Origin of the sequence: Parabacteroides sp. Y3-G-102 (genome assembly GCF_023656845.1) — a bacterium.
GTDB lineage: Bacteria > Bacteroidota > Bacteroidia > Bacteroidales > Tannerellaceae > Parabacteroides > Parabacteroides distasonis.
Genome location: NZ_JAMOKU010000008.1, coordinates 1 through 57,671, shown reverse-complemented (window position 1 = coordinate 57,671; position 57,671 = coordinate 1). Strand labels below are relative to the sequence as shown.

Here is a 57,671-nt window from a genome sequence, read left to right as displayed (position 1 = left end):
CCAACACACGGGCACGTTTGTCCTCGTTTTCCGTACGGTTGACCAACCAATAAGGATTTTGCTCAAAATCAGTAATCGTAGTATACCAGTTCTGGACGTTCATATTCCGTTTCTCGTTATATACCTCAAAGTTCTCCTTATAAGGTGCCATATCCATCCCTCTAGGAAACGTGTATAAACCTTGTAACGGGTTCATATAAAATCCCCCGGCCGTAGGTTTTCCTTTGATTGTTTGGAGTATCAAGTTTACCTGCCCCTCCAAGATCAAACGATCATCAAAGAAAGAAGAACTTTCACGGAGATTAAAATTATGCTTGCTTAAATTATTCTTAGGAACGATGCCCCGTGCGGTCGTATTGGCATACGAAAAATAATTTTGCACATGGCTATTCCCTGCCGTAAATATCAATGAGTTAATAGCGGTAATACCCGTCCGGAAGAAATCGCCGACAGGGTCATAGACCGGAAGAGAAGCCCGGTCTCCCCAACAAGTTTCCGCCCCTTCCATCCGTCCGAACTCATTCTGAAACTTGGGGAGACTGATCGCTTGATCAACAGTCAGCGACGAGGAGAAATGAATATTCCGTACCCCGGCCTTACCTCTTTTCGTTTTGATCAAGATCACACCGTTCGCCGCTTGTCCCCCATACAACGCAGAGGCCGAAGCCCCTTTCAAGACACTCAAACTCTCTATATCATCAGGATTTAGATTAGAGATACCATCGCCCGCATCCCGGTTACCGGCATCGGCCGTACCACCGATCGTTGTCAAGGCTTGCTCACTGCTAATGCTCAAGATCGGGACACCGTCTATCACATACAAAGGCTGGTTATTTCCGGATGCGGAACGACCACCTCGAATAATCACCCGGGACGAGCTACCCAGACCGGCGGAAGTCCGGTTAATCTGGAGTCCAGCCATCTTTCCGGAAAGCGTACTCATAAAATTAAAATCCTTGGCCCTTACCAATTCCCCACCTGTGATTAACTGGGTGGCATAAGGCAAGGAAGATTCTTTCTTCTCGATACCAAGAGCCGTAATAACTACCTCGTCCAAAATCTGGGCGTCATCCTCCAACTGCACATTCAATGACAATTGCCCCTCATACTCAATTTCCCGTGAACGATAACCGATATAAGAAAAAACCAAAGTAGCCTCCTCGGGAAGCTCCAATACAAAGCTGCCATCCATATCCGTAATCGTACCGTTTCTCGTTCCTTTTTCCACCACATTCACGCAGGCAATAGGCTCTCCTTTGTGATCGGTCACGATGCCTTTTACCTTACCATCCAGCTTTTGTTGCATTTGGATTATCGCCTCTTTCTTATTCAAGATGATCTGGTCATTCATGACCGTATAGACGATCTCCGTGTTCTTAAATAATAAATTTAAAATCTCGAAAACCGTACGTCCGGATAAAGATTTACGCACTTTCTCAGATAAATTGATCACCTGAGCGTCATAAATAAAAGAATAATTGGTTTGACTCTCAATCTCATCCAGAGCGCCCGCCAAGCTAACCGGAGCGGAGATACGAATATAGGATTCCGAACGTTCCTGTTGGGCGCCCAGCGGGAATATACATAATAATAGTAGAATGAAGATATAAATATATAATCTCATAATTTACACACGCACAATTTATCATGGGTAAATGTAAGAATTATTATCTAATACTATTCAATTATAACAAAAAATTCTCGCTTGGAGTACTGTTCTTCACAGATAAGTATCTCCAAACGAGAATAACCATCAGCTTCTGTTAAAGCTCAATATAATCAATCTGTCTGTTTATTTATTTTGAAGATGTGCAATAGTTGGAATTCTTATCCCACCAAATCGGGGTCGAAACCACATCACCTTTCCCACCTAACATGGATTTGCCTTTCTCATATTCAGCAGCATTTACCAATTGCTCTTTCATCGGGTATTTCATACGTTTGATGAAATTTTGAGGATTCAAGATATTTGTATCACTATTATTATATACAGCTTGATCTCGATAAACAGCCACATCCAAACGAGGCAAGTTCAAACGACGCTTGTCATTCCAAGCTTCCTGCGCCAAATCTGGAAGTCCGGCGATATATTTCTGCGTGATGATCTTCTCTAAAGCCGTATTGCCTGCGCCTTGTTGATCGTCATATTTCGCGCTGGTACCAGCCTCATTCTTTTCCGTGGAAGCCAAATACTCCTCAACATCACCCGATACACCCCAAGTCTCGAAGGAAGCACGTACCCCTGCCTCATAAGCAGCTTTAGCATCACCGGCGACCAAATTACGGGCGAACAACTCAGCTTTCAAGAAATCAACTTCCTCAGAAAGGAACATATCATAAGGACGAGATTTATACGGAGCGCCATCTTTAATAATAAAGCCCATCTCTGCACATTGCTTAGACTGATAAATACCAGTATTCGCCTCCTCTGCTTTCGCACCGTATACCAAACCTTTCCAATCACCATTCTCAATACCCGGCTGGAACATCTTCGGGGCACGAGGGTCTACCTTAGCGGGATGTACATTCGATACGGCAACTCCGGATGTCTGGTTTACCACGCCGGCAGGCCAATCGATATTACCGATATTAGTCACTAATTTCTCAAATGACTTAGACATACAGATCGGACCGCTCCAAGTAATCTGGAACATCGTATAGTTATAGTCCTGTCCCCAAGAACCATCCGCTTTTGGAGGCATATAAGCATTATCAGCCTTGCTTGAGATCAAACCACAAGGGGATGTCAAAGCGGCATTTGCCTCAGCGACACATTTCTCTCGATCCACCTCAGATAAACGAACAGCGAAACGAAGACGCAAGGAGTTTCCAAATTTTTTCCAAAGAGAAACGTCATTCTTATAAACCAAGTCGATACCAGCATCCGAGAATATAGGCTCAGCGCTATCGCTGAAGCTATTCAACGCCTCATCCAATTCCGTGAAATATTCATAATAGATATCCTTCACCGATTTATAAGGAGGATTATCTTCTACGGTAGCATAGGCCGGGAAAGGCATCGGACCAAACTTATCCGCAGCCAGGCTATGGATATACACACGCCAGATACGAGCGAAAGCGATCGTATTAGCGTATAAGTCCTTATCTTTTTCCATCAAACTACGGATCACGATATTAATAGAGGAGATCTGTGTCAGATACGCCTGCCATGTTAAATTGTTCCACTCGTCATTTTGGATATAATTCTTAGTTGCCCAGCCACCGCCATCGACCAACATTTGAGAGTAGAAATCAATTTGCAAAGGCTTCAAGCGTTGTTCCACATCACCATCGATAATCATCCCACCACGTAGCGTAGAGGCCAATCGAGGTTCGCTCATATTGTAATTTACATCATCCGTCGGCTTATCCGGGTTCTCATTTATACCTGTCAGGTCGCAACTGGCCATACTCGCCATCATAAACGAACAAGCTGCTAATATCTTTATACTACTTTTCATAATAATTCCATTTTTAGATTTATGTTTCATTAAAATGCCAGATTAATATTGAAACCTAAGCTTCTCATAGTAGGCATAGAACCGTACTCGATACCTTGGGCGTTACCAGATGTATAAGCAGCCTCCGGGTCGAATCCCTTTGTCTTACTATAAATCATGAACAAGTTACGAGCCACGAAACTCAAGCGAGCGGAAGTAAATGGAGTCTTCGCCAACATCGTTCTCGGGAAATTATAACCCAAACTCAACTCACGTAAACGGATGTTTGTCGCATCGTACATATAAGCCTCTGTCACGTTATTGCTAGAAAGACCATTCCAATAAGCTTGAGCCGTAATACTCTTCGTATTGGGAGTACCATCGGCCAATACCCCCGGAACAACCATACCATCACGACTATCCAACGTCATCTCTAAATTACCGGATGAAGCACCCGCACGGATAGATCCCATATACACATCACCGCCATAACGCATATCGAACATGAAGTTCAACACGAAATTCTTATATGACAAGGTATTGCTCCAACCCATCATCCATTTCGGCTGGTTGTTACCCAACAATACCATATCGTCCGTTCTCAAAGGAACACCATCGGCACCGATAATAATGTTGCCGTTATCATCCCGTTGATAAGCGTAACCGTAAATATCTCCATAGGCTCCACCCTCGTGAGCGACGATCTTCAAGAAACTTACTGATGCATCACTAAGGATCTGCTCTTTCGTATCATCTGTCAATGAAATTACCTTGTTGATATTCTTTGACCAGTTCAACTGAGTATCCCATTGGAAACCACTCTCGGAGATATAAGGAGTAGCGTTAAACGCAACCTCTACACCCTTATTCTCAATATTACCGGCGTTGATCATCTTTTTCTTGAACCCTGTAGCGGAAGGAACATCGATCTTTAAGATCTGGTCTTTGGCGTTCTTCTTATAATACGCTACGTCGACACCAACCCTATTCTCAAACGCCTTCAACTCAAGGCCTAACTCCCAAGAGTTGATCGTCTCATTCTTTAAATTTGGATTTGCCATCCAATCCTCGTTGCTGGCATTAAAAATACCCCCTTTAATATCATAACTGATATTATAATAGTCACGCAACATATAAGCGTCCGTATCATTACCTACCTGAGCCCAAGACGCACGGATCTTACCGAAAGAAAGAATACCCGTGTTATGCCCCATCTTATTCAACATTTGGGTGAAAATCCAGCTAACACCTACCGACGGGTAGAAATAAGAGTCATTGTCTTTCGGAAGTGTTGAAGACCAGTCGTTACGAGCGGTTAAGTCCAAATACAAATAGTCGTCCCAAGACAATGATGCCGTAGCATATAGCGAGTTGATTTGTTTACGGTTGCGAGTATACTCACCACCATGTGTCTTACCGTTGGCGATCGCATGGAAATCGGGAATCACAAACTCACCGGATGATTCCTTGTACCATGTAGAATTACGGTACATCATATTACCACCTACCGTACCTACGATACCGAATCGATCCCAGTTGCCTTTAGCTGTCAATAAGAAATCGGAGTTGATCTCGGTGAATTTCTCCATATTGGCTGTCATGCTACCGTTGTTCTCCCAATACGGGTTACCTGTCGCACGGATTGTCTCATACTGGATGGTGTAATTATCCATACCAGAGCGAAGCTTCAAGCTCAACCAATCCGTAAACGTGAAATCCAAGGCCGCGAATCCGATAAAGCGGTCTTTCTTATCCTTGTTCGTATTGCGGTAAGCGGACCAATACGGGTTATTGGCGTTGGCTCCCGTGTCGATCAGATAACCAGCGGGCTTTCCGTCCGCACGTTTCCAATCATTATCTTTATAGGCGTCATAGTCAGAGAAGCCCACACTTCGGGGCATACTTAAATAGTTAAGGAAGATATTATCCGGGTCGCCCGCTAATTTCACACGGTTGTTCGTATGCTGGCTTACATAATTAACCTTCACGTCGGCCGATAACCATTTAGACAGTTTAGCCGTAGAACGCAAGTTGATAGACGTACGATCCATTCCGCTATTCGGAACAACACCCTTATTATCCAAGCGTGTCACGCCGGCACGGAAAGTGATATCCTCGGAACTCTTGCTCAAATCCACGCTGTTTGTCCAAGTGGTACCAGTGCGCAAGAAATCCTTATATAAATCATTGTCTCTCGCCGCATACTGGTAAGAACCCATCGCCATATCCTTAGAAGAACCGTCCATAGCGGCACCCCAGCTCGTCGCTTTATTATTATCGAAAGCGCCGTCGATACCTTGTCCGTATACATCTTGGAACTTCGGGGTTTGCATCGGGTTCTCAGCCGTGAAATTCGAGTTGATACTTACGCCCCAACCTTTATTCTGGCTACCTTTCTTAGTCGTGATCATCACGACACCGTTACCTGCACGGCTACCATACAACGCCGCGGCTGCCGGGCCTTTCAATACGGACATACTCTCGATATCATCCGGGGAGATATCAGAGATACCGGAACCTTTATCCACGTTACCGTTACCCCAATAGTCATCCGTACCACCGCTAAAGTTATCGATAGGTACACCGTCCACAACGATCAACGGCTGGTTATTACCAGTAATAGAGTTATTACCACGAATCACGATACGAGAGGAACCACCGACACCGGTACCATTTTGCTTGATCTGCAAACCTGCTACCTTACCAGCCAAAGCGTTGGCCACGTTAGCATCACGGGTTTGCGTCAGGGACTCGCCTTTCAATTCAGACATAGAATATCCCAAAGCCTTTTTCTCTCGCTTGATACCCAAAGCGGTTACCACGACTTCATCCAAGGCTTGCGTATCATCGACCAATTGAACCTCGATAGAAGGTTGTCCGGTAAAGACGATCTCTTGCGTATTAAAACCGATATAGGAAACTTGTAAAGTCGCATTGTTAGGAACATCCAACTCGAAACGGCCATCCATATCCGTGATGGTACCGTTGGTAGTTCCTTTAACAATTACGTTAGCACCAATAATAGCCTCGCCCGTTTTGTCCGTAACGACACCGACTGCTTTTCGTGTCTGTTGTTGAGCGTTTAAGACTGTGACTTCATGCGTGTTCTCTGCGAAAACCATGGCCGGTACCAAACAGAATGCGCATACCCCCATGTTAATCATTAACGGAATTTTTCGAAAAAGAGAATAACTATTCCCCCTTAAAGCATTTAAGGTTACAATTTTATTCATATTTTTGTAGTGTTACTATTTATAATAAAGTTATTTGTAGCTGCGCCAACAGCTCTTCTTGACTTTTCGTACGGGAGAATACGCCAATATTCTTCCGTATGTTTTTAATCCTTGTTTATTCTTTCTTCATGGGCAGACGTATTTTAGAAGGTTACACATTATTTCTCATTTTGATATTTCCACGACTGAGGTTCCCGATCCACTGTCCTTAACGGTAGGTTTATGTATCGCATACTGGATTCCCGACGCCAATTTCAGGTATTCCAATACTTGAGGCAATTGCTCGTCCTTGAAACGGGCTGTTATTATGGACTTGAGTATCTCGTTATCTTTTACCTCGAATACTACGTGATAATGACGTTCCAGCGTTTTCAATACTTTATCCATCGGATGGTTCCTGAAGATAATCTCCCCGTTCTTCCAAGCCGTGTCATATTCGGTATTCACGTCGAACACCTTGATCTTGTCAGCACCCTTTTGATACTCAGCTTTCTCGTTTGGCTTCAACATCTGTGTCATTCGCTTTCCTCCGGACACGACGTTCAACTTTACCGATCCCTCTACCAAGGTGGTCTCTATCATACTCTCGTCTTTGTAAGCGGATACATTGAAAGAAGTACCCAACACCTCTACCGAGTAATCTTTATCCGCTTTCACAATAAAAGGCTTATGGGCATTCTTCGTCACCTCGAAATATCCTTGTCCGGTTAATTCCACCGTACGGGTATCCGCATTGAAATCCGAAGGATATCTCAATTCGCTATTGGCATTCAGCCAAACCTTAGAACCGTCAGGTAAATCGAATGCCGAAACCACCCCAGGATTCGTGCGTACGGCTAGCGTACGCACGTTCCCTTGACCCTGCTGTATGAACAAATAAGCGGATAAAAGAAAGACTGGAATGAATAACACGGCCGCAGCCCGTTGAATAACACCTAACACTTGTCTTAAAGCTAATCTTTTCTCTTTCTTATGGATTCTTGATTTAAAACGAGACAACGCCTCGTCCGGGTTCACGGTCCGCATGACTTTTAGGCGACTTGCCACTTGAGCTGTAAAATAGACCTGCTCCAACAGTTTCTCGTTTTCTAGAGAGGCGGCCCGCCAGTTTTTCACCTCCACAGCTTCCTCCTCGGTCAACATCCCATCGATGTATCGGATCAATATGTCTTCGTTTATTTCCATTTTTTCTTGTTTCTATAATTAATACAGTTGAGACAAAAGATGTACTAAACAAAAAAACGATTTTTTTCAAGAAAATTGAATAATGGCAAAAATACCGTTCCTAAAGAAAGGCTCAACAATATCCCTCTTTCTACTGTTTTACCACAAAATGAGACTTCTTATGGTAAAGATTCTTTTAAAACGGATTTATGAGGAGCCAAGTGAGGCGGATGGTTATCGCATTCTTCTCGACAGGCTATGGCCCAGAGGACTGAAGAAAGAGGATGCGAAGTTTGACGAATGGAGAAAAGACATCACTCCATCTAAGGAGTTACGCCAATGGTTCCACGAGGATAAAGACAGGCATTGGGAAGTATTCCAAGGTCGCTACGGGATGGAGATCAAGCAGAACCCGGATTTCATTCCTTTCTTACGAGAGATCGAGAAGCATCCGGTTGTCACTTTCCTCACGGCAGCGAAGGATGTACAACATAGTCATCTACCTATATTAAAAGAAGTCATCGAGGATTTCGAGAAAAACAAATCATAAAAATAAAAAGACCTATGAAAAGTATCGTATTGCTTCGCCACGGCGAAAGTGTATGGAATAAAGAGAACCGGTTCACCGGTTGGACCGATGTGGATTTGACAGAAAAAGGCGTGGCCGAAGCTTATAGGGCCGGCAACTTATTGAAAGAAAAAGGATATGTGTTCAATAAAGCCTATACCTCTTATTTAAAACGGGCTGTCAAAACCTTGAATTGTGTATTGGATCGCATGGACCAAGACTGGATCCCGGTGGAGAAGAGCTGGAGGCTGAACGAGAAACATTACGGATCGCTACAAGGGTTGAACAAGAGCGAGACCGCCCAAAAGTATGGAGACGAGCAGGTCTTGATCTGGCGTCGCAGTTACGATATAGCCCCGCTTCCCCTATCGGAAGGCGACCCTCGTAACCCTCGCTTCGATATCCGCTACAAAGACGTGCCGGATAAAGAGTTGCCCCGTACGGAATCCTTGAAAGATACGGTTGAGCGGATTCTCCCTTATTGGAAAGAGGTTATCTTCCCGACGCTCCGGACCGCCGACCAGATCCTTGTCGCCGCTCACGGAAACAGCTTGCGGGGAATCATCAAATATTTAAAAAACATCTCCGATGAAGAGATCGTTCATCTGAATCTCCCGACAGCCGTTCCATACGTGTTCGAGTTCGATGATGACTTGAAACTCGTGAATGATTATTTCCTTGGCGACCCGGAGGAAATCAAGAAACTCATGGAAGCCGTAGCCAACCAAGGAAAGAAAAAGTAGCGGGATTCATGCCTCTTATCCGGAATTATTCATTAAGTTTGCAACCAAACAAACTTAAACACTATTGTGGACGAGAACGCAGAACGAATTTCACTAGAACTTATCGCAGGAGACGAACAAGCGTTCGACACCGTGTACAAACAATATTACCGGGGATTGTGCGCCTTCGCCTCCCAATATGTAACAGTACCAGAATCGGAGGAGATCGTACAAGACGTGATGATGTGGCTGTGGGAAAACCGAAAATCCCTAGTAGCGGACATGTCCCTGAAATCACTCCTCTTCACCATTGTCCGCAATAAATGCCTCAATACGATCAGCCACATACAGGTTAAGCAACAAGTGCACGAGAGATTGTACGCCAAGTTCCAAGAGCAATTCGAGAATCCTGATTTTTATATAGGAGAACTGATGGCCTTGGCCTCCAAGGCCATCCGGGAGCTCCCGGATGAATACCGTAAGGCATTCGAGATGAACCGTTTCGAGGAAATGACCTACAACGAGATCGCCGAGCGGACAGGCGTATCCCCCAAAACAATCGCATACCGCATCTCTCAAGCGCTCAAGATATTACGGACGAAATTAAAGGACTATATCCCTTTATTGGTATGGCTGCTTTACGAACAAACACGCTCATAACGGAGGAAGCATCCTACCGCCATGAGCGTTTTTTTAATGAGTCAAAAGACTTATTTCACGAACGGTGCTTTCAATAAATAATCCACGCAGCCTTTCACGCCCTCAAACTGGGAACGTCCGTCAGGCATACCCTCCAACTCCACGAAATAATCCTTGATTCCATTCGCGTAAGCTTGCTGGAATATATTCTCGAAATTCATCATCCCGGACTCGCCTAGAATAGCACGGTCCTTGATGTGCAATACCTTAATACGGTTCGGATATTTCTTCAACCACTCTATCGGATCTTGTTGTCCCATCACGGCCCAATAAACATCCATCTCGAAAAATACAAGCGAAGGATCAGTATTCTTCAAGAACAACTCATAGATGCAATCTCCTTTCACACGCCTTCCCAGCTTGGCCTCCGTACTACCCGGATTTACCTTGGCGAACTCCATCTCATGGTTGTGATAGCCGAAAGGAATACCGGCCGCTTTCACGATCTTACCCGCCTCGTTAAAAATCTCGCAGACGAAAGCGGTTTCCTCGGTGCTACGGGTACTCGGTTGCCCGGGCTGGATCAAGTACTTCACGCCTAGTTTGGCATGGTCATCAGCCGTCTTCTTCCAATACTCGGAGATCTGGGAGCGATTGGCCTTCGTGTACTCACGTACCGGAGGATTCACGTGGGAACTGGTGATCTTCAATCCGGCATCATCCACCATCTTCTTGAATTCCATCATGTCTACACCGCCGATCTTGCCTTCCTTGTAACCGGCCAATTCCAGATTCGTGTACCCCATTTTCTTGATCTTTTTCAATCCACCGGGTACATCCGCATAAAGTTCCTTGCCTAAAGAATAGATTTGTAAACCAACTGTCTTAGCGGCCATCGTTTCAGAAGTGACAGGTTTAGCCGCATCTGCGCTCCCGACCTTTCCGGCCATCAGGCCACCCAAGGTGAAAAGGGACGCATTCTTTAAAAAATCTCGTCTATTTATCATGATTATTAGAATTAAGTCAGTCCAAAGATAGAGATTATAATCTAAAAAAAGACCGCATAGGATGGAAAAATCCACCTATACGGTCCACAAATGGTATACATTATATAATAGGACTCGATTAACGGCGAGGCTTGATATCCAACTTCACCGGCTTGATCATATTCTCCGGGCTTAAGATCGTATCCAATTCCTCCTTGGTCAAGATACCATGATCCAGTACCAATTGATAAACGCTAACGCCGGTCTCCAACGCCTCCTTCGCGATCTTGGTCGAGTTCTTATAGCCGATTACCGGATTCAAGGCCGTCACCACGCCGATGCTATGATGTACCTCCTCACGGCAACGATCCTCGTTAGCGATAATACCGTCCACGCAACGGGTACGCAAGGTATCGAAACCATTGATCAGCAAATCCACGGACTCGAAGCAGCATTGTGCCATCACCGGCTCCATGGCGTTCAGCTCCATCTGGGCGGCTTCCCCGGCCATGGTCACACATAATTCATTACCCATTACCTTATAAGCGATCTGGTTCATCACCTCCGGGATCACAGGATTCACCTTACCCGGCATGATAGAAGAACCCGGCTGCATAGCAGGCAAGTTAAACTCACCCAAACCGCAACGAGGGCCGCTTGCCAACAAGCGAAGGTCATTACATATCTTATTCATCTTCACGCAAACCCGCTTCATGGCGGAAGCATAGCCTACCAAGCAAGAAGTATCCGAGGTAGCTCCTACCAAATCGGAGGAGAGACGGATATCCCATCCGGTTATCTCACGTAAAGCCGCAATACATTTCTCCGCGTATCCCGGCTCGGCACAAATACCCGTACCGATAGCGGTAGCTCCCATATTAACCACCAAGAAATCGGCGGCGGCCTCATTCAAGTGAGCGATCTCATCCTGCAAGATGCTGGCGAAGCCATTAAAGGTCTGCCCCAACGTCATAGGTACGGCATCCTCCAACTGCGTACGTCCCATCTTGATAATTTGCGAGAACTCCTCTCCTTTCTTACGGAAAGAGGCGATCAATTCCTCCAAATGGGGAAGCAATTGAAGATGCTTAAAATACATACCGATATGGATAGCGGTCGGATATGCGTCGTTCGTGGATTGCGAGCAGTTCACATGGTCGTTCGGTGAGCAGTATTGGTATTCACCCCGCTCATGCCCCATCAGCTCCAAGGCACGGTTGGCGATCACCTCATTCGCGTTCATATTCGTAGTGGTACCCGCTCCGCCTTGGATCATATCCACCGGGAACTGGTCGTGATGTTTACCATCGAGAATCTCCCCACAAGCGGCGATGATAGCGTCTTTTTGCTCTACGGTAAGCAAGCCTAATTCAAAGTTAGCCATGGCAGCCGCCATTTTTGTTATAGCTAATCCTTTAATGAATAAAGGATATTCACTCAAACGGAATTTACTGATTGAGAAATTCTCGATTCCTCTCAAGGTTTGAACTCCGTATAATGCTTCGGCGGGGATTTCACGAGCGCCGATCAAATCGCTCTCTATGCGAGTTTTTCCAGTTAATTTAGTATCCATATTAGAAATATTAATCGTTTTTTATTGTTTCCGCAAAGGTAGAAACTATTATTTTGAAAGCAAATTATTCTTCGAAATAATAAAAACAAATACCAAAAACGCCAATACACGTCTACACAAGGCTCAATGAATTACAATTTGTCAATAGAGCAGTTTTAATAGACCTTCTGATCTTTTTTATCTCATTCATAAAAAAAGTACGATTTTATTTGCTGTTTGTCAAAGATTCCATATATTTGCTGCCGTAATAACAAAACAGAGTCATGAGAACATTCGTAGTAAATACATATTGGTGGTGGCGCTCCGTACAACTCAAAAGGTCGTAAGGAACGAAGACTCGTATGTATATATAAACACTACATAAAGATATAAAGAGGTCTGTCGCACTTGCGGCAGGCCTCTTTTCTTTTTATGGCAAATTCAAAAGGAAAATAACTAAAATAGATAAAAGATGAAAACGTATCAAGTTGACAAGAATGGTTACTATGGTGAGTTCGGCGGGGCCTATGTTCCCGAGATCCTTCATCAATGCGTGGAAAATTTACAGAATACCTATCTGCAAGTGTTGGAGAGCGATAGCTTCAAGGAAGAGTTCGATCAGTTATTGCGTGATTATGTAGGCCGCCCCTCCCCTCTTTACTTGGCCAAACGGTTGAGCGAGAAGTACGGATGCAAGATCTATTTGAAACGGGAAGACTTGAACCATACCGGAGCACATAAGATCAACAATACGATCGGCCAGATCCTCCTAGCCCGCCGCATGGGGAAGACCCGTATCATCGCCGAGACGGGTGCCGGACAGCATGGAGTGGCTACGGCTACGGTATGTGCCTTGATGAATATGGAATGTATCGTTTATATGGGGAAGACAGACGTGGAACGCCAACATGCCAACGTACAAAAGATGGAAATGCTGGGAGCTACCGTCGTGCCCGTGACCTCGGGAAACATGACCTTGAAAGACGCCACGAACGAGGCGATCCGTGACTGGTGCTGTCATCCTTCGGATACGTATTATATTATCGGTTCTACGGTAGGCCCCCATCCTTATCCGGATATGGTAGCCCGGCTGCAATCCGTTATCAGCGAGGAGATCAAGAAGCAACTGCTGGAGAAGGAAGGAAGGGATCACCCGGATTACCTGATCGCCTGCGTAGGCGGGGGAAGTAACGCCGCCGGTACGATCTATCATTTCGTGGATGACGAGCGGGTGAAGATCGTCTTGGCCGAGGCCGGCGGCAAGGGCATCCACTCCGGCATGAGCGCCGCCACGATCCAATTGGGTAAAGAGGGCATCATCCACGGGGCACGTACCTTGGTCATGCAGAACGAGGACGGACAGATCGAGGAACCTTATTCTGTTTCCGCCGGCTTGGATTACCCGGGCATCGGCCCGATCCACGCGAACCTCTCCGTAAAGCACCGTGCGCAAATCCTAGCGGTAGATGATGACGAGGCGTTGGAGGCCGCTTTCGAGTTGACCCGTCTGGAAGGAATCATCCCGGCCTTGGAAAGCGCCCATGCCTTGGGGGCTTTGGCCAAGGTAAACTTCAAGCCGGAAGAGGTGGTGGTACTGACTGTCTCGGGCCGTGGCGATAAAGATATGGACACTTACATTAATTATAAATTATCATGAATTATTCTTTCAAAACGATAAGCAAGAAGGTGATGGGCGACCTTCACACTCCCGTAAGCATCTATCTGAAAGTGCGGGATATCTACCCGGAATCGGCCCTGTTGGAAAGCTCGGACTTCCACGGAAACGAGAATAGCCTTTCCTTTATAGCGCTCCGCCCCTTGGCGAGCATCGGTATCAACAACGGGGAATGCACGGCGACCTTCCCCGACGAGACCCGTGAGGTTACCCCGCTCACCGAAGACTATAACGTACCCGAGGCGATGAACGCTTTTCTCGGCCGCTTCAAGGTGGAGGGAGCGGACAAGAAAGTCTGCGGATTATTCGGCTACACGGCTTTCGATGCCGTCCGTTATTTCGAGAACATCCCGGTCATGGAAGTTCATCACGAGGAGAACGACGCCCCCGATATGCTATACATATTATATAAGTATATCCTTGTCTTCAATCATTTCAAGAACGAGTTGACCCTAGTGGAGATGCTCCAAGAGGACGAGGCTAGCCGGCTGGAAGAAATCGAGACATTGATAGAGAACCGTAACTTCGCCTCCTATAACTTCCAGACAGCGGGTCCCGAGACCTCCCCGATCACCGGCGAGGAATACAAGGCGATGGTCCGCCAAGGCATCAAGCACTGCCTCAGGGGGGATGTCTTCCAGATCGTATTGAGCCGTCGCTTCGAGCAACCGTTCAAGGGAGACGACTTCAAGGTGTACCGGGCTCTTCGCAGCATCAACCCCTCTCCTTATTTGTTCTATTTCGATTTCGGAGGTTTCCGTATCTTCGGCTCTTCCCCCGAGACGCATTGCAAGGTAACGGGCAGACACGCCAGCATCGACCCGATCGCCGGGACCGCTTTCCGTACCGGTAATATCGAGGTAGACAAGCAGCGTACCGAGGCCCTGCTTGCCGACCCCAAGGAGAACGCCGAGCACGTGATGCTGGTAGACCTCGCCCGCAACGACCTCAGCCGGAACGCCCACGACGTGCAAGTGGATTTCTATAAGGAGGTACAATACTACAGCCACGTCATCCACCTCGTATCCCGTGTGAGCGGCGAGATCAACACCGATAGCGACCCGGTAAAGACCTACGTCGATACCTTCCCCGCCGGCACATTGAGCGGAGCCCCCAAAGTACGGGCCATGCAACTGATCACCGACATCGAGCATCATAACCGGGGTGCTTACGGCGGCTGTATCGGCTTTATCGGTCTGGATGGTGATTTGAACCAAGCGATCACGATCCGTACCTTCGTCAGCCGTGGCAACGTACTTTACTATCAGGCGGGAGCCGGGATCGTGGCTAAGAGCAACGATGAGCGTGAATTGCAAGAGGTAAACAATAAGCTGGGAGCCTTGAAGAAGGCGATAGATCTAGCGGAGAAATTAATCAATTGATTATCCGGTTGTAGAGACGGGGCGTGCCCCGTCTCCCACAGTCTGATAGTATTTTAAGTTACCATTTTGAAAGGATGAGACGGGGCGTGCCCCGTCTCTACAACAACAACAATATATATAAAATGAAGATATTATTATTTGATAATTACGATTCCTTCACCTACAATTTGCTACATATATTGAAGGAACTGGGTACGGACGTAGAGGTACACCGCAACGACAAGATCTCCTTGGAAGAGATAGAGCGTTTCGATAAGATCTTATTATCCCCGGGACCGGGCATCCCCGAGGAAGCCGGCATCCTCCTCCCCTTGATCCGCCGGTACGCCCCGACAAAGAGCATCCTAGGTGTCTGCCTAGGCGAGCAGGCCATCGGCGAGGCATTCGGCGCCACATTGATAAACCTTACCGACGTGCATCACGGCGTTTGCTCCGATATACGAATTGTCGCTAAAGATCCTATCTTCGAGGGACTGGAACCGGGTATACGTGTTGGGCGTTATCATTCTTGGGCGGTCTCCAAGGAAAACTTCCCGGATTGTCTGGAAATTACGGCGGTCGATACGGAAGAAGGACAGATCATGGGCTTGCGCCATCGTGAGTACGATGTACGAGGTATCCAATTCCATCCGGAATCCGTGTTGACACCCAAAGGGAAGACTATTATAGAGAACTGGCTGAAACGCTAATTACCTCCTAAGGCACTTATAGTTTCTTCCTAACGAAACATCAGTTTCTCTATGGTGAAACTAATGTTTCTCAAGCAAGAAACAAGAGTTTTCCCCTAGAGAAACAAAAGTTTTTCGATAAAGAAATATCGCAAAACTGCAATATTTTATCATTCAACACATTACAGACATGAAGCAAATATTATACAGATTATTCGAGCACCAATATCTAGGCCGGGAAGAAGCCCGGAACATCCTCCAGAACATAGCGGAGGGACGCTACAACGATTCCCAGATCGCCAGCCTGATCACCGTATTCCTGATGCGCAGTATCTCTGTAGAGGAATTGACCGGATTCCGGGAAGCTTTGCTGGAGATGCGTGTACCGGTAGATTTAAGCGAATACAAACCGATCGATATCGTAGGTACCGGAGGCGACGGAAAAAACACGTTCAACATCAGTACCTGTTCCTGTTTCGTAGTGGCCGGTGCCGGTTACAATGTCGTAAAGCACGGTAACTACGGGGCTACCTCGGTGAGCGGCGCCAGCAACGTGATGGAGCAACACGGCGTAAAATTCACGAACGATATCGATAAGCTACGTACCTCCATGGATACCTGCCATATCGCCTACCTCCACGCCCCCTTGTTCAACCCGGCGCTGAAAGCGGTAGCTCCGGTACGGAAGAGCCTCGGCGTACGCAGTTTCTTCAATATGCTCGGCCCGCTGGTCAACCCGGTCATGCCTACTTACCAATTGTTAGGCGTATATAACCTCCCGCTACTCCGCCTATATAATTATACGTATCAAGAGAGCTGTACCCGTTTCGCCGTGGTACATAGCTTGGACGGTTACGACGAGATCTCCCTCACGGCCGATTTCAAGGTAGCCATGCCGGAGAAAGAGAAGCTTTATACCCCGGAGATGCTCGGATTCAAACGTTGCACGGAAGCGGACCTCGATGGCGGAGAGACCCCGGAGGAAGCGGCCCGTATCTTCGACGCCGTATTAGGGAACAGGGCTACCGAGGCCCAAAAGAGCTGCGTGATCGCCAACTCCGCCTTCGCCATCCAAGTGATCTGTCCAGAGAAGAAGATCGAGACGTGTATCGCCGAGGCACGTGAATCATTGGAAAGCGGAAAAGCATTGGCTACATTCCGTAAATTTATATCTTTGAACCAAAGATAAAGAAACATATCCTATGAAAAAGGACATCTTACAAGATATTATCGCCAATAAGCGCATCGAGGTAGCCCGGCAGAAACAGGCCGTAAGCTTACAGACCTTATTGGCTTTAGGTAGCGACCGTATGGAGCGTGACACACGTTCCATGCGTGCGGCGCTGGAATCATCCCCCTCCGGTATTATCGCCGAGTTCAAGCGTAAAAGCCCCTCCAAGGGCTGGCTGCATCCGGGTGCGAATATCGCCGACGTGGTGCCCGCTTACGAGGCCGGAGGAGCCTCCACCTGCTCGATCCTTACGGACGGGGATTTCTTCGGAGGTTCCTTGGGCGACTTGCAAAAGGCCCGCAAGCTGGTGGATCTCCCATTACTTCGCAAGGACTTCATCATCGATACCTACCAACTCTTCCAAGCCCGGGTGATGGGCGCCGACGCTGTCTTGTTGATCGCCGCCGCCCTTACGGAAGAAGAATGCCGGATACTCGCCGAGACCGCCCATAGCCTGCAATTGGAAGTCTTGCTGGAAGTCCATAGCGAGGACGAGCTCAAATACATGAATGCGGATATCGATATGCTCGGCGTGAACAACCGTAATCTCGGCACCTTCCATACGGATGTAAACAACTCATTCAAGTTGGTCGATAAGATGCGAGGCTTCTCCCCTCTTTTAGTGTCCGAGAGCGGAATATCCGAGACCGATACCGTACGCCAATTGCGTGAGGCCGGTTTCCGTGGATTCCTGATCGGAGAGACCTTCATGAAAACCGAGAGGCCGGGCGATACCCTAGCCGATTTTATAGGAGGACTGGCATGATCATCAAAGTATGCGGAATGCGAGACTCCCGGAACATCCAAGAAGTCTCCGCCCTAGCCGTCAACTGGATCGGCCTCATCTTCTACGAACGCTCCCCGCGCTTCATCGGGCAAAGCCCGACGAAGCAGTGGACAGTGGACAGTGGACAATTGACAGTTAAATACCGCTTGTCGCAACTGTCAACTGTCAACTGTCAACTATCAACTAAAAAAGTGGGCGTTTTCGTCAACGCTACCATCGAGTCCATGATGGAGACAGCCTCCGCCTACAAGCTAGACTATCTCCAACTTCACGGTAACGAATCGCCGGAAGATTGCCACACCCTACAGAAAAGAGGATACTCCTTAATCAAAACCTTCCCGATCGCCTCCAAAGAGGATTTCAAGAAGACCAAGGAGTATGAGGGCCGGGTGGATTATTTCCTTTTCGATACGAGATGCGAGGGCTATGGAGGCTCAGGCAAACGTTTCGATTGGTCCATCCTAACCGAGTATAAAGGAGAGACTCCCTTCTTGCTCAGCGGAGGCATCCGTCCGGAAAACGCAGAGGCGATCCGGAACTTCCGGCATCCCCGTTTCGCAGGTATCGACCTCAACAGTGGCTTCGAGATTGAGCCGGGATTGAAAGACATCGACAAACTAAAGAATTTCATCCAACAAATTTTACATCTAACAGTAATGAATCGCATCACAAACTTATTCCAGACCCAGAAAGACGGAATACTCTCCGTCTATTTCACCGCCGGTTATCCGAACTTAAACGATACGGCAAGCATCTTAAAAGCCTTACAGGCTAAAGGTATCCACATGGTAGAAGTAGGAATCCCTTTCTCCGACCCGATGGCAGACGGCCCCGTCATCCAAGAGGCCGCCACGCAAGCGTTGCGTAACGGGATGTCACTCCACCTCCTATTCGAGCAATTGAAAGAGATCCGGAGCGAAATACAGATCCCGATCATCCTGATGGGCTACCTGAATCCTATCATGCAATACGGTTTCGAGAAATTCTGCGCCAGTTGCGTAGAGGCCAGCGTAGACGGAATGATCATCCCCGACCTGCCTTATGCCGATTATATCTCCGATTACAAGGAGATAGCCGATCGCCATGACCTGAAAATGATCATGCTGATCACCCCAGAGACCTCCGAGGAACGAATCCGGCTGATCGATGCCCATACCAGCGGATTTATCTATATGGTATCCAGCGCCGCCACGACCGGAGCCCAACAAGACTTCAACGAACAGAAGCAGGCCTATTTCCGTCGTATCAACGCCATGAACCTACAGAATCCCCGCTTGGTAGGTTTCGGCATCAGCAATAAAGCCACTTTCGAGGCGGCGACAGCTCATTCTTCCGGTGCCATCATCGGTAGCAAGTTCGTCCAGTTACTAAAGAGCGAAGCTACTCCCGCCGAGGCGGTCGATAAGTTACTGGAAGCCCTAAAACAATAGGAACCCTATTCATGTTTACATATAAAAACAGTAAATAGTCCTATGAATAACTTCACTTTTCACAACCCAACCCGTTTATTATTCGGTAAGGGCATGATTGAGAAACTGAGTACGGCCATCCCGATGGTGCATCGCATCATGATCACCTTCGGAGGAGGTAGCGTAAAGCAAAACGGTGTGTACGACCAAGTGATCAAGGCGCTAAAGGATCGTGACTATATCGAGTTCTGGGGCATCGAGCCTAATCCCACCATCGAGACCTTGCGAGAAGCTATCCAGATAGCGAAAGGCAAGCAGGTGGATTTCCTATTGGCGGTAGGCGGTGGCTCCGTCATAGACGGGACGAAGCTAATCTCCGCCGGCATCCAGTACGACGGTGATCCTTGGGAATTGGTACAGAAAGGGTATTACTATCATACCGTGCCCATGGGTACCGTACTGACCCTGCCCGCCACAGGTTCCGAGATGAATAGCGGGGCCGTGATCTCCCGGAAAGAGACGCAAGAGAAATTCCCGTTCTACAGCAATTTCCCCGTGTTCTCGATCTTGGACCCGGAGACGACCTTCAGCCTCCCCCCGTATCAAGTGTCTTGCGGTATCGCCGATACCTTCGTCCACGTGATGGAGCAATATATGACTACGACCGACCAATCCCGCTTGATGGATCATTGGGCGGAAAGTATTTTAAGTACCTTGGTTGAGATCGCCCCGAAGATCAAGGAAGATCCGAGGAATTACGACCTGATGGCAGATTTCATGCTATCCGCCACGATGGGCTTGAACGGCTTTATCGCTATGGGCGTAACGCAGGACTGGGCTACCCATATGATCGGACACGAGCTAACCGCCCTTCACGGATTGACGCATGGAGCGACTCTAGCGATCGTCTTCCCCGGAACCTTACGCACCCTACGCAAGCAGAAAGAGGGCAAGATACTGCAATACGGCGAACGGGTATGGGGTATCAATAGTGGAACAACAGAGGAACGGGTAAGCCAAGCCATCGAGAAGACTGAGCAATTTTTCCAAAGCCTCGGTTTATCTACCCGCCTCAGCCAAGAGAAGATCGGCGATACGACAATCACCGAGATCGAGAATCGCTTCAATGAACGAAACGCCGCCTTCGGGGAGGCGAAGAATGTAACGGGTAGCGTGGCACGGGAAATATTGGAGAGCTGTAAATAACGTACAACTTGTAGAGACGGGGCGTGCCCCGTCTCTACAAATAGGTATAGGTTTTATCTTAACAGGACTACTACTTGGATCGGACCATGCGCCCCGAATACCAAGGCTTGTTCAATATCAGCAGTCTTTGAGGGACCGGACATGAAGACTCCGTAATCATAATCCATAGTGGCAGTACGGCGGTAAGCCTCATTCATCGTATGAACCAATTGAGTCTTGTCCAACAAGATCACCAAAGCGTTCGAGATAAAGTACAGACCTTTATAACGTACCTGACGGGGTAACCAGACAGCGGCATTCTCCGCCACGCCGAAACTACCCTCCACCACAGATACGTCCGTCCCGTTCAACTCCCGGGGATCGGTCAGCTCATCCGGGTTAAAGGTAGCGCAAGTAATCTCCTTCAAATTCGAGGCGATACGTTTCGCCTCCGGAAACTCACGGCGGATCACCTCATTCACATCCTCGCCGGGCTTTAACTCGATGGCCTTGCCACCCGCCCCGGCTAGCACTTCCGAGAACGTAGCCAACTTATCCGCATAGGTAATCGCCTCCAACGTAAGCTCAGGCATCTCGTGGCGTGTACCCGTATGATGACGGATACTCGCCAATATAGAATCTTTACTACTCATTATCTCACCTTATTATTCTTCCACATATCATTAAACGACTCCTTGGCGAAAGCCGGAAGCTCACGTCCCTTGCCCCAAGCGTTCAAGCCATTATAGACCATGAAACGAGGCAAATGATTCACTACCGGAGCAAACTTCAACGCCGTATTGAACAATCCCGGACGTTCCATCAGGAACTTCATGCCGAAAGACATCACTTTCTTCTCCTTGCTCGCCTTACCGATCTTATCCAAATCTTGCCGCCAACGGTAAATCTGCTCGCCCAAATCGATCTTTACCGGACAAACGTTCGAGCAAGAAAGACATAAGGAGCAAGCCGATACGTTATCCGAATATTCCTCCGGATTCCTCAGCATACCCAAGTTGATCCCGATCGGTCCCGGGATGAAATACGTATACGAATAGCCACCACTCCTGCGATATACCGGACAGGTATTCATGCACTCGCCACAACGGATGCAATTCAACGTACGAATATGATCCGGTTTCGCCAAGATATCACTACGCCCGTTATCCACGATAATGATATGGAACTCTTGTCCCTCGGGCGGACGGCGATAATGAGAAGTATAAGACGTGATGGGTTGCCCCGTACCCGAACGAGCCAGCAAACGAGTGAATACGCCCAATGCCTCCAGATTCGGTACGATCTTCTCCATCCCCATCGTAGCGATATGCACCTTCGGGAAGGAGGTTCCCATATCGGCGTTTCCCTCATTGGTACAAACCACGATCTCGCCCGTAGAGGCGACGGCGAAGTTAGCACCCGTCATCGCCACGTCGGCATGCAGGAATTTCTCACGCAGATTCTTACGGGCGGCATGCGTCAGGTAGGTAGGGTCGATATTCCCTTTCTCCGTTCCCATCTCACGCTCCATCATCTCGCTGATCTGCTCCCGTTTGATATGGATCGCCGGCATCACGATATGGCTCGGGGCCAAATGCATCAATTGCAAGATACGCTCACCCAAATCGCTCTCCACCACATCGATTCCTTTCGACATCAAGAACTCGTTCATATGGCATTCCTCCGTCAGCATCGATTTGCTCTTGATCAGGTTCCGGGCATCATGCTGGCGCAAGATCCGCAAGACGATCTCGTTATGCTCCTCGGCATCTTTCGCCCAATGCACGATAGCCCCGTTGGCGATCGCGTTTTTCTCGAACTCCTCCAGAAGCGTGTCCAGATGGCTGTTGGAGTAAAGCTTGATCTCCGAGGCCAACTCCCTCAACCGCTCCCACTCTGGAAGCGAATGGCTCATCTTATCCCGTTTGGTACGTACCATCCAAAGCGTATGGTCGTGCCAAGCCTCATTCTCCTTATTCTCTAGGAAACGGGCCGCTGCTATAGCATGTTTCGTACTCATAATCCGGACGCTAATATTTGAACGATGTGAATAGTCTTGATCGGAAGTTTCTCCCGCTTGATAACCCCTTCCATATGCATCAAGCAAGAGCTATCCGCACCGGTGATATACTCGGCGCCGGTACTCATATGATCCTTTACCTTGTCTTGTCCCATGCAAGTAGAGACCTCAGGCTCCTCGATGGCGAACATACCGCCGAAACCGCAACATTCGTCCACCCGCTTCGGCTCGAACACCTCGATACCTTTCACCAAGGAAAGGAGATCACGTAACTTGGAATAGTACGGGATATTACGCTCGCTGGGCGACGAGAGATGCAACTCACGCACCCCGTGGCAACTATTATGGATACTCACCTTATGCGGGAAAACGGCCGGCAGGGATCCCGGTCTCACCACGTCGTGCAAGAACTCGCAGATATCATAAATCTTCTTACTGTTCATACAAACGTGATCCCGCTTTCCCAATATATGGGGATGGTTCTCTTTTACGAAGGCTACGCAACTGGCCGAGGGGCCTACCACGTAGTCATAGTTCTTAAACTGTTCCTCCATCCGGAGGGCCAAGCGAGCCGCCTCATCCTCGAAGCCGGCGTTCGCCATGGGTTGTCCGCAACAGGTCTGGTCCATCGGATAATCGACATCCACACCCACATGCCTCAACAATTTATACGAGGCGATACCCACTTCGGGGTACACCGCGTTAATGTAACATGGGATAAATAATCCTACCTTCATACTAATTTTATCTTATATATCATATACGACACCGTATATAATTAACACCTACAAGCCCCTCATAGCTGCATATTGGCCCTTACCCTGCTTAATGTCTCGGGAGTCATCAGCAAATAAGAGGCGATATGGGACAAGGGGGCACGCTGCACGATCTCAGGGTGTTCTTTCAATAAGCGGGCATAACGTTCATTAGCGGTCTCGAAACGAAGGAAATCCGCCTTCCGTTGAGACAGGATCAGCGAATTCTCCAACAGGCGGCGATACATGACCTCGATCTCGTAATCCTCGGCGCACAATGCCAATAAAGGATCATGAGGAATGCCATACAGCACCGTATTCTCCAAGGCCTCCACCAACAGATTAGCGGGACGCTGGCGCAAGAAGCTCTCGATGCAAATGAAGATGTTGTCCTCGCTGGCGAAATGCTCGGTCAGCTCTTTCTTATTCTTGAAGTAAAACTGGCGAACCATTCCCTTATAGACATAACCGAGTTGCGTACAAACCTCTCCTTCGCTCAAAAACAGGGCGCCTTTTTTCAATTCTGTCCGGATTAAGATAGAGGCCAGTTTCTGGGCGGCTTCCTCACTGAGTAGAATCGATTGCGCCGCGATCCTGCGAGCTATAAATATCGCTGTATCCATATTCATGGTTGTTTTTGTTTGTTTCCGCAAACTTACGAAATAAATACCACTTGATTTACATCAAGCCCCCATTTATTTATATTCCTGCCAACTCTTGATGCAGATATCATCTACGCTCAAGGTACAGAAGGCTTGAATGAAAGCGCTCGCCAGACGGGCATTCGTAATCAACGGGATATTCAGGTCGATGGCGGCACGGCGGATCTTATAGCCGTTGTCAAGCTCGCCGGCGGAAAGGTCACGAGGGATATTCACGACCATATCGATCTGCTTCTCATGAAGCATCTTAAGCGCCTGCGGTTCTCCCTTCTCGCTCGGCCAGTACACCTTCGTACTCGGAATGCCATTCTCCGCCAAGAAACGGTGCGTACCTCCCGTAGCGAATAGGTTGTAGCCTTTCGTCGCCAACATCTTAGCGGCATCCAGCATGGCTACCTTCTGCTTCGGCGTACCGGTGGACAGGAGGATATTCTTCTCCGGAACCCGTTGCCCGACAGCGAGCATACTCGTCAACACCGCCTCGGATACATCGTCGCCCAGACAACCCACCTCGCCCGTGGAAGCCATATCGACCCCTAATACCGGATCGGCTTTCTGCAAGCGATTGAACGAGAATTGAGAGGCCTTGATACCCACGTAATCCAAATCGAACTCATTCTTATTCGGTTTCTCTACCGGCAAGCCCAGCATGACACGGGTAGCCAACTCGATGAAGTTTATCTTCAGCACCTTGCTCACGAACGGGAAGGAACGGCTGGCACGAAGGTTGCACTCGATCACCTTGATCTCATTGCCCTTCGCCAGATATTGGATATTGAACGGGCCGGAGATATTCAGCTCCTTAGCGATCTGCTTACTGATACGCTTGATACGACGAACCGTCTCCACATATAATTTCTGGGCCGGGAACTGAATCGTAGCGTCGCCGGAATGAACCCCGGCAAACTCGATATGCTCGCTAATGGCATACATCACGATCTCGCCATGATCGGCCACGGCATCCATCTCCACCTCTTTCGCATGCTCGATGAACTGACTTACCACCACCGGATGCTTTTGGCTGACGTTGGCGGCCAATTTCAAGAAACGCTCCAACTCCTCTTGATTCGAGCAGACATTCATGGCGGCACCACTCAGCACGTAACTCGGGCGAACCAACACGGGGAAGCCTACCTCCGCCACGAAGCCATTGATATCCTCCATGGAAGAAAGCTCTTTCCAGCGGGGTTGATCCACGCCGATACGATCCAACATGGCGGAGAACTTCTCACGGTCCTCGGCATTATCGATGCTCTTGGCGGATGTCCCCAAGATATTCACATGCTGCTCGTCCAAACGCATCGCCAAGTTATTCGGGATCTGGCCGCCGGTGGAGACGATCACGCCGTGCGGGTTCTCCAGCTCGAGGATATCCATCACACGCTCGAAGGTAAGCTCATCGAAATAAAGACGATCGCACATATCATAGTCGGTAGACACCGTCTCGGGATTGTAGTTGATCATCACGGAACGATAGCCCTCCTTACGGATCGTATTCAAGGCCTGCACGCCACACCAGTCGAACTCCACCGAGCTACCGATGCGATAAGCGCCGGAACCCAGCACGACAATCGAGCGATGATCGCCCAAGTACGTCACGTCGTTTTCCGTACCGCTATACGTCAGGTACAGGTAATTCGTCCGCGCCGGATACTCGGCGGCCAAGGTATCGATCTGTTTCACCACCGGAAGAATGCCATGCTCCTTACGGAACTGGCGAACCAACATCATACCCTTCTCCACATCCCCGTCGAGACCGATCGCCCGTGCGATCTGGAAATCAGAGAACCCTTGTATCTTCGCCCGGCGGATCAACTCCGGATTGATGCGCCAACGTTGGATCCCCTTCATATCGAAAGCGTGAAGCTCCTTGGAGGTCTGCATGATTCCATATAGTTTCTGTAGGAACCATCGGTCTATCTTGGTAAGCTCATGAATCTGGTCTACCGTATAACCAGCACGGAATGCCTTCGAGATAACGAAGATACGGCGGTCGGTAGGCTCATGCAAAGCCTTATCGATATCCTCGATCACCAACTCCTTATTCTCCACGAAACCGTGCATACCCTGCCCGATCATACGCAAGCCCTTCTGGATAGCCTCCTCGAAGGTACGTCCGATCGCCATCACCTCGCCAACCGACTTCATGCTGGAACCCAACTCACGAGCCACGCCGTGGAACTTACCCAAGTCCCAGCGAGGGATCTTACATACCACGTAATCGAGAGCCGGCTCAAAGAAAGCGCTAGTCGTTTTCGTCACGGAGTTTTTCAAGTCGAACAAACCGTAGCCCAAACCTAATTTAGCGGCCACGAAAGCCAACGGATAACCGGTCGCCTTAGAAGCCAAGGCCGAAGAACGGCTCAAGCGGGCGTTCACCTCGATCACCCGGTAATCCTCACTCTCCGGATCGTAAGCGTATTGCACGTTACACTCGCCCACGATACCGATATGGCGGATGATACGGATCGCCAACTCACGTAATTTATGATAATCCGTATTACTCAAAGTCTGCGAGGGGGCAATCACGATAGACTCTCCCGTATGGATTCCCAGCGGGTCGAAATTCTCCATGTTACATACCGTGATGCAGTTATCGAAGCGGTCGCGCACCACCTCGTACTCTACCTCTTTCCAGCCCTTCAAGCTTTTCTCCACCAATACTTGCGGAGAGAAAGAGAAAGCCTTCTCTACCAACACGTCCAATTCTTCCTCATTGTCGCAGAAACCGGAACCCAAGCCCCCCAGTGCATAAGCGGCACGGACGATGACCGGATACCCCAGCTCGGCGGCCGCACGGCGAGCGTCAGCGGCGTTCTCCACGGCCTCGCTCTTGATCGTCTTCACGTCGATCTCATCCAGCTTGCGTACGAACAACTCCCGATCCTCGGTATCCATGATAGCCTGCACCGGGGTACCCAATACCTTCACGCCATACTTCTCCAGCACGCCGCTTTGGTAAAGAGCCACGCCACAATTCAACGCCGTCTGCCCGCCGAAAGCGAGCAAGATACCTTCCGGACGTTCCTTCTCGATCACCTTTTCCACAAAAAAAGGAGTAACGGGCAGGAAATAAACCGTGTCCGCAACTCCTTCCGATGTCTGTACCGTAGCGATATTCGGATTGATCAATACCGTTTGAATCCCCTCTTCCTTAATCGCCTTCAGGGCTTGGCTGCCTGAATAATCGAACTCGCCCGCCTCACCAATCTTCAAGGCTCCGGAACCGAGTATCAGGACTTTCTTTATATCTTCTTTCATTGCTTTACTTTTTTTAATGTTCTCTTTTAGGGTAAGCCTAAACACCCGTTTAGGGTAGACCTAAACACTCATTTAGGGTTGCCCTAATCCCTCGTTTAGGGTGGGCGTAAATCCCCGGCTACAACAATTCCGTGAATTTATCAAACATGAACTCCGTATCCAGCGGCCCGCTGCAAGCCTCGGGATGGAACTGAGAGGAGAAGAAAGGCTTCGTCTTATGCTTGATACCCTCGTTCGTCCCGTCATTCATATTGATGAACAGCGGTTCCCACTCCTCACCCAGCGTATCGTTATCCACGGCGTAACCATGGTTCTGCGAGGTGATGAAGCATTTCTCCGTGCCTACCATACGTACCGGCTGGTTATGGCTACGATGACCGTACTTCAATTTATAGATAGAAGCACCGCCGGCTTTCGCCAACAACTGGTTACCCATGCAAATACCGCAAATCGGCTTATCCCCGAAAAGCGCCTTACGGATATTCCGCACGGCGGCATCGCAAGTATCCGGATCGCCCGGACCGTTACTGATAAACAAGCCATCGTATTCCAGCTGATTGAAGTCGTAGTCCCAAGGCACACGGATCACCGCCACGTTACGCCTCAACAGGCAACGGATGATGTTATGTTTCACGCCGCAGTCCAAAAGCACGACGCGCTTTAGGAATTGAGAATCGAGAATCGAGAATCGGGAATCGGAGGCTTCCGATAAAGAACAGGTCTGGCTCGTACCATCGGGCAGGTAACAAATAATCTCCTTGCACGATACCCGATCCACATAGTTCACATGCTCATAATCCTCGATCTTCAATTCCCCATTTCCAATTTCGTTATCGGCATCGCCGATAACGATGCGTCCCATCATCACGCCATGCTCACGCAATTTCTTAGTCAACGCACGCGTATCGATACCGTATATGCCCGGGATCTTCTCCTCCTTCAACCAGTCGCCCAAACTGCACTCGGCGTTCCAGTGGCTATACTCATGGCTGTAATCGCTAACGATAATCGCCTCGGCATGGATCTTCTCGCTCTCCATAAACGTAGCGATCCCGTTCGGCTCGAACGTACGAGGCAGGACACCGTAGTTACCAACGAGCGGATAAGTCAACACCATCAACTGGCCTGCGTACGAAGGGTCCGTCAAGTTCTCCGGATATCCGGTCATAGCGGTATTGAACACGACCTCGCCAGCCACCGGTCTCTCATAGCCGAAAGAGTAGCCACGGAAGACGGTACCGTCGTCTAACATCAAAGTTGCTGTTCTGTTTGTCTGCATAGAATCTGTATGTTGTGTCATTTCACTAAATATTCTTCTTCCATATAGTGAATAAAAGCCTCGTTCACTAACCGAGTCCCGCCCGGTGTCGGGTAATCGCCGGAGAAATACCAGTCACCCGGATGCTCCGGACAAGAGGCATGCAAGCCCTCCAAAGTCTGGTAGACGATCTCTACTTTCGCCTGTGTCCCGGCCGGTGTAAGCAACTCCACCATCTTAACGGATATCTCCTCGTCCGTAAACGGGGCGTATATCTCCTTTACGTAATTCACCAACGGACCATCCGCCGCTGTTTGTTGTCGCTTCGCCTTCTGATAAGCGTCCAAGATCACGTATTCCATCCCCCGGTCACGTAACAGGGCCACCGCAGCCTTAAAAGCGATAAACTCGTTCATCCGGGACATATCGATACCGTAATAATCCGGGTAACGTACCTGCGGAGAAGAACTTACGATCACGATTTTCTTCGGATGCAGGCGATCCAAGATACCGATAATACTCTGGCGTAAGGTAGTACCCCGCACGATGCTATCATCTATCACAACCAGATTATCGATAAAAGGTTCAATACTTCCGTAAGTAATATCATATACGTGCGCCGCCAGATCATTGCGGCTATTGCCCTCAGCGATAAATGTACGTAATTTTATATCTTTTATAGCTACTTTCTCCGAGCGGACTCGCATGGAAAGGATTTGCTCCAGTTCCTCTTCCCTGAGCAGGTGACTACGATCGGCGATCCATTCTTTTTTCAGCTTATTCAAATAGTTGTTCAACCCCTCCTGCATCCCGAAATAAGCGACCTCGGCCGTATTCGGGATAAAAGAGAAGACGGTATGATTCAAGTCGTAATCCACCGCTTTCAAGATCGGATGCACGAGATTATCTCCCAAACGCTTCCTTTCCCTGTAAATATCCACGTCGCTACCCCGTGAGAAGTAGATACGCTCGAAGGAACAAGCCTTATTCTCTTTCGGCTCCACGATCTGGGAGATATGCCACTCGCCTTTCTTGTTGACGAGTATCGCCTCTCCCCGATTCAACTCCCGGATATCCTCTACCTGCACGTTCATCACGGTTTGTATAACCGGACGCTCGGAAGCCAACACGATAATCTCATCATCCGCATAATAGAAGGCCGGACGGATTCCCCACGGGTCCCGCACGCTGAACGACTCGCCACTACCGGTGATACCGCAAATCACGAAACCACCATCCCAGCCCGGGGTACAGCGTTTCAGCACGTTCGACAAATCAATTTGATCCTCGATGGCATGCGTGATATCCATCCCTCTCAATCCTTCCGCCTCACACTTTTGGTACAGGCGCTCCACTTCCCGGTCCAGCCGGTGTCCCAGCTGCTCCAGCATGATATACGTATCGGAATATTTCCGGGGATGCTGACCGATCGCCGTGATCTCCTCGAATACTTCATGAACATTTGTCAGGTTGAAATTTCCGCAAACGGCAAGGTTCTTTGCACGCCAGTTATTGCGTCGTAAAAAAGGATGGATATAAGAGATTCCGGATTTTCCGGTGGTACTGTAACGGAGGTGGCCCATATAAAGCTCTCCGGCGAAAGGTAGGTTGGCTTTGGCGAATAGCGGATCGTTGAGTTGCTCGGGGGTTAAATCCTTGTAGTGTTCGTGAACTGCGGCAAATATCTCGGTAATAGCTCCGGTCCCGACGGCCCGTTCACGGAACATATATTCCTCTCCGGCATTTGCCTCTAACTTCACGCAGGCTAAGCCCGCTCCTTCCTGCCCCCTGTTATGCTGCTTTTCCATCAGCAAATAGAGCTTGTTCAGTCCATACATCCAACTACCGTACTTCTCGTGATAATACTCCAAGGGTTTCAGTAACCGGACCATGGCAACACCACACTCGTGCTTCAATACTTCCATTGTCGAATCAACTTTTTGATTTTGCCGCAAAGATACAGACAATACCTAACATATTGTTTAAACAAACATAAAATAATTGACACTTTCACGGAAAAAATGTTTTTATCGGACGTTTGGTTAACAAAGCTTACATTTTATAAGCAAAAGGGAGCGTTTTATTTTCAATCCATAAGCCACTCATTTCCCTCTTGAAAGAGGCCTTTCAAAGATATCCATCCGAGAACCGTAATATTTCCGTAACAGAAAGAAAAACACCAATATTCTTTCTGGCACAGAAATATTCTTGCATAAATTCTTTCTATCATAGAAATAATTCGGTAATTTTGTGCGTAAATATAAATTCCATAGAATGAATACAAATATACTCCAAACACTGATAACGGCCATGCAACGCCGATTAGCGGCTCTTCCGCAGAGATTGCGGCCATTTACCACGGAGTTTGATGAGCTCCCTAAAAACCTGATGCTAACCGGTGCCAGAGGATGTGGCAAATCTACATTTCTACTCCATCATTCACAAGGCAGGCGCTTATTATACTTTTCTGCTGATAATCCGAAGATTATTGGCGAACCGCTCTATGACTTAGTTAGTAGCGTATTCATGCTTGGTTATGAAGGTGTTATTATCGACGAGATTCACTACGCATCAAACTGGAGCATACATCTGAAGGCCTTGTATGATGACTATCCAGGAAAAATCATCTGGATTTCAGATTCCTCATCGTTAGTACTTCGTGATGGCAAAGCCGACTTGTCCAGACGTTATGTAGCGATACAGATGCCTTTAATGTCGTTCAGAGAATTTCTATATCTTGAAACTGGCCAAATATACCCCAAGTATAAACTGGGAGACACAATACTACCTACACAACCAGATGCGGAGCTGTTGAACCATTTCCTCAATTATCGTAGTTACGGTACACGTCCTTTCTACCAAGAGAAAGATTTCGAAGCACGTTACATGGCTATCATCGACAAAATTCTCAATAACGATATACCGTTCTTCCTGCCTAGCATTTCCGAAAACAACCTACGTGTGATGCGAGCCATTATCGGCACACTGGCAAACTCCTCAATACCTCGTGTACAAGTCACCTCCTTATGCTCCGACTGGGGAATAGGAGCGGAAAAACTCTATCAACTACTCTTTGTGATGGAAAGTGTAGATCTATTGAAAATAGTAAAGTACCCCAATGACACGAAAGCCCGTAGCACTGGCGCAAAAATGTTGTTCGCAGACCCATGTGCTTATAAGGTTTTGAATGCAGACCAAGGAACGGAACGTGAAGCCTACACTGTCCACTGCTTTTCTAGGGCAGGTTACGAGATAAACGCCATGAAAGACGAGAAGAAAGGTGATTATGTGATTACAAAAGACCATGTATCACAAACCCTAGAAGTTGGAGGAAAAAACAAAAATCCTAAAGAAGCGGACTATGTCTTGAGAGACAACACCGACTACCCTGTAGGCAACGCCATTCCATTCTGGCTCATGGGTATGATGTGGTAGTATTATAGTCATCACCTAAAAAAAATAATCACCCCAGCCATTCGTCTCCCCCCTTCAAAAAGGAAATGAATGTCCAAGGTGATTATTTTTAAATATATCAGAAAGCAGGAAAATCCCTATCTTCCCCACTCCTTTATCATCTGCTCATTCCGCAAACGACATTACCATCCATAATGACATATACGTGTTGTTACTTTACTCCATAAAAATATCTGCTATTGTTTCCCTATACACTCATAAATAAAACCAGCTTCATGAAGTTCATGAGCGTCATAAATATTACGACCATCGATCAATAAGGAATTACGCATAAGTCTTTTAAGTACAGCCCAGCTAGGGATACGGAACTCTTTCCATTCCGTAACCAGTAACAAGGCATCCGCATCCACCGTAGCGTCATACATATCACTCGCATAGACGACCTTGTCACCCAGCCTACGTCTGCACTCCGCCATAGCGATCGGATCATACACCCTGACCGTAGCACCCGCTTTCGTCAGCAAATCAACCAAGATCAAAGAGGTAGCCTCACGCATATCATCCGTCTCCGGCTTAAAAGCCAAGCCCCACAAGGCCACCGTCTTGCCGGATAAGTCTGAAATATGTTTTTGAAGTTTATGAAACAACACGCTCTTTTGCCTCTCATTCACCTCCTCGACCGCTCTCAAGACATTCATCGTATAGCCATTCTTTTCCGCCGTCTTGATCAATGCTTTTACGTCTTTCGGGAAGCAAGAACCACCATAGCCGCATCCCGGGTACAAGAACTTACTCCCGATACGGCTGTCTGAACCTATTCCCTTACGCACCATGTTCACGTCAGCACCCACCAGTTCACAAAGATTAGCGATGTCATTCATAAAACTAATACGGGTAGCCAACATGGAATTGGCAGCGTATTTGATCATCTCAGCGGAAGGAACATCCGTAATGATCAAGCGATAGTTATTCATCATGAAGGGCTTATACAACTTCTCCATCAGTTTTCGTGCTCGCTCCGATTCCACGCCGACCACCACACGATCTGGCTTCATGAAATCATCCACCGCATTTCCCTCTTTCAAGAACTCCGGATTACTGGCCACGTCAAACTCAACAGACACACCCCGTTTATCCAATTCCTCTTGAATAGCGGCCTTGACCTTCCGGGCCGTACCCACCGGCACCGTACTTTTAGTCACCACTAACGTATATTTATTGATATGCTGCCCTACCGTACGGGCAACCTCCAGCACATAACGCAGATCCGCACTGCCATCCTCGTCCGGAGGCGTACCTACCGCACTGAACACCACCTCCACGTCATCCAGAACGGAGGAGAGATCCGTCGTGAACTTCAAACGTCCGGCATTATAATTCTTATGGACCATATCCTCCAAGCCCGGCTCGTAAATCGGGATGACACCCTTCTTCAAGTTCTCGATCTTCTCGGCCATCACATCCACGCACGTAACGTCCACACCCATCTCTGAAAAACAGGTACCCGTTACCAAACCGACATATCCTGTCCCGACAATCGCTATTTTCATACCGTAGAATTTATTTTTATAGATTATAATATGATTTGAACCACGCCACGGTTCGATTAACACCCTCTTGAATATCCATTGAAGGCTTAAAACCCACTGCCTGTTGAAGTAATGTAGTATCAGCGTTCGTCTGATACACGTCCCCCGGTTGCATCGGAAGAAAATCCTTCACCGCCTCTTTCCCGCAAGCGCTCTCTATAGCTTGTATAAAATCCATCAACCTGACAGGCTGTGAATTGCCTATATTATAAATACGATAGGGTGCGGAGGAGGAGCTAGGATCCGGATGCTCCGGGTCCCAATCCGGATTCGGTGTAGCCGGGTGATCTAAGACCCGTATCACTCCCTCCACGATATCATCAATATACGTAAAGTCACGTAACATATCCCCGTTATTGAATACCTGAATCGGACGATCGTGCAGAATAGCGTCAGTAAACAAGAAAGGAGACATATCCGGCCTCCCCCAGGGTCCATACACCGTAAAGAAGCGCAAACCCGTGGCAGGAACCCCATACAATTGGCTATACGCATGCGCCATCAACTCGTTAGACTTCTTGGATGCGGCATACAAACTCACGGGATGAGCGATACTCGTTTTCTCCGAAAAAGGCACATCCGCATTCAGCCCATACACGCTGCTAGAGCTGGCATACACCAAATGACTCACCTGATGGTGCCTGCATCCCTCCAGCACATTGATAAAACCATCCAAGTTCGATTCCACGTACGCATATGGATTCGTGATCGAATAACGTACGCCTGCTTGGGCGGCCAGATTCACCACCGCATCGAACCCCTCGTTGGCGAAAAGCATCCGCATCGCCTGCCGATCCTCCAGATTCATCCGGATAAAGCGGTATCTCTCATACGTATGGCTCGGAGTCAATTTATACCAATCCACCTCCTCTTCCCGTATGCCCGCCTCCTTCAAGCGACCATACTTCAAGGCCGTATCATAATATCCATTGATATTATCCAAGCCCACAACCTCGTCTCCCCGCTCCAGTAAACGCCGTGCGACAAACGAGGCGATAAAACCGGCGGAGCCGGTCAATAAAACCTTCATAAATATGTATGTTGAAAAAAGATTTGTGTAAGAAATTATTCTAAGATCCTTTTACGAATATTACTTCCATAGATATTTCTCACTACCGAGACAGGAAGCAACCTAAACATCAAACGAGCTATCGGATAAATATAACGCCAAGAGAAACGTCCATACAAACGAGAGATCCCATTGACATAAATCTTAAACTCATTGAAAGTATTTTTTCTTTTATTTCTTCGCTTAAAGACATCTCCTTCTCGGCGAAAATAAATCGTTACATCCTTGATATTTCCGATCTGATATCCCTTACAGAGTACATCATACCACAAAGCGAGATCTTGGCTCGTTCGATAACGCTCATCATACCTTAATCCATTGTCAAATATAAAACGACGCATCATCACAGTCGGATGAGCCAATGGTGATGCTTTACAAATAGAACTTTTTACATCTTTATTTGTCAGAGGATAATGACGTATACCCAAATCCTCATGCTCCGCATCAAACTCTTGCAAAGCACCTCCAAGCACCGATACCTCCGGATGTTCTTTCAGATACCTCACCTGCCTCTCAAATCGCAATGGATGCGATATATCATCGCTATCCATACGAGCGATAAAATCTGATTTTACCACACTCAGCCCCTTGTTCAAAGATTTAGTTAATCCCAAATTACAATCATTCCTCAATAAAACCAAGCGTTCCCTCAACAAAGACTTCCAATCAATAATGACACGTATCAATTCATCACCCAATGGTCCATCTTCAACCAAAACAATCTCATCCGGTTTCAAGGTTTGATCCGTCCAAACACTCCGCAAGGCTCGAGCCAAGTAGTCTGCTTTCTCTGATTTATAAACAGACATTAATACTGAAATACTCATACTACAATCCGTGATATATCTATATAACAAAGAGTCCGCTTACCCAAATAAACCGTATCAAAAAAAACATATCGTCCATCTTTAGAAAAACGAGGATGCAAATCACAACGACACTCCCCTGTATATTTCAGTCCATGATATAGTTCTAATAAAGGAAACAACTCACACGTTTTTATATGATAAAGATAAAGATGCTGCATCCTGCTTTTATCCGGATAAGTATCAAATGCGATCCACTCTCCATATACTGTCGGGTGCCCATCACCTGTAGCCAATTCCGTCATCTTGTCACACAAAGTAAACTTTCCAGTATTTATATCTATAAAATAGAAACCATCCTTACCCTCATAACGAAGATAACCAAACACAGTATTATCATCTACCCAACACATGTGACTGACTATTTCGTCATCAGCCAGAACTTTCATTCTCTTGAAATCCGAATACATCAAACGGTCAAACCTACGTTTTCCTCTATACCATCGATGTATGAAAATAAATCCTTTTCCATCAGGTTTTATCATTAAATGATTCACTTTATGAAGACTTACATCAAAAGTATCTTTAGGTTCGACGGATATGATCTCTTGCAAAGTATAAAGTAATTTACTCTCGCCATCATTATATGAGACATACCAAATACCATCATTATCCAAACACTCTAATTCCGTCCTAGAAGGAATAGCAAGACTACGATATCCATAATCCGGACGTAACGCCATTATTCTACTATAATTTATTGACAAGAAATAATCTTTGAGATAAGCATCCTGCACAGGAAACTCAAACTCTTTTACTACAATCCGTTCATCTAATGAATATGCCAATGCCTTATACTTATTATCCTTCAAGACATTGAAAACAACGACATCATCATCAATCCATTGAGATCGTACTCCTTGCTGCCATGTATAAGTTTCACTATCTATTAAATTCACCTTTTGCCTCGTCCTCAAATCAACAACCCTTATTCCTACGGGAAATCTAGGATTGGGCTTAACAGCGGTTGATTGTGTCGGAATATTCACTAACACCATCCCTTTATTATTAATGGAAGTCTTATCATAATAACCGCCAAAACTTTCCGAGTCAGAATAAAAAGAAACTATTTCATTCACTCTTGAATCCAGAATCTTTGCATTGTAGTCTTTATGATAAATAACTGCATTAATAGTTATATATATCTGCTTAACCAATCTTTTCAATCCTGGTGTAGCAGAAAGAAACGATGCTATTAATCGTTCCTTTGTAGAAAAGTTCGCCATATTACCGAAATTTCAATTTTATAAGTTCATAAATATATTTCAACCGGGTTCTTATTTTATAGACTATACCATTTCTAGATTTACCTGTTGATGTAGAAGCGTTCGTATCATGTCTCCTATAAAATATAAGAGGATCTTCAAGAATTTTATAAGTAAAAAAGAAGGAAGCGACATAACCTATCCAACGGTCATGAGATTGTATTCCTTTAGGAAAAGGCAAAGACTTTTCCTAAACGCTCCGCCTAAAAGCCGCACAACAACCCTGCCAAGGAGTGGGTTTATAAAGTGCCTTCCAACGGCTCAATGTAACGCTTCCATCAAAACGGGTATTACTTTTAACAATAAGATTTGAATCTGTCAAATAGCAATCACTTACCACATAATCATATTCTTTTAGTATCAATGACATTATCTTAACCTTATTCTCACACCATACATCATCTTGATCCGCTAAAAAGATAATCTCTCCAGTAGCCATCTTTAAAGCATTCTCAAAATTTGTTGTTACTAGATTAATCAGCGACAGACCACTTTTATCTCTATCAAATATATAAATCTGAATTCTGCTATCATCAAGTTCTGCTATTCGTTGTAAAGTTTCATCAGTAGAACTATCATCCGACACAATCACCTCATCATCTTCCGATAGCTGGCACAATATAGATTCCAGCTGCTCCTTAATATACTTTGCCCCATTATAGGTAGCTATACAAACAGAGATCTTACCCATCATGCAACCAATGGATAAGATGAAACAACAGGATTAACCGCCTGTATATTTCTTATTATCAGACATTTACCCTCCCATTAAATTCTTAGTCAAACTGCTTAATATTAAGAATATAGGCCAATTAGATTTAACCGGGTTCAATCCTCTTATAACCCCATGTATAATATGTTTTAAATACATTGCCCTTGGTGCGATACAAATCGGGAAATAAAATAATTTCACTAAATATTTTACGCCATTCTTCTTTTTCCAATATCCGGGGACATAGTCTCTTCGGCAAAGCCACAAATAATTTCTAAACTGATAATACATCCTAAACGGAGAAGCAATGGCTATCGATCTTGAAGCCACTTTTTTATCACCTTCCCCTAATTGATGGTTAATCTTAGCGTCTTCAACGACAAAAGATCGCCATTGCGATTTATGCCATGCCCGCCAACACCATTCATGGTCTACGCCATCAATAAACAAAGACTCATCAAACCCTCCTACATCAAGCAATGATATCCTCGAGATCAATGATATCGGATGAATTAACAAAGGTTTCTTTAGAAAACCTCGCTATCATTTTTGACTTATCCCCATACGGCATTCCACTCTGCCGATTAATCGCCCGGGTTCCTACCGCTCCAACCTTTATTCCCTTCTTTTGAAGCGCTTGATAATTTTCAAGTAACTTGCTCACCACTTTCTCTGATGCAATCGAATCTTGATCCGAAAAAAGTACGAAATCATAACCTAAATCTATAAAATGACGAATGCCTATATTCTGTGCAGCAGCAATACCTACATTCTTCAGCAATGGTTTATACTCTACCGACTCATAACCGCCCAGCACCTCCGAGTGGTCAGAAGGAGAATTATCCACTACGCATATTTGGTCTACCTGACTAGCCAATGATGACAGAGCTTTCTTTGTCACCTCAAAATCAGGGTTATATAACACCATTACCACTCCTACTTTTACCATATCTTTTATCTAATAATCCATCTTTTACACCTCTAAACATTTGCACATAAATCTCTCGCCAACACCTAACCTTGAAAGGAAAAGAAATTGGAAATACAATTAACTTAATCGCACGATTAATCTTCCATTGCATTGGGACGTAACAACGTCTAATTAACCATAAATAATTTCGTACTTGATAATAATATCGTATCGGGGCTGAAATGATGACAAGCTGGTTAAATATCCGGTACTCTTGTTGCCCTACATAATGAATAAGTTTAATATTTGTGGTTAAACCATTCACAAAACCTTTGTTATTAGCCCTCCAACACAATTCAAAATCCACATAATCAATAAATAAGTAATCATCATTTAGTCCCACCTCCTCTATTTTCCGCAGGGCGACACAACTGCCCGAACTGATAATCTCTCGCCTCAATATAAAATCCTCTGCCGCCCATACATCCCGATGGATTGTCGATTTATACACTTCTTTAGTACGGCCATTTGTTACTGTCGGGCCCAACAAAAACAGATTAGGCACTAATCCATTAATACGCTTATATTCCTCAACCATCCTGTTAGCATACCCCTCAGGGATCACACTATCTTGATCGAAGAAAATCACATAGTCACATCCCGATTCACGAGCTTGCCCGATCCCTTCATTTTGTGCCGTCGCAATACCCAGATTATCCCCCAAAGGGATATACACCAGCCTATCCGCCCTTAAATCCAAATCTCTACCGGGTGTGTTATCCACGACTATTAGAGTGATATTTCCATTCTTTAATAGATCCTTATGGAATAAACTCAACTCTGCTTTATACAAGACAACTACTATTGCCACAGATTCCCTCATAAACCTTCACACACAGTAAACGGCATAAGCGCCTGATAAGAAAATCGAGGAAAGCCTATCTCCCCCTTGACAATTTTTTCAAGATAATAATTGGACTCTAAGCTGTTATATTTAATCTTTCCATCAAACAACAAGAGTAACCTGGTTAACCAACTCTTTCGATAGAAGACAAAACTAGAGATAAGCCACACATCCTCCACGGAAAGCAAATTCTCATAAGCCAACAAGAAACGTCGATTTTGAAGTCCCAATACATGTTCTTTATAATTTCCTTCCATACATTTACGCATCCTTCTCATAAAACGCCATTTTCCATTTGACTATCAACATATTAACAATATAAGATATGAGATTTATCATCCTAAATCACCTTGCATAAAAACATGCACAATTTGGTACATCAAGAAGTCATGCACCTTAATCACTTCAGACAAGTAGTCACGTATGTTTCAGCCGCCATCCTATTGAACAACATCGTACATTCAGTAGCGAAACTTTGTATCAATGCCCACTCCTTAGTCAGTGCGACCCTCCCTTAATCCCATGCCTCCCTAATAACACCTAAATTCACATCTACCAATATGGTATTAGAGTAGCAAATCAACGGAATAAAATGATCCTCATCTTTTAGCTGATCAACTACCGCTACCACCTTCAATTTATCCGGCATCCAAACATCATCTTGATCGCAAAAGACAAAATAATCAGCATCATTGTATCGCTCAATTGCCTTCTGTAGTAATCACTCATGGCAAAACTAACGTTTTCCCCCTCAAATACTTCAAAGATCATCGGATACCGTTCTTTATAAGCGATCAATAAATCCGATGTACCATTGAAGCCCTATCATCTCTCCTAACACTTTCAGTTTCATACCCTCTTGGGCCAACAAGCTATCCAGCTGGGCACAAAAAAACGCTCCCCATTATAGGTAGAGAGAAGAACTACTATTTTGTTCATTGAAAGAATAGGAATATGGTACGATTTTTTCGAACTCTATATTCCAAGAAAACGCACAATTATAAATTTAGAATACAATATAGACTTTCAGTTCCATGGAAACGTAGCACTTTTTTGCCAAGAATTAAGCTACAATCCAAACAAACAAAGCAAAAACCTATAGTAAGTTCTTTTTACTGCTCCTTGAATTCGTTTCCATAACGAATTAGGATTATGTTTCACCCTTTTTATAGCCTCATAGTTATGAGTACTTACTCCATGAGGAAGCAATAATTCGACACTATTGATATGATTAGCCCAAAGTACATAGCAAAGGCTCAATTGATCCCTTTTCGAGTATGTCATATACATTTTCCACCAAGCTTCCGAAACAGTAACCGATGAGCAATGATTGTGCTTCCTAAAAATCAAATTATTCTCATACAGTCCATTGCCAAAAGGATAACCTTGACTTTTCAAATATTTTACCTGCTTTTTTATCATTGAGTAAGAATCACGACCATCCCATATACATTTAAAAGCATCCGCATAAATACAATTATATATAGGATGAGGCACAAAAGCCATAAATGTATCTTTTTGGATTAGTTCGTCCAATTTATCTTTTAGTTCATCACCTACAATCTGTAAATTTGAGTCCATCCACAGACTATATTCATATTCTGGTAAAGCTAAATGAGGATTTATCTTCACAAACCTAGACAGTCTCAATTTATCATTTGTCTCAAAAGGTATCTTACGGATTTCCCATATTCCAATATGAGATTCAGAAAACTCATTTGAAAAACAAATATAATCATATCCATCATAGATATACTTTGGTTGTTTTAAACCATCATAGTTTCCTGTTAAACAAGTATATATTACGTTCTTATTCACACCTTATACGTTATATCAATCAAAATTATACCACCTAATACGTAACCTTTTATTCTCAAAATTTTCGCTAAATACAGAATCATAAGGAATGCATCCCCTCACACCTCCTACTAAATTTCTTTCAAAATATACCATTAACAATAAGACAGAACATAGGATGATTAACCTTCTTCTTTCATATTTAATAAAAGCAGGAAATGCAAGCACTGACACCCAGCAGAAATAATTAGACATACGATCTATATTCAAATTTCCAGTAGAAAACAACAATAAAACCAATCCACAAAATAACAGATTTGAATAAACAGGTTTACGATGAGCCATTTTCACCATTAAAAACGAATAAAAAAGCATCAAAAAAAGGATTCCAAGACCAGAGCTGTATTCCATAGCTCCTAATTGTCTATCTGATTCAGCATAATGCGAATATAACCCAATACTATTAAACAGAAGAAGCCTAAACTGAGACCAAAAATCAAACAAAAGACCTATATACATAATAAGCACAACAAGACAATAAAACTTAATTCTAGGTTTTATTTTACGTATTATATATATTGGTGTTATCAACAATGCACTGAAATGAAACAAAGAAGCAAGTAGCATACAATAACAATAGTGCTTAAAATCACCCTTTTCTATATATTTTATTGCATAGATGAATATAGCTATTGATACCGCCTGTCTAATTTGATCATAAGATGTAAATAAAATAGGTAAAGCAAAAACAATAAACATTCCCCAAAACAGTTCACCATTTTCTTCCAACACTTTATATATAATTAATATAAAAAGCAATGAATATAGACCTATGACATACAAATAGGTATTATCCAAAACATGAAAGATCCAAATAAGTAGTTCGAAGATAGGCTCTATACCAAAATATGTACTATTTACAAATAAGGTATTCCACATACTATCACATGATTGGAACAACCTTTTTGAATCTTCAATTATCAACATATAGTTCTCATAGTCATTTCCTATATCAAAACGGAAGATTGATACCAAGATCAAAATCAATACCCCTAAATTAGCAAGTGTTCTATTTCGGGAGCCCAGCCATAGAAGCCACAATATTGAAGCAAAGATTACATGATAAAATACAAAACTTTGAAACAAACTCATCTTTTTTTAAACAAAATAAATATCTACACATTGTTGATACATTTAAACAAACATTTTATAACTGTACCATAATTGAGCTATATTAGAATCTAATCCATTTTTTGAATTGAAATTAAGAAATGTAGTAATCATATTAAACTAGTAACAAATCTAGAACACTTTACTATAAGTGTTTTTTGAGTGTTTACCTTTCAAATTCTCTAAATTCAACATCTCTCCCAACTTTAAATTCCATTCTGGAGGATTGATAGGGCCAAAACCTGCATTATGAAAAAACGTCAACTCTCCAAAATAGACCTGATGATCGATTATATAAAAATCAACCCGTAAAAAAGGTACTCCTTGACTAAGTTTACGCGCTAAAAATTTCATCTCTTCAAACTCAATTGGCTTTACAGCAGGTTCATTACTGTTAGGGTCTTTCATACGTATAGGTAAACGCTGGTAGTTCATGTCAAAAAAATCAGTATAAGTATGTTCAGAATAATCTTTAGACTTATACATCATAAATGGCTCACCATTAAAACAAAAAAATTTATAATCAGTCAAAACATTCTCAGATAATCCATCAGCTGAATTAGAGATACTATCTTCCATATATTTCTCCGCAAAGATTCTACGAGGAACATTCTTATAGGGCCACTCTCTCCATTTCTTATAATAATTTTCTCTCAAACCTTTCTTTAACTCTTGAATAACGAAATCTTTATCCATTTTAGACTTATCCTTACAAATATACATACCTGTACCGCTATTGTGATTACATTTTATCACAAAACGGTCAGGTAAAAGGTCAAAATCAACATCTTCAGCCTTTTCCCACACACCTAAAATTGGAATTATGTATTTATCACCTATACGCTCAGAAACCCATTTTTTAGCTTTCACCTTATCTACCATAATGGTATATTCTGGCCTTCTATCATAAATTTTTAGCCATTGCATCTTTTCTGTCAGGCTTTTCGGATTATGCCAGTTCAGAAACTTATCAAACGTCATATAATAACGTAATGACAACCAAAGCTTATCCGGCAATATTCCTTCCACTAAAGATCTAATAATATTATTACACTTCATTATATATTCTAATTTTAACATTAAACAATTAATATGAAATATGGCAATCTTCAATCTAATATATATCATTTAATAGATTGTCTTTCTGTAAAAAACGAACAAACGATACAACAATTCTATTAAATATGAAATAATAGCAATAAAAACAAAACTATATAAACTATGAATGTATCCCAATATCCAAACAACAAATAAAGCAAAAAGATAAAACGTAGAAGTTATGATAATAGAATAAAGAACATACTTATTATATCCAAATCCAATAAAAAAATTATTACCAATAACAATACTTACACTTAGAAATATCGGCACAATAGAGAACATTCTTAATGGTAATAAATCAATCTCACTATGGAGGAAAAGTTTCACAATCCACGGAAGAAACAGATTCACAATCAGAACCAAAAATAAACTCAAAAAGAAGATAAAAACCATAACATACTTTAAAGTCCTCACATTTTTATTTTTTGAGAATCGAGGTAGTAATACAGTCGTTATAATATTTGAAGGCTTTTGCATTATACCCATCAATTTCAATGCCAAATCATAGATTACAACATCCCCCATACTAACGAACAATCCCACCAATACTTGGTTCAATTTGTCCTTTACTGTACAAACCATATCTGTAGCCAATATGGGAGAACACTCTTTCAGGTAATTATATTGCGTACGATAGTCTGTTATCATGAAACGGATCTTATCCTTCATGAATATCAATAATAACGATATGATGCTTGCTATCAAATAACCAATTCCATAGAGCACAGGTACCAATAAATAATCACCTTTCTCTTTCACAAGGAAAAAAACCAGAGAAATAAAAACTAGCTTTACTAATATATTCAAAAATGCCACGACTTTCATCTTTTCTATACCCTGGAAATAGAACTGAGGAAAAATCAACTCATTCAACGTAAGTAGATAAGAAAATAAGAACAAGGTCTTATATTCATTATAGGTAGGTATTATGAAAACAAGCAAAACATACGCAAACAAACAAATTAGCCAAAGTTTCAAACGAATAAGTAAGACAGAACTAACTATTTCCGATAGTTTCTGCTTATCTTCCCTATGGATAGATACATTTTTGGCGCATACACTATTTGATCCAAAATCAATTACCAATACCATATACCCAACCAAAATCTGCGCCGTTATCACTAATCCGTATAATTCCATCCCCAACACATCCACTAGATAAGGATAGGTAATCAACGGAGCGAGTAAGCCGAAAAGCTGGATTAGTGAAACAAATAGGATGTTGTCAAATATTACTTTATAACGAGCATATAAATTTCTGATCGAATTCATACAATGATTCTATAATTTCACTTGATTAAATTCTAACCAGTTCGGCATATAGTCTTTAACTATTTTTGCCAGAGTACTGGCCAAAACAACATGTTCCTTGTCACAACTGCAATTCACTGTCGCATTCGCTCCTATAGTTGTATCGCTGGCAATATTATGTCACCAAAAAGAATTGCTCCAGGCCCAATATAACAACGATTCCCTAAACGTGGAGCTTCCTTATACCCAGCACTTACCCCTAAATTTGTATTAGCATGAATCCGACAAAATGAACCTATCTGGCAATTGGGATTTACTACAATCGTCCCATAATGAGCGATGCTTAGGCCTGGACCAAATACGTTCAATGGTACAGAGAAGCCCAACCTCACAGAAATACGTTTCAGCCTAATTTTAGATAAACACCTCATTATCACCCTCCCACATTTTTCGAAAGCAGATTTCCAGGGTATGCATTATTATAATACTCAGCCTTCCTAAGTGGCTTTTGAAAGCACCATATCCCAGAAGTCTCAAGCGTTGAACAAATCCATCATTAGCAATACCCAAAGCTTTCCTGTCTTGCGATAAATAATAGGCCAAATCTTCTTTAGTCTGTATCATACAATTATTCTTTATATAACGTTACGAATAGCTCATCCATTTACAAAAACTATTTACTATACATCTCCTTATAATACCTCTGATACTCCCCGCTAGTCACATTTTCCATCCACTCCTGATTATCCAAATACCAGCGCACAGTCTTCTCGATCCCCTCCTCGAATTGCAAACTCGGTTCCCAACCGAGTTCTTTTTGCAACTTGGTGGAATCAATAGCATAGCGTGCGTCATGGCCGAGGCGATCGGTCACGTAGGTAATCAAATCCAAGTCCTCCCCTTCTTTTCTACCTAACAGGCGATCCACCGTGTTGATCAGCACTTTGATGATGTCGATATTCTTCCACTCGTTGAAACCGCCGATATTGTAGGTCTCAGCGATTTTTCCGTGATGGAAGATCGTATCGATCGCACGGGCATGATCCTCCACAAACAGCCAGTCACGCACGTTCTCGCCCTTGCCATAGACTGGCAACGGCTTACGATGACAGATGTTGTTGATGAAAAGCGGGATCAGTTTCTCCGGGAATTGATAGGGGCCATAGTTATTTGAGCAGTTTGTCACGATGGTCGGCATACCATAAGTATCGTGATAGGCACGTACAAAATGGTCTGAACTTGCCTTACTCGCTGAATAGGGCGAATGTGGATTATACTTTGTCGTCTCATAGAAGAAATCATCCCCGTATGCCAAATGATGTTCACTGGACGACGCTGTTGTCGTGAACGGTGGCTCAATGCCCTCCGGATAATTCATGGTCAACGCTCCATACACCTCATCCGTAGAGATATGATAAAAGCGTTTGCCCTCGTACCTCTCCGGTAGACTCTCCCAATACAGCTTAGCTGCCTGCAATAGCGCCAGCGTACCCATCACATTAGTTTGGGCGAAGGTGAACGGATCTTTAATGGAACGATCAACATGGCTCTCGGCCGCCAAATGAATGATGCCATCGATCTGCTTATCCTGCATCAATTGATAGAATGCCTTGAAGTCGCAGATGTCCATCCTTATGAACCTATAGTTAGGCTTATCCTCGACATCCTTCAAGTTAGCCAAGTTGCCAGCATAGGTCAACTTATCCAAATTGAAGATGTTATACTCCGGATATTTATTCACGAGCAAGCGTACAACATGACTGCCAATGAAGCCTGCTCCACCAGTGATTACTATATTTCGTTTTGACATGATTCTGTTTATTTGTTTTTTATGTTAGCAATACATTGTCTCAGCGATTCTGTCCAATAAGGGATCCGAATACCGAATGTCTCCTTGATTTTAGATTTATCCAATACCGAATAAAATGGACGTTTTACAGGGCTGGGAAACTCGTCGCTATGACAGGGCTGCACATCGCAAGCGGTCGTGCCATTGTATTCAGCGATCGATTTCGTGAAGTCAAACCATGAGCATACCCCCTCGTTGGAGTAATGATAGATACCGGTCTTGTCATAATCATGTTCGTTTTTTTTATCCGCATAATCTTTCAACACCGTCTCAATGGCTTTCGCCAAATCCAAGGCGTATGTGGGTGTTCCCACCTGGTCGAACACGACCTTAAGATGTGGTTTGATAGCCGTAAGGTTCATCATCGTCTTACAGAAGTTCTTGCCAAACTCACTGTACAACCAAGCCGTACGGATAATCACATGCTTGCAACCGATAGCTTGAATCTTCTGCTCACCATGCAATTTGCTCATACCATAAACTCCGGTGGGGGTTCCTTGTTGATTCTCTTGACAAGGCACATTGTACGGTTCTTTACCAAACACATAGTCTGTCGAGATTTGCACTAAAAAACCATTGGTCTCTTTCATTACCTTGGCTAAGTTTTCCGGAGCCTCAGCGTTCAACTTCTCCACCAATTCCTCATTACTTTCAGCCATATCCACATTGGTATAGGCGGCGCAATTCACGATAACATCTACACGCTGCGCCGCGACCATCTTCCTCACCGCCTCCAAATCCGTAATATCCAAAAAGCCGGTCTCTACGCCTTCCACTTGATTCACATCCGTGAATACATAGTGGTCGTCACTTTCCCGAGCGATGATACGCATCTCGTTTCCCAACTGCCCGTTGGCACCAGTCACCAATATATTCATCTTATTCAAATTCAGGGTATAAATTTACATGATAATCAAACGGTGAATCAAAATCCTCCAAACAAGGATGTTTTATGTCCTTCTCCGAAAGAAGGACCTTGTCCATCGGTATCCGCCAATCTATGCCTAGGCTCTCATCCTTTATACGGATGCCCCCATCCGCTTGCGGAGCATAGAAATTATCGCATTTGTATTGGAAAACAGCTATCTCACTCAATACCGCAAATCCATGAGCGAACCCTCTAGGCACGAAAAACTGGCGATGATTCTCTTCGCTCAACTCAACAGCCACATGCTTACCATACGTTGGGCTTCCTTTGCGAATATCCACGGCTACATCAAGGACGCATCCTTTCACGCAACGCACTAACTTGCTTTGAGTAAAGGGAGGTTTCTGGAAATGCAAGCCACGCATCACTCCGTATGAGGACATACTCTCATTATCTTGTACAAAATTTATCTTACGAACCTTCTCCTCAAACTCACGTTGCGAGAAACTCTCGAAAAAGTATCCCCGAGCGTCATCGAACACCTTCGGCTCAATGATCACTACACCCTCTATATCTGTCTTTATTACCTCCATCTTAACCTAAATTCGGATCTCCTGTCTCCTTTAATTCCTCAATTACTTTCAGTAAGTATTGACCATACTGATTCTTTAACATCGGCTGCGCCAATTCTCGCATACGCTCCTCCGTGATCCATCCTTGACGATAAGCGATGCCCTCCAAGCAGGCCACTTTCAATCCCTGACGCTTCTCCAACACCTCGATATAAGCAGAAGCCTCGCTCAGAGAGTCGTGCGTACCGGTATCCAGCCAAGCGAAACCCCGGCCTAAAGTTTGGACTCTCAGCTCTCCATCCTCCAAGAATCGTTGGTTGACCGTAGTAATCTCATACTCGCCGCGAACGGACGGTTGAATGCTGCTAGCTACATCAACAACCTTGTTCGGGTAGAAATACAATCCGACCACGGCATAGTTGCTCTTAGGGCATTCCGGCTTCTCCTCAATACTCAAGCAATTGCCGGTCTGATCGAACTCGGCTACGCCATAACGCTCCGGATCACTCACCCAATAGCCAAAAACAGTAGCCCTATTCTCCTTCTCAGCAGTACGAACCGCCTCCTTTAGCATCGATGTAAATCCATTACCATGGAAGATATTATCACCTAGCACCAAGCAAACGCTGTCATCACCGATGAACTCAGCACCAATAGTAAATGCCTGCGCCAATCCATTCGGCGATGGCTGCTCCGCATACTCGAAACACACACCATAATCAGAGCCATCCCCAAGCAGACGCTTGAATCCGGGCAAATCGTATGGCGTTGATATGATCAAGATTTCCCGGATACCCGCCAGCATTAACACACTAATAGGATAATACACCATCGGCTTATCAAAAATAGGAAGCAACTGCTTGCTCACTCCCTTAGTGATCGGGTATAATCGGGTACCCGAGCCACCAGCTAAAACGATTCCTTTCATACGAATATTCTCTATATCATTCACACACTTTTTTATCTCACCCTTCCCCCAGCACATACTTCCTGATCCCATATCGAATGCTCGGTACATTCGCCCCGTTCACGAACGTGAGGTGAGGCAAGAGGGCGCTGATGAAGGCACGGCTCTTGACCAGCTTGAGGGGAGACGAGTAGTCGGCTAGGATCTCGTTGTAAAGGTCTGTCAATACCGTCTGGCAAAGGGTGACCGTGTCCGGGCAGGCGCATAGGCGGGCCTCGTAGACAAGACGGGTCGCCTCGTCCGGGATGAACAAGGCCAACGAGGAGGGTTCAGCCGTCACTGGAGGGGCAGGAGAGTTTATCGGAGGAGACGGAGACTCATGAAGTCCCGATTCCGCGGGCGTAATCCAACGTTCCGTCCGTGTCACCGTCCCGTCACCCCAATGGATGTTCTGGATAGCGATGGTGGCATTGGGCAGGATCTGCACGTTACCTCCATTGACCGTAAAGGCAGAACGTGCCTGTTCCGCCCGCTCTTGATTTTCTGTCATATCCGTTTTTAATTTAAGTGTTAACAATAATCACCCCTTTCACGGGGGTATATTTTATTTCTATCCTCATTTCATCCACCGTACGTCCGTTTCCGTACCCGTCCCGTCCATCGCTATTCCGGGAACGGGCAGGAACGCGTTCCTTTACCGGCAGTAACCGAATAATCAATTTATTTTATCCGATCATGAAAGAGTCTATCTTTTCCTTTTTCAACGCCCCCATCACCAATCAAGTACCGAACGGGGTCGTCTGTGTCAGTCAATTGTACGCCTATATCACCACCAGCGAGTGGCTGCGTGAGCGTACCGATCAGGTACGTGCCGCATCGAGCGACGAGAAACGGTTCAGGCGGCTGAAACAGAGTTTGCTACCCTATGTCACGCCCGCCGGTATCTTCTCCTACCGCAAGGAAGATCACTTGCTCGTGCCCTCGGGCGAGTTCGTCATCGACATCGATCACCTCTCCTCACCCGAAGAGGCGATCTGTTGGAGGGACACGCTGTTCGCCGATGAGCGGCTACGCCCCGATCTCTCCTTCGTGAGTCCCAGTACCACGGGAATCAAGCTCCTCGTACCCTATCGCCTGTCGATCAAGAAAACCGTAGAGGAGTCTTTCGACGAGGCGGTACGATTCGCTTGGGAATACCTTGAGTGGAAATACGGGCTGAAAGCTGATGCCACGAACGCAGACCTCTCACGGGCTTGCTTCCTTTGCCACGATCCCTCAGCGAGGCTAGGAGACCGGAATCGTTGACAGAGGACAAGTGACAGTTGGCAGTTATAAATCGTTATTCATTCATTATTCACCATTCATTATTCATTCATCGTGAACCCATTATCAGATCTGGAGCGGCTCGTTGCCGCCATCGAGAAACAGGGGGCGAACATCGCTCCCACCTATCAAGAGTATATGCCGATCGCCTTCGCCATCGCCAACGATTGCGGAGAGGCCGGCCGGACATTCTTTCATCGTATCTGCCGGATGTCGGAGAAATATGTCTCTACCGAGGCGGATAAGCTATACGACCATGCCCTCAAAGGAGGCAATGGACGGAATGGCTTGGGATCCGTATTCCACTTGGCGGACCTAGCCGGCGTGAAACTGGACAAATCCTTGGCCGAGGCCGGGAAACTTTCAAACTTTCAAACATTCACGCCTCCTTCACACACGCACACGTGTACGCACGAGGAACAGTCCGTGAAAAATGTCCCGCCCGCCTTTCCGGAGTATCCTTGGCCCGCTTTCCTCAAACGGATGATCGACCGGGGCGATACCCCCGCCCAAAAGGATATCCTCCTGCTGGGAGGTATCACCGTGTTGGGAGCGACACTCAACAAATCGATCCGGATATCGTACGGGCGAAAATTCTACTACCCTTGCCTGCAAACGTTCATCGTCGCCCCTCCCGCCTCGGGAAAGGGAGCCCTCGCTTGGACACGCCGGCTTGCCGAGCCGATACATGAGGCGATGATGGCGAACTACCGGCAGAGGCATAAAGCTTACCGGGAGGAGAAGAGCCGTTGGGACTCGCTGGGCAAGAAAAAATCCGATACGCCGGAGCCCGAGATGCCTCCCCTCAAGATGTTCCTTATCGCCGGTAACAATTCCGGCACCGGCGTGCTGGAGAACCTCATCGAGGCCGACGGCATAGGGCTGATCTGCGAGACCGAGGCCGATACCGTGAGCACGGCCATCGGCACCGAGCACGGGCACTGGAGCGATACCTTGCGTAAATGCCACGACCACGAGCGACTGGCTTTCAACCGACGCACGAACCGGGAATATCGGGAGTGCCCGGCCTCTTACCTCAGTGTCTTGTTAAGCGGGACCCCGGCGCAGGTACGGCCACTCATTCCCTCGGCCGAGAACGGGTTGTTCTCACGCCAATTGTTCTACCGGATGCCACCCATCGACGAGTGGGCGGATCAGTTCGAGCAGGGCGACGAGGACATGGATAGCCTCTTCTCCGATTGGGGGAAGCAGTGGAAAATGCTCGTGGACTACCTGCGTGAGAGGGTCAATATCATACAATTCCATCTCTCCGACACGCAAAAGGAGCGATTCAACAGCTGCTTCGCACGCATATTCGGGCACGCCGGTCTTTCCTACGGTTATCCGATGCGAAGCTCCGTGGCCCGTATCGCTATCAATATCTGCCGGATCGCTTCCGTGGTGGCCTTCCTACGATCGGTGGAGAGTCTCCTCATCCCACAAGCCATTCTCGATTCTCAGTTTTCAATCCTCAATTGTCCCGGTCTCTCGCCTGCCCTCGAGATCCCGGAGGAGAACGTACGGGACGGTATCGTTCCTTCCCTAGAGTTACGCATCAACGATGACGATTTTCAAGCCGTCCTCTCGCTCGTGGAGCCGCTCTACCGTCATTCGGCGGGCATACTCTCCCTGCTTCCGTCTGACGAGGTGCCACGCTCTCGCACGCCCACGCCCCAAGAGGCTCTCTTCGCGGCCCTTCCACTCTCTTTCAACCGACAACAGGCCTTGGAGGAAGCAGAGAGGAACAACATCCCCACCGCCACCCTAGATACCTGTCTCAAGCGAATGCAGGAACGAGGCACGCTGGAGAAGAACGGCCGGGGCGAGTACAGCTTCGGCGGCCGTGTCACCCATAAGTAATCCCGGCCTCCCTCACACCCCTATATAACGTACCCCACGGGCGTGTGTGTGTGAGGGGGGGACGAATGTTTGAAAGTTTGAAAGTTTCATTCTCCCAAATCTATAAATCATAAATCAAATGTCCTTACCATTAAGAAAGTCTGCACTGGCGGCATCCTATTTCCCTGAGCTGGCCTCCCATCAAGCTTGCAACCGCTTACGTCGTTGGATCATTCGATGCACGGAATTGCACGACAAGCTGCTGGAGACGGGCTACCGCCCCGAGCAACGTATATTCACGCCCCGACAGATCAGATTAATCATCCACTACCTAGGAGAACCGTAAATTAGTTGACAGTTGCGCACAGAGGTAAATAAAAACAGCCTACTGTCACTAGTCAACTGTCAACTTGGATGGGTATTCTAAGGTCTTTACAATGCCCATCCAAGGCTTCTTATAATGCCTATTCAAAGGGGCTTACGATAGGCAGCGTAAGAAACCGGCGGTTATCACTGCGTCCCATGTTAATTAATCGTTATTCCCTACCCCGGGCATCAATCGGCATCACCGCCCCTTACGGCGGAACCTATCTTTGTAACATTGATCAGCAAGCAATTAATTTTCTATTATTAATCTTTAATTATCAAACTATGCCACAAGCATTTCAAGCACGAAAGTTTTTTATCCCCAAGACGGATCCTAAGCAGGAGGTGTACAAGCCGGTTCCCTATTATTTCGGTACCCTGTCCACACAAGATGCGGCCGACCAGATCGCCGAGGAGTCTTCGCTCACGAAGGGTGACGTATTGAACGTGTTGGACCGCTACCAGCGGTATGTCATCAAGAACCTCCAGAAAGGCTACAAGGTGGAGCTGCTGGGGTTCGGAACCGTCTATAACCGCTTCGTCACGGAGAAGGGGGTAGCGACCGCCCCCGAGGTCAAGGCTACGCATATACGGACTATCGTACCGGGATTCTCGCCTTCCTATACCATACTGAACGGGGCACGACGGTACTCGCTGCTGGGTGAGAAGACTTCGTTGCTCAAGGTGACGATACTCGGGACGCCGGTAGAGGAAGGGGGCGGTTCCGATTCTGAGTCGCCTGATGAGATCTAGTGTCACTTTTGGCTTGACCCAAAAGTAACCAAAAGGTCAAAGCTGACGCTGACGGGCTACTTCGAGACCTACGCTCGCTGTCGCATCCCAACTCGCTTCGCTCAGACAGGGATGCTCCGGGTGCTCGCTGCGGTCTCTTCGCTTGACGCCCGTCCGCTGAGGCCGTCCGAAGGAAAGCGAAGCTTTCCTCTTATATTAACCGTGATATCATTATTCATTATTCACTATTAATTATTAATTATCATGAAAAAATCCGTATGGAGTACCATTATCAAAGTGATCATCGCCGTAGCTACCGCCATCGCGGGAGCACTTGGCATCCAATCCTGTATTCTCTAATTTTCAATTTCAATTATCATGGGTAAGGTTTATTGTTTCTACCAGAATTACAGGGAGGTCAGCCTCCTTGTAATTCATTGCTCGGCCACACGATATGACAGGGATTTTCCTGTGGAGGCGCTCCGTTCATCGCACAAGGCACGGGGATTCGCCGATATCGGCTATCATTTCTATATCACACGGGACGGGGAACTGCACCGCTGCCGGCCGGTCAATCAGATCGGGGCGCACGCAGCCGGATGGAACGACAAAAGTATCGGTATATGTTACGAGGGAGGACTCGACGAACAAGGCCGTCCAGCTGATACCCGGACCTACGCCCAGCGGTGTACCTTGATGGATCTGCTACGGCAATTACGAAGGGACTATCCGGAGGCACGCATCCTAGGACATTACCAATTAAGCCCTTACATACGCAAGGCTTGCCCTTGCTTTGACGCAAGGGAGGAGTATCTCGTCTTATAAAATAGATACCGGCTCGTCATTCACTCGCTAGATTGTCCGGTTTCACGACTTACTTTGTAAAAATACCCCCTATCTCTTTCAGCTCTTGCTCTTTATGATGCCTCGTTATGAAGCGGTTGATCGTCAAGTGAAGGATAGACCATAAAACCAAGTTCAAGAGCAAGAGGTAGGTGGCGTTTACCTTCATGGCCAATAAGACATTCAATACGATGAAAAAAACAGATACGCACAGAATCGTCACCATCACCATCCGTACACGCATACCCGTACGAAGCAACTTGTGATGGAAATGATTCTTATCGGGCAAGAACGGGTTACGATGATTACGAAGGCGATGAAGCACCACACGGATCACATCGAGTAAAGGGACCAAGACCGTGGAGAAAGCGATCACCATATAGGGATTTGGTAACTCCGGTAAGACTTGATTCGACACGCACAGATGGATGATCAGAAAACTGATCACGTAGCCCAGCGTAAGACTACCCGCATCACCCATAAAGAGCTTATGGCCACGGTTTGCGTTGCCAAAGACGTTGTAACACCAAAAAGGCATGAGGACTCCCAGCGTACAGATGGCCAACAAGGCGTAAACATATTGCATGCGGATAAAGAAGATCACGCTCAAGACCGACAGGGCGATGCTACACAAACCGGAGGCCAAGCCATCGATACCGTCTATCAAGTTAATAGCGTTCGTGATATACACCACGATAAAGACCGTGACGGGGATCCCCACCCAAGCGGGAACCGAGTACACACCGAACAAGCCTCCCAAGGAACCGAACCAATTACCGGACAGTACCAATAATAACGCCGACACGATCTGGACGGCGAACTTGTAACGGTAGCCAACACCCACTAGATCGTCGCAGACACCCACTAGATAGAGTAACGTCATGCCCACGAACAGAAAGAGATACTCATAGAGCATGTTGAACGACAGGCTCGATGAGTCCATATCCCAAAAGTACAGGCGGAAGCCTATCACAAGGAACATGGACATCAGGATCACCGGAAAAAACGACAGGCCGCCCAAACGGGGGACCGGCGTCGTATGTACCTTACGGGAATCCGGGACATCATATAACCGTTTCTTGTGGGAGATCACCAAGATCCTCGGGATGATCACCATCCCGAACAGCACGGAGAAAAGGAAGCCCGACAGTAATAGTAATGTTATTTGCATGATTTGCGTATTAGTTATTTCTTCTTGTCACCGGCCTCGAAACCGTAACCATAGCCGTAGCCATAACCGTATCCCTTGCCGTAGCCGTATTTCTTGCCGTAACCGTAGCCGTAGCTGTTCTTGCGCTTCGTCATGTCCAAGCCGTTGATCACCGTCGCGAGCTTCGGGAACTTACGCTCACGCCGCAACACGTTGATGTAGCTGAAACCGGCCTTCGGTGTCACGTCCGCACGGCAGACGTACACGCACATGTCGGCCACACGGCCGATGATCGCCGTGTCCGTAACCATGCCGATAGGGGCCGTATCCAAGATGACATAGTCGTAGCGTTCCTTCAACCGGGCGATAGCCTTCTCCAGCACGTCACGGGCGACCAGCTCAGTCGGGTTCGGGGGGATGGGACCGCCCGGGAGGATATCGAGGTTAGGGCTGATATCGGATCGCTGGACCATGTCGAACAACTCCACGTGATCAGGGTCGCTAAGGTAGTTCGTGATGCCCTCCATCTTACGGGAGATATTGAACACCTTGTTCAGGCCCGGCTTGCGGATGTCCATGCCGACCACCACCACCCTCTTGCCCAAGTAAGCCAAGCTCACCGCCAAGTTGCCAGCGACGAAAGACTTGCCCTCGCCCGGTTGCGTGGAGCTGAAAAGGATCACACGCTCGTCCTTGCCTAGCATGAACAAGAGGTTCGTGCGCAACCCCCGGAACATCTCCTCCATCAGGTCGTTCTTGTTCTCACGCACCACGATCGAGCCCTCACCCGTCTTCTTGACCAACGGGAGCTCCGCCAAGATAGCCACGCCCGTGATCGCCTCGACGTCCTCACGGTTCTCGATCTTGTATTTCAACAGGTCATGAAGGTAGACAATGCCCACCGGGATCGCCAGGCCCAAGATCAACGCCGCAAGCATGAAGACCATCCTCTTCGGGGCGACAGGACGCTCATCGGCGAGCGGCTCCTCGATGATGCGGCCGTTGTTTGCCGTGGCTGCCAGCGTGATGGCGTTCTCCTCACGCTTCTGCAACAGCATGACGTACAACGTGGCCTTGATCTCCTGCTGGCGGGAGATCGTCATGAACTCCTTCTCCTGCCTCGGGGCGTCGCTGATGCGGCTCTCGAACTTGCTCGCCTGACGGTCGATGTCCGCCTTGGCGATCTGGAGACCCCTCAAGACACTGTTCACCGTCGTCCTCACGTTGCGGCGCATAGCCTCGATGCCGGCGTTCATGTTGATGATGGCCGGGTTGCTGTCCGAAGAGGTGCGCAACAGGCGCTTGCGCTCGATGATCATCGTGTTGTACTGGTCGATGACAGAGGTGAGGTTTTGATCCCGCAGGCCCACGTTGGCAGGGATCACCTCGTCCATGTTCGCAGGATCGTCGATATAATTGCGGAGATACTGCACCAAGTTGATCTGCGTGGCGTTCTCCGTACGTTGTTGCTCATACCTCGAGCTTTCCTGCAAAGCCATCTGGGCGTCGCTCGTCAAATTCGTCAGGCCGGAGCGTTGCTTGAAGGCAGCGAGCTCGCTCTCCGTAGTGCCCAGCTCGCCGTTGATGATGCCGATGCGCTCCTCGATGAACTCAGCCGTCTTCTGCGCCACCTCGTTCTTCTCGTCGTTGGCGTCCTGGTTGTAGAACGACACCAAGCGATTGATGAAATCAACGCCTCGTCGCCTCACCGTGTTCCTCAAGGATACCTTGGCGATCGTCGTCGTCTTGGACGAGGGCGTCACGCTCAACTCCTTGCCGTAAGCCTCGGCAGTGGACGTGGGCGTATGGACGTGGGCCACCAGCTCGATCTCCCCGCCCTCCAACTCCGGTATGGAATCCATGCCCGTGAAACTGAAAACCCCCACGGGGGTGGGCAATATGGCGGGGAGCCTGTCGAAGCCCTGCTCCATCGTCTCCTCGTCACCCTCCTTGTCAATCTTGTACTCCGCTCTCACCGTTAGCTGACCCTCCTTCGTGTAGCGCATGCGTAGCTCGACGGGGGCCACCAGACGGTCCGCCTCCTCGGGGGTGATGAACACGTTAACGGGGGAGTTCTTGTATAAAGGGGGGTTAAAGCCCAAGGCGTTCGACTCCTCCATGTCGATATACAGGCCCATGTCACTCACCACCTTCTTGATCAACGTGCGGGACCTCAGGATCTCGACCTCGTTGTCGAAGTTGCTCGTCATCGAGAGCATGCCAAGGTCCTGTATCGCAGCCAAGCCGCTGGCGGCGTTTGCCCCCTTCTTCTCGTCCTCCTTGATCAGCACCGACGACGTGACGTTATACACCGGCGTCTGGTAACGCAGGAAGACGTACATCCCGATGCAGCAGGCCAGTACGCTCGCCACGAACCAAGGCCAATAAACCATATACTTGAAAAACACGGCGTAAAGATTGATCTCACGATCCTCCCCCTCCGGATTGTTATTATTATTATTATTATTGCTTGTATTTATACCATCGTCCACCATCTCTCTAAATTTTCAATTCTCAATTCTCTATTTTCAATTATTTAAGTATGTTCACCAACAGGCCGGCGATCGAGACCAAGAT

General features: G+C 46.5%; 51 protein-coding genes and 1 pseudogene (1 of these 52 running past the window's edge). 18 read left to right on the top strand and 34 right to left on the bottom strand.

The window, feature by feature from the left end; translation table 11 throughout:
• From NBH16_RS05530 to NBH16_RS05515, 4 genes are all read right to left on the bottom strand, one after another.
• On the bottom strand, positions 1-1,624 hold the start of the coding sequence (locus NBH16_RS05530; RefSeq protein WP_250788206.1) for a SusC/RagA family TonB-linked outer membrane protein. Its footprint begins 1,682 nt before the window's first position; only the first 1,624 of its 3,306 coding nucleotides appear in the window; it begins with the start codon at positions 1,622-1,624; its stop codon lies beyond the left edge, outside the window.
• A 172-nt stretch (positions 1,625-1,796) separates the two neighbouring features.
• Positions 1,797-3,461: a SusD/RagB family nutrient-binding outer membrane lipoprotein gene (locus NBH16_RS05525; protein ID WP_195301024.1), complete on the bottom strand. Its 1,665-nt coding sequence runs from the start codon at positions 3,459-3,461 to the stop codon at positions 1,797-1,799.
• A gap of 29 nt (positions 3,462-3,490) precedes the next feature.
• Positions 3,491-6,604, bottom strand: coding sequence for a SusC/RagA family TonB-linked outer membrane protein (locus tag NBH16_RS05520; protein ID WP_250788205.1), 3,114 nt, complete (start codon positions 6,602-6,604; stop codon positions 3,491-3,493).
• 234 nt (positions 6,605-6,838) lie between these two features.
• A complete protein-coding gene (locus NBH16_RS05515; protein ID WP_036615587.1) occupies positions 6,839-7,858 on the bottom strand; it encodes a FecR family protein in 1,020 nt (339 codons plus the stop codon).
• A gap of 160 nt (positions 7,859-8,018) precedes the next feature.
• On the opposite strand from NBH16_RS05515, the gene NBH16_RS05510 reads away from it, so the two are divergent.
• From NBH16_RS05510 to NBH16_RS05500, 3 genes are all read left to right on the top strand, one after another.
• Positions 8,019-8,387: a DUF488 domain-containing protein gene (locus NBH16_RS05510; protein WP_005857809.1), complete on the top strand. Its 369-nt coding sequence runs from the start codon at positions 8,019-8,021 to the stop codon at positions 8,385-8,387.
• A gap of 14 nt (positions 8,388-8,401) precedes the next feature.
• Entirely contained in the window at positions 8,402-9,148 is a 747-nt protein-coding gene (gpmA, locus tag NBH16_RS05505) for a 2,3-diphosphoglycerate-dependent phosphoglycerate mutase (RefSeq protein ID WP_048928687.1), read from the top strand.
• A gap of 66 nt (positions 9,149-9,214) precedes the next feature.
• Positions 9,215-9,787 carry an RNA polymerase sigma-70 factor gene (locus NBH16_RS05500; protein ID WP_005857830.1) on the top strand — a complete coding sequence of 191 codons (573 nt, stop codon included), beginning with the start codon at positions 9,215-9,217 and terminating at the stop codon, positions 9,785-9,787.
• Positions 9,788-9,837: 50 nt separating this feature from the next.
• Here NBH16_RS05500 and NBH16_RS05495 read toward each other — a convergent pair whose 3' ends face one another.
• Positions 9,838-10,773 (bottom strand): sugar phosphate isomerase/epimerase family protein, encoded by a 936-nt coding sequence (locus tag NBH16_RS05495; RefSeq protein WP_122382328.1) that lies wholly within the window; start codon positions 10,771-10,773, stop codon positions 9,838-9,840.
• Between the two features lie 118 nt (positions 10,774-10,891).
• The gene (locus NBH16_RS05490; protein WP_005863095.1) at positions 10,892-12,325 is read right to left on the bottom strand and encodes an aspartate ammonia-lyase; all 1,434 of its coding nucleotides are present in this window, start codon (positions 12,323-12,325) and stop codon (positions 10,892-10,894) included.
• 451 nt (positions 12,326-12,776) lie between these two features.
• On the opposite strand from NBH16_RS05490, the gene trpB reads away from it, so the two are divergent.
• The 8 genes and pseudogenes from trpB (at position 12,777) to NBH16_RS05450 (ending at position 20,662) form a co-directional block, all read left to right on the top strand.
• Positions 12,777-13,961, top strand: a complete 1,185-nt coding sequence (trpB, locus tag NBH16_RS05485; protein ID WP_008772462.1) for a tryptophan synthase subunit beta — start codon at positions 12,777-12,779, stop codon at positions 13,959-13,961.
• A complete protein-coding gene (locus NBH16_RS05480) occupies positions 13,958-15,361 on the top strand; it encodes an anthranilate synthase component I family protein (RefSeq protein ID WP_008779674.1) in 1,404 nt (467 codons plus the stop codon). The genes trpB and NBH16_RS05480 overlap by 4 nt, the downstream gene beginning before the upstream one ends.
• A 122-nt stretch (positions 15,362-15,483) precedes the next feature.
• Positions 15,484-16,050, top strand: coding sequence for an anthranilate synthase component II (locus NBH16_RS05475; protein WP_048928685.1), 567 nt, complete (start codon positions 15,484-15,486; stop codon positions 16,048-16,050).
• Positions 16,051-16,219: 169 nt separating this feature from the next.
• Positions 16,220-17,218 carry an anthranilate phosphoribosyltransferase gene (trpD, locus tag NBH16_RS05470; protein WP_048928684.1) on the top strand — a complete coding sequence of 333 codons (999 nt, stop codon included), beginning with the start codon at positions 16,220-16,222 and terminating at the stop codon, positions 17,216-17,218.
• Between the two features lie 13 nt (positions 17,219-17,231).
• Complete coding sequence (gene trpC / locus NBH16_RS05465; protein ID WP_048928683.1) at positions 17,232-18,026, top strand: indole-3-glycerol phosphate synthase TrpC; 795 nt, start codon at positions 17,232-17,234, stop codon at positions 18,024-18,026.
• A pseudogene (locus NBH16_RS05460) lies at positions 18,023-18,673 on the top strand (phosphoribosylanthranilate isomerase); the annotation flags it as partial. The gene trpC and the pseudogene NBH16_RS05460, both read left to right, overlap by 4 nt.
• Positions 18,674-18,703: 30 nt before the next feature.
• Positions 18,704-19,477: a tryptophan synthase subunit alpha gene (gene trpA, locus NBH16_RS05455; protein ID WP_036628951.1), complete on the top strand. Its 774-nt coding sequence runs from the start codon at positions 18,704-18,706 to the stop codon at positions 19,475-19,477.
• Positions 19,478-19,519: 42 nt separating this feature from the next.
• Positions 19,520-20,662 (top strand): iron-containing alcohol dehydrogenase, encoded by a 1,143-nt coding sequence (locus NBH16_RS05450; protein WP_005863109.1) that lies wholly within the window; start codon positions 19,520-19,522, stop codon positions 20,660-20,662.
• Between the two features lie 53 nt (positions 20,663-20,715).
• On the opposite strand, the gene NBH16_RS05445 is transcribed toward NBH16_RS05450, so the two are convergent.
• From NBH16_RS05445 to NBH16_RS05415, 7 genes are all read right to left on the bottom strand, one after another.
• Entirely contained in the window at positions 20,716-21,294 is a 579-nt protein-coding gene (locus tag NBH16_RS05445) for a LutC/YkgG family protein (RefSeq protein WP_005857851.1), read from the bottom strand.
• Positions 21,294-22,661 (bottom strand): lactate utilization protein B, encoded by a 1,368-nt coding sequence (locus NBH16_RS05440; RefSeq protein ID WP_009275003.1) that lies wholly within the window; start codon positions 22,659-22,661, stop codon positions 21,294-21,296. Before NBH16_RS05440 ends, NBH16_RS05445 begins: the two co-directional genes overlap by 1 nt.
• Complete coding sequence (locus NBH16_RS05435; protein ID WP_005857855.1) at positions 22,658-23,398, bottom strand: (Fe-S)-binding protein; 741 nt, start codon at positions 23,396-23,398, stop codon at positions 22,658-22,660. Before NBH16_RS05435 ends, NBH16_RS05440 begins: the two co-directional genes overlap by 4 nt.
• Positions 23,399-23,457: 59 nt before the next feature.
• Positions 23,458-24,039, bottom strand: coding sequence for a Crp/Fnr family transcriptional regulator (locus NBH16_RS05430; protein ID WP_005857857.1), 582 nt, complete (start codon positions 24,037-24,039; stop codon positions 23,458-23,460).
• Between the two features lie 72 nt (positions 24,040-24,111).
• Positions 24,112-27,339 carry a carbamoyl-phosphate synthase (glutamine-hydrolyzing) large subunit gene (carB, locus tag NBH16_RS05425; RefSeq protein ID WP_005857859.1) on the bottom strand — a complete coding sequence of 1,076 codons (3,228 nt, stop codon included), beginning with the start codon at positions 27,337-27,339 and terminating at the stop codon, positions 24,112-24,114.
• Between the two features lie 118 nt (positions 27,340-27,457).
• Entirely contained in the window at positions 27,458-28,639 is a 1,182-nt protein-coding gene (gene carA, locus NBH16_RS05420; RefSeq protein ID WP_250788204.1) for a glutamine-hydrolyzing carbamoyl-phosphate synthase small subunit, read from the bottom strand.
• Positions 28,636-30,522, bottom strand: a complete 1,887-nt coding sequence (locus NBH16_RS05415) for an amidophosphoribosyltransferase (RefSeq protein ID WP_005857863.1) — start codon at positions 30,520-30,522, stop codon at positions 28,636-28,638. Before NBH16_RS05415 ends, carA begins: the two co-directional genes overlap by 4 nt.
• Positions 30,523-30,871: 349 nt before the next feature.
• On the opposite strand from NBH16_RS05415, the gene NBH16_RS05410 reads away from it, so the two are divergent.
• On the top strand, positions 30,872-32,032 hold the full coding sequence (locus NBH16_RS05410; RefSeq protein ID WP_036632038.1) for an ATP-binding protein: 1,161 nt from the start codon (positions 30,872-30,874) through the stop codon (positions 32,030-32,032).
• 215 nt (positions 32,033-32,247) lie between these two features.
• Here the strand turns inward: NBH16_RS05410 and NBH16_RS05405 are convergent, their stop codons facing one another.
• From NBH16_RS05405 to NBH16_RS05320, 19 genes are all read right to left on the bottom strand, one after another.
• On the bottom strand, positions 32,248-33,561 hold the full coding sequence (locus NBH16_RS05405) for a UDP-glucose dehydrogenase family protein (protein WP_129984492.1): 1,314 nt from the start codon (positions 33,559-33,561) through the stop codon (positions 32,248-32,250).
• A 16-nt stretch (positions 33,562-33,577) separates the two neighbouring features.
• Entirely contained in the window at positions 33,578-34,630 is a 1,053-nt protein-coding gene (locus NBH16_RS05400; protein ID WP_129984491.1) for an NAD-dependent epimerase, read from the bottom strand.
• Between the two features lie 35 nt (positions 34,631-34,665).
• Positions 34,666-35,496 carry a glycosyltransferase gene (locus NBH16_RS05395; RefSeq protein ID WP_129984490.1) on the bottom strand — a complete coding sequence of 277 codons (831 nt, stop codon included), beginning with the start codon at positions 35,494-35,496 and terminating at the stop codon, positions 34,666-34,668.
• Positions 35,493-36,761: a glycosyl transferase gene (locus tag NBH16_RS05390; RefSeq protein ID WP_129984489.1), complete on the bottom strand. Its 1,269-nt coding sequence runs from the start codon at positions 36,759-36,761 to the stop codon at positions 35,493-35,495. The genes NBH16_RS05395 and NBH16_RS05390 overlap by 4 nt, the downstream gene beginning before the upstream one ends.
• 229 nt (positions 36,762-36,990) lie before the next feature.
• Positions 36,991-37,494 (bottom strand): glycosyltransferase, encoded by a 504-nt coding sequence (locus tag NBH16_RS05385; protein ID WP_129984488.1) that lies wholly within the window; start codon positions 37,492-37,494, stop codon positions 36,991-36,993.
• Positions 37,495-37,557: 63 nt separating this feature from the next.
• On the bottom strand, positions 37,558-37,992 hold the full coding sequence (locus NBH16_RS05380; protein WP_233524136.1) for a glycosyltransferase family protein: 435 nt from the start codon (positions 37,990-37,992) through the stop codon (positions 37,558-37,560).
• Positions 37,985-38,461: a glycosyltransferase gene (locus tag NBH16_RS05375; RefSeq protein ID WP_233524138.1), complete on the bottom strand. Its 477-nt coding sequence runs from the start codon at positions 38,459-38,461 to the stop codon at positions 37,985-37,987. Before NBH16_RS05375 ends, NBH16_RS05380 begins: the two co-directional genes overlap by 8 nt.
• Complete coding sequence (locus NBH16_RS05370; RefSeq protein WP_227713895.1) at positions 38,427-39,293, bottom strand: glycosyltransferase; 867 nt, start codon at positions 39,291-39,293, stop codon at positions 38,427-38,429. Before NBH16_RS05370 ends, NBH16_RS05375 begins: the two co-directional genes overlap by 35 nt.
• 547 nt (positions 39,294-39,840) lie before the next feature.
• Positions 39,841-39,975: a hypothetical protein gene (locus NBH16_RS23280; protein ID WP_255417928.1), complete on the bottom strand. Its 135-nt coding sequence runs from the start codon at positions 39,973-39,975 to the stop codon at positions 39,841-39,843.
• A 419-nt stretch (positions 39,976-40,394) separates the two neighbouring features.
• On the bottom strand, positions 40,395-41,144 hold the full coding sequence (locus NBH16_RS05365) for a glycosyltransferase domain-containing protein (RefSeq protein WP_121962781.1): 750 nt from the start codon (positions 41,142-41,144) through the stop codon (positions 40,395-40,397).
• A gap of 15 nt (positions 41,145-41,159) precedes the next feature.
• Positions 41,160-42,275 carry an EpsG family protein gene (locus tag NBH16_RS05360; RefSeq protein WP_121962782.1) on the bottom strand — a complete coding sequence of 372 codons (1,116 nt, stop codon included), beginning with the start codon at positions 42,273-42,275 and terminating at the stop codon, positions 41,160-41,162.
• A gap of 150 nt (positions 42,276-42,425) precedes the next feature.
• Positions 42,426-43,373: an ATP-grasp fold amidoligase family protein gene (locus NBH16_RS05355; protein ID WP_250788203.1), complete on the bottom strand. Its 948-nt coding sequence runs from the start codon at positions 43,371-43,373 to the stop codon at positions 42,426-42,428.
• 48 nt (positions 43,374-43,421) lie between these two features.
• The gene (locus tag NBH16_RS05350) at positions 43,422-44,666 is read right to left on the bottom strand and encodes an oligosaccharide flippase family protein (protein WP_250788202.1); all 1,245 of its coding nucleotides are present in this window, start codon (positions 44,664-44,666) and stop codon (positions 43,422-43,424) included.
• 393 nt (positions 44,667-45,059) lie between these two features.
• Complete coding sequence (locus NBH16_RS05345) at positions 45,060-45,269, bottom strand: hypothetical protein (protein ID WP_195400608.1); 210 nt, start codon at positions 45,267-45,269, stop codon at positions 45,060-45,062.
• 49 nt (positions 45,270-45,318) lie between these two features.
• A complete protein-coding gene (locus NBH16_RS05340; protein WP_129984484.1) occupies positions 45,319-46,455 on the bottom strand; it encodes a dTDP-glucose 4,6-dehydratase in 1,137 nt (378 codons plus the stop codon).
• A gap of 8 nt (positions 46,456-46,463) precedes the next feature.
• Positions 46,464-47,372 carry a dTDP-4-dehydrorhamnose reductase gene (gene rfbD, locus NBH16_RS05335; RefSeq protein ID WP_122378555.1) on the bottom strand — a complete coding sequence of 303 codons (909 nt, stop codon included), beginning with the start codon at positions 47,370-47,372 and terminating at the stop codon, positions 46,464-46,466.
• Position 47,373: 1 nt separating this feature from the next.
• Complete coding sequence (rfbC, locus tag NBH16_RS05330; protein ID WP_005863152.1) at positions 47,374-47,955, bottom strand: dTDP-4-dehydrorhamnose 3,5-epimerase; 582 nt, start codon at positions 47,953-47,955, stop codon at positions 47,374-47,376.
• Position 47,956: 1 nt separating this feature from the next.
• The gene (gene rfbA, locus NBH16_RS05325; RefSeq protein WP_129984483.1) at positions 47,957-48,862 is read right to left on the bottom strand and encodes a glucose-1-phosphate thymidylyltransferase RfbA; all 906 of its coding nucleotides are present in this window, start codon (positions 48,860-48,862) and stop codon (positions 47,957-47,959) included.
• Positions 48,863-48,899: 37 nt separating this feature from the next.
• Positions 48,900-49,391, bottom strand: coding sequence for a hypothetical protein (locus NBH16_RS05320; RefSeq protein ID WP_005857907.1), 492 nt, complete (start codon positions 49,389-49,391; stop codon positions 48,900-48,902).
• A 185-nt stretch (positions 49,392-49,576) separates the two neighbouring features.
• On the opposite strand from NBH16_RS05320, the gene NBH16_RS05315 reads away from it, so the two are divergent.
• The 6 genes from NBH16_RS05315 to NBH16_RS05290 all read left to right on the top strand — a co-directional run bounded on the left by NBH16_RS05315 (position 49,577) and on the right by NBH16_RS05290 (position 53,926).
• A complete protein-coding gene (locus NBH16_RS05315; RefSeq protein ID WP_057329605.1) occupies positions 49,577-50,146 on the top strand; it encodes a BT4734/BF3469 family protein in 570 nt (189 codons plus the stop codon).
• A 72-nt stretch (positions 50,147-50,218) separates the two neighbouring features.
• Entirely contained in the window at positions 50,219-52,024 is a 1,806-nt protein-coding gene (locus NBH16_RS05310) for a DUF3987 domain-containing protein (protein WP_009017194.1), read from the top strand.
• A 118-nt stretch (positions 52,025-52,142) separates the two neighbouring features.
• Complete coding sequence (locus NBH16_RS05305) at positions 52,143-52,349, top strand: DUF4248 domain-containing protein (protein ID WP_195283925.1); 207 nt, start codon at positions 52,143-52,145, stop codon at positions 52,347-52,349.
• Positions 52,350-52,654: 305 nt separating this feature from the next.
• Positions 52,655-53,122 carry an HU family DNA-binding protein gene (locus NBH16_RS05300; protein WP_005857915.1) on the top strand — a complete coding sequence of 156 codons (468 nt, stop codon included), beginning with the start codon at positions 52,655-52,657 and terminating at the stop codon, positions 53,120-53,122.
• A 243-nt stretch (positions 53,123-53,365) separates the two neighbouring features.
• Positions 53,366-53,461, top strand: coding sequence for a smalltalk protein (locus tag NBH16_RS23380; protein ID WP_005855736.1), 96 nt, complete (start codon positions 53,366-53,368; stop codon positions 53,459-53,461).
• An 18-nt stretch (positions 53,462-53,479) separates the two neighbouring features.
• Positions 53,480-53,926, top strand: a complete 447-nt coding sequence (locus NBH16_RS05290) for an N-acetylmuramoyl-L-alanine amidase (protein WP_005857917.1) — start codon at positions 53,480-53,482, stop codon at positions 53,924-53,926.
• Positions 53,927-53,975: 49 nt separating this feature from the next.
• Here the strand turns inward: NBH16_RS05290 and NBH16_RS05285 are convergent, their stop codons facing one another.
• The gene (locus NBH16_RS05285; RefSeq protein WP_044548179.1) at positions 53,976-55,115 is read right to left on the bottom strand and encodes an MraY family glycosyltransferase; all 1,140 of its coding nucleotides are present in this window, start codon (positions 55,113-55,115) and stop codon (positions 53,976-53,978) included.
• A 14-nt stretch (positions 55,116-55,129) separates the two neighbouring features.
• A complete protein-coding gene (locus NBH16_RS05280; protein WP_009274983.1) occupies positions 55,130-57,589 on the bottom strand; it encodes a GumC family protein in 2,460 nt (819 codons plus the stop codon).
• Positions 57,590-57,671 lie beyond the last annotated feature (82 nt).

Excerpts from the sequence above, each read along its gene's own strand:
- NBH16_RS05525 (WP_195301024.1), bottom strand. The coding sequence starts at position 3,461 with ATGAAAAGTAGTATAAAGATATTAGCAGCTTGTTCGTTTATGATGGCG.
- NBH16_RS05520 (WP_250788205.1), bottom strand. The coding sequence starts at position 6,604 with ATGATTAACATGGGGGTATGCGCATTCTGTTTGGTACCGGCCATGGTT.
- NBH16_RS05515 (WP_036615587.1), bottom strand. The coding sequence starts at position 7,858 with ATGGAAATAAACGAAGACATATTGATCCGATACATCGATGGGATGTTG.
- NBH16_RS05510 (WP_005857809.1), top strand. The coding sequence starts at position 8,019 with ATGGTAAAGATTCTTTTAAAACGGATTTATGAGGAGCCAAGTGAGGCG.
- gpmA (WP_048928687.1), top strand. The coding sequence starts at position 8,402 with ATGAAAAGTATCGTATTGCTTCGCCACGGCGAAAGTGTATGGAATAAA.
- NBH16_RS05495 (WP_122382328.1), bottom strand. The coding sequence starts at position 10,773 with ATGATAAATAGACGAGATTTTTTAAAGAATGCGTCCCTTTTCACCTTG.
- NBH16_RS05490 (WP_005863095.1), bottom strand. The coding sequence starts at position 12,325 with ATGGATACTAAATTAACTGGAAAAACTCGCATAGAGAGCGATTTGATC.
- trpB (WP_008772462.1), top strand. The coding sequence starts at position 12,777 with ATGAAAACGTATCAAGTTGACAAGAATGGTTACTATGGTGAGTTCGGC.
- NBH16_RS05480 (WP_008779674.1), top strand. The coding sequence starts at position 13,958 with ATGAATTATTCTTTCAAAACGATAAGCAAGAAGGTGATGGGCGACCTT.
- NBH16_RS05475 (WP_048928685.1), top strand. The coding sequence starts at position 15,484 with ATGAAGATATTATTATTTGATAATTACGATTCCTTCACCTACAATTTG.
- trpD (WP_048928684.1), top strand. The coding sequence starts at position 16,220 with ATGAAGCAAATATTATACAGATTATTCGAGCACCAATATCTAGGCCGG.
- trpC (WP_048928683.1), top strand. The coding sequence starts at position 17,232 with ATGAAAAAGGACATCTTACAAGATATTATCGCCAATAAGCGCATCGAG.
- trpA (WP_036628951.1), top strand. The coding sequence starts at position 18,704 with ATGAATCGCATCACAAACTTATTCCAGACCCAGAAAGACGGAATACTC.
- NBH16_RS05450 (WP_005863109.1), top strand. The coding sequence starts at position 19,520 with ATGAATAACTTCACTTTTCACAACCCAACCCGTTTATTATTCGGTAAG.
- NBH16_RS05445 (WP_005857851.1), bottom strand. The coding sequence starts at position 21,294 with ATGAGTAGTAAAGATTCTATATTGGCGAGTATCCGTCATCATACGGGT.
- NBH16_RS05440 (WP_009275003.1), bottom strand. The coding sequence starts at position 22,661 with ATGAGTACGAAACATGCTATAGCAGCGGCCCGTTTCCTAGAGAATAAG.
- NBH16_RS05435 (WP_005857855.1), bottom strand. The coding sequence starts at position 23,398 with ATGAAGGTAGGATTATTTATCCCATGTTACATTAACGCGGTGTACCCC.
- NBH16_RS05430 (WP_005857857.1), bottom strand. The coding sequence starts at position 24,039 with ATGGATACAGCGATATTTATAGCTCGCAGGATCGCGGCGCAATCGATT.
- carB (WP_005857859.1), bottom strand. The coding sequence starts at position 27,339 with ATGAAAGAAGATATAAAGAAAGTCCTGATACTCGGTTCCGGAGCCTTG.
- carA (WP_250788204.1), bottom strand. The coding sequence starts at position 28,639 with ATGACACAACATACAGATTCTATGCAGACAAACAGAACAGCAACTTTG.
- NBH16_RS05415 (WP_005857863.1), bottom strand. The coding sequence starts at position 30,522 with ATGGAAGTATTGAAGCACGAGTGTGGTGTTGCCATGGTCCGGTTACTG.
- NBH16_RS05410 (WP_036632038.1), top strand. The coding sequence starts at position 30,872 with ATGAATACAAATATACTCCAAACACTGATAACGGCCATGCAACGCCGA.
- NBH16_RS05405 (WP_129984492.1), bottom strand. The coding sequence starts at position 33,561 with ATGAAAATAGCGATTGTCGGGACAGGATATGTCGGTTTGGTAACGGGT.
- NBH16_RS05400 (WP_129984491.1), bottom strand. The coding sequence starts at position 34,630 with ATGAAGGTTTTATTGACCGGCTCCGCCGGTTTTATCGCCTCGTTTGTC.
- NBH16_RS05395 (WP_129984490.1), bottom strand. The coding sequence starts at position 35,496 with ATGAGTATTTCAGTATTAATGTCTGTTTATAAATCAGAGAAAGCAGAC.
- NBH16_RS05390 (WP_129984489.1), bottom strand. The coding sequence starts at position 36,761 with ATGGCGAACTTTTCTACAAAGGAACGATTAATAGCATCGTTTCTTTCT.
- NBH16_RS05385 (WP_129984488.1), bottom strand. The coding sequence starts at position 37,494 with ATGATGGGTAAGATCTCTGTTTGTATAGCTACCTATAATGGGGCAAAG.
- NBH16_RS05375 (WP_233524138.1), bottom strand. The coding sequence starts at position 38,461 with ATGGTAAAAGTAGGAGTGGTAATGGTGTTATATAACCCTGATTTTGAG.
- NBH16_RS23280 (WP_255417928.1), bottom strand. The coding sequence starts at position 39,975 with ATGCCGGATAAATTGAAGGTGGTAGCGGTAGTTGATCAGCTAAAAGAT.
- NBH16_RS05360 (WP_121962782.1), bottom strand. The coding sequence starts at position 42,275 with ATGAGTTTGTTTCAAAGTTTTGTATTTTATCATGTAATCTTTGCTTCA.
- NBH16_RS05355 (WP_250788203.1), bottom strand. The coding sequence starts at position 43,373 with ATGTTAAAATTAGAATATATAATGAAGTGTAATAATATTATTAGATCT.
- NBH16_RS05350 (WP_250788202.1), bottom strand. The coding sequence starts at position 44,666 with ATGAATTCGATCAGAAATTTATATGCTCGTTATAAAGTAATATTTGAC.
- NBH16_RS05345 (WP_195400608.1), bottom strand. The coding sequence starts at position 45,269 with ATGATACAGACTAAAGAAGATTTGGCCTATTATTTATCGCAAGACAGG.
- NBH16_RS05340 (WP_129984484.1), bottom strand. The coding sequence starts at position 46,455 with ATGTCAAAACGAAATATAGTAATCACTGGTGGAGCAGGCTTCATTGGC.
- rfbD (WP_122378555.1), bottom strand. The coding sequence starts at position 47,372 with ATGAATATATTGGTGACTGGTGCCAACGGGCAGTTGGGAAACGAGATG.
- rfbC (WP_005863152.1), bottom strand. The coding sequence starts at position 47,955 with ATGGAGGTAATAAAGACAGATATAGAGGGTGTAGTGATCATTGAGCCG.
- rfbA (WP_129984483.1), bottom strand. The coding sequence starts at position 48,862 with ATGAAAGGAATCGTTTTAGCTGGTGGCTCGGGTACCCGATTATACCCG.
- NBH16_RS05320 (WP_005857907.1), bottom strand. The coding sequence starts at position 49,391 with ATGACAGAAAATCAAGAGCGGGCGGAACAGGCACGTTCTGCCTTTACG.
- NBH16_RS05315 (WP_057329605.1), top strand. The coding sequence starts at position 49,577 with ATGAAAGAGTCTATCTTTTCCTTTTTCAACGCCCCCATCACCAATCAA.
- NBH16_RS05305 (WP_195283925.1), top strand. The coding sequence starts at position 52,143 with ATGTCCTTACCATTAAGAAAGTCTGCACTGGCGGCATCCTATTTCCCT.
- NBH16_RS05300 (WP_005857915.1), top strand. The coding sequence starts at position 52,655 with ATGCCACAAGCATTTCAAGCACGAAAGTTTTTTATCCCCAAGACGGAT.
- NBH16_RS23380 (WP_005855736.1), top strand. The coding sequence starts at position 53,366 with ATGAAAAAATCCGTATGGAGTACCATTATCAAAGTGATCATCGCCGTA.
- NBH16_RS05290 (WP_005857917.1), top strand. The coding sequence starts at position 53,480 with ATGGGTAAGGTTTATTGTTTCTACCAGAATTACAGGGAGGTCAGCCTC.
- NBH16_RS05285 (WP_044548179.1), bottom strand. The coding sequence starts at position 55,115 with ATGCAAATAACATTACTATTACTGTCGGGCTTCCTTTTCTCCGTGCTG.
- NBH16_RS05280 (WP_009274983.1), bottom strand. The coding sequence starts at position 57,589 with ATGGTGGACGATGGTATAAATACAAGCAATAATAATAATAATAATAAC.